General features: G+C 26.4%; 45 protein-coding genes, 1 pseudogene and 1 riboswitch (2 of these 47 cut by a window edge). Of the genes and pseudogenes, 42 read left to right on the top strand and 4 right to left on the bottom strand.

Annotated elements, in window-relative coordinates; genetic code table 11:
- From NG901_RS03770 to NG901_RS03750, 5 genes are all read left to right on the top strand, one after another.
- A protein-coding gene (locus tag NG901_RS03770) for a hypothetical protein (RefSeq protein ID WP_252212407.1) crosses the window boundary here: on the top strand, positions 1-11 show its final stretch. Its footprint begins 364 nt before the window's first position; the window shows 11 of its 375 coding nt (coding positions 365-375); its start codon lies beyond the left edge, outside the window; it ends in the stop codon at positions 9-11.
- Between the two features lie 208 nt (positions 12-219).
- Positions 220-411: a hypothetical protein gene (locus NG901_RS03765; RefSeq protein ID WP_252212406.1), complete on the top strand. Its 192-nt coding sequence runs from the start codon at positions 220-222 to the stop codon at positions 409-411.
- Between the two features lie 554 nt (positions 412-965).
- Positions 966-2,663 (top strand): molecular chaperone HscC, encoded by a 1,698-nt coding sequence (locus tag NG901_RS03760; protein WP_252212405.1) that lies wholly within the window; start codon positions 966-968, stop codon positions 2,661-2,663.
- A 9-nt stretch (positions 2,664-2,672) separates the two neighbouring features.
- Entirely contained in the window at positions 2,673-5,957 is a 3,285-nt protein-coding gene (locus NG901_RS03755) for a tetratricopeptide repeat protein (RefSeq protein ID WP_252212404.1), read from the top strand.
- Between the two features lie 139 nt (positions 5,958-6,096).
- On the top strand, positions 6,097-7,869 hold the full coding sequence (locus NG901_RS03750; RefSeq protein ID WP_252212403.1) for a hypothetical protein: 1,773 nt from the start codon (positions 6,097-6,099) through the stop codon (positions 7,867-7,869).
- A gap of 103 nt (positions 7,870-7,972) precedes the next feature.
- Here the strand turns inward: NG901_RS03750 and NG901_RS03745 are convergent, their stop codons facing one another.
- Entirely contained in the window at positions 7,973-10,873 is a 2,901-nt protein-coding gene (locus NG901_RS03745; protein ID WP_252212402.1) for a transglutaminase domain-containing protein, read from the bottom strand.
- Positions 10,874-11,098: 225 nt separating this feature from the next.
- Here NG901_RS03745 and NG901_RS03740 point away from each other — a divergent pair, with 225 nt between their 5' ends.
- The 4 genes from NG901_RS03740 to ybiA all read left to right on the top strand — a co-directional run bounded on the left by NG901_RS03740 (position 11,099) and on the right by ybiA (position 15,260).
- Positions 11,099-11,995, top strand: coding sequence for an NUDIX hydrolase (locus NG901_RS03740; protein ID WP_252212401.1), 897 nt, complete (start codon positions 11,099-11,101; stop codon positions 11,993-11,995).
- Between the two features lie 40 nt (positions 11,996-12,035).
- Entirely contained in the window at positions 12,036-12,839 is an 804-nt protein-coding gene (locus NG901_RS03735; protein WP_252212400.1) for a phosphoribosyltransferase family protein, read from the top strand.
- Between the two features lie 94 nt (positions 12,840-12,933).
- Entirely contained in the window at positions 12,934-14,403 is a 1,470-nt protein-coding gene (locus NG901_RS03730) for a nicotinate phosphoribosyltransferase (protein ID WP_252212429.1), read from the top strand.
- 29 nt (positions 14,404-14,432) lie between these two features.
- Entirely contained in the window at positions 14,433-15,260 is an 828-nt protein-coding gene (ybiA, locus tag NG901_RS03725) for a riboflavin biosynthesis intermediates N-glycosidase (protein ID WP_252212399.1), read from the top strand.
- Positions 15,261-15,345: 85 nt separating this feature from the next.
- Here the strand turns inward: ybiA and NG901_RS03720 are convergent, their stop codons facing one another.
- Entirely contained in the window at positions 15,346-16,182 is an 837-nt protein-coding gene (locus NG901_RS03720) for a FlxA-like family protein (protein ID WP_252212398.1), read from the bottom strand.
- 170 nt (positions 16,183-16,352) lie between these two features.
- Between NG901_RS03720 and NG901_RS03715 the strand changes: the two genes are divergently transcribed.
- The 3 genes from NG901_RS03715 to NG901_RS03705 all read left to right on the top strand — a co-directional run bounded on the left by NG901_RS03715 (position 16,353) and on the right by NG901_RS03705 (position 20,578).
- Complete coding sequence (locus tag NG901_RS03715) at positions 16,353-18,179, top strand: S8 family peptidase (RefSeq protein ID WP_252212397.1); 1,827 nt, start codon at positions 16,353-16,355, stop codon at positions 18,177-18,179.
- Positions 18,166-19,887 (top strand): S8 family peptidase, encoded by a 1,722-nt coding sequence (locus NG901_RS03710; RefSeq protein WP_252212396.1) that lies wholly within the window; start codon positions 18,166-18,168, stop codon positions 19,885-19,887. The genes NG901_RS03715 and NG901_RS03710 overlap by 14 nt, the downstream gene beginning before the upstream one ends.
- Positions 19,888-20,071: 184 nt before the next feature.
- Positions 20,072-20,578, top strand: a complete 507-nt coding sequence (locus NG901_RS03705; RefSeq protein ID WP_252212395.1) for an NUDIX hydrolase — start codon at positions 20,072-20,074, stop codon at positions 20,576-20,578.
- 309 nt (positions 20,579-20,887) lie between these two features.
- On the opposite strand, the gene NG901_RS03700 is transcribed toward NG901_RS03705, so the two are convergent.
- Positions 20,888-22,249 (bottom strand): MATE family efflux transporter, encoded by a 1,362-nt coding sequence (locus tag NG901_RS03700; RefSeq protein ID WP_252212394.1) that lies wholly within the window; start codon positions 22,247-22,249, stop codon positions 20,888-20,890.
- Between the two features lie 454 nt (positions 22,250-22,703).
- Here NG901_RS03700 and NG901_RS03695 point away from each other — a divergent pair, with 454 nt between their 5' ends.
- The 15 genes and pseudogenes from NG901_RS03695 (at position 22,704) to NG901_RS03625 (ending at position 37,857) form a co-directional block, all read left to right on the top strand.
- Positions 22,704-23,354 (top strand): hypothetical protein, encoded by a 651-nt coding sequence (locus NG901_RS03695; protein ID WP_252212393.1) that lies wholly within the window; start codon positions 22,704-22,706, stop codon positions 23,352-23,354.
- A 205-nt stretch (positions 23,355-23,559) separates the two neighbouring features.
- Entirely contained in the window at positions 23,560-24,099 is a 540-nt protein-coding gene (locus tag NG901_RS03690) for a hypothetical protein (RefSeq protein ID WP_252212392.1), read from the top strand.
- The gene (locus NG901_RS03685) at positions 24,086-24,484 is read left to right on the top strand and encodes a GntR family transcriptional regulator (RefSeq protein WP_252212391.1); all 399 of its coding nucleotides are present in this window, start codon (positions 24,086-24,088) and stop codon (positions 24,482-24,484) included. Before NG901_RS03690 ends, NG901_RS03685 begins: the two co-directional genes overlap by 14 nt.
- Positions 24,468-25,364, top strand: coding sequence for an ABC transporter ATP-binding protein (locus NG901_RS03680; protein ID WP_252212390.1), 897 nt, complete (start codon positions 24,468-24,470; stop codon positions 25,362-25,364). Before NG901_RS03685 ends, NG901_RS03680 begins: the two co-directional genes overlap by 17 nt.
- The gene (locus NG901_RS03675; RefSeq protein WP_252212389.1) at positions 25,345-26,394 is read left to right on the top strand and encodes a hypothetical protein; all 1,050 of its coding nucleotides are present in this window, start codon (positions 25,345-25,347) and stop codon (positions 26,392-26,394) included. The genes NG901_RS03680 and NG901_RS03675 overlap by 20 nt, the downstream gene beginning before the upstream one ends.
- A 184-nt stretch (positions 26,395-26,578) precedes the next feature.
- Positions 26,579-26,851 carry a hypothetical protein gene (locus NG901_RS03670; RefSeq protein ID WP_252212388.1) on the top strand — a complete coding sequence of 91 codons (273 nt, stop codon included), beginning with the start codon at positions 26,579-26,581 and terminating at the stop codon, positions 26,849-26,851.
- A gap of 344 nt (positions 26,852-27,195) precedes the next feature.
- Positions 27,196-27,906 (top strand): pseudouridine synthase, encoded by a 711-nt coding sequence (locus NG901_RS03665; protein WP_252212387.1) that lies wholly within the window; start codon positions 27,196-27,198, stop codon positions 27,904-27,906.
- 173 nt (positions 27,907-28,079) lie between these two features.
- Positions 28,080-28,985: a MurR/RpiR family transcriptional regulator gene (locus NG901_RS03660; RefSeq protein ID WP_252212386.1), complete on the top strand. Its 906-nt coding sequence runs from the start codon at positions 28,080-28,082 to the stop codon at positions 28,983-28,985.
- Positions 28,986-29,143: 158 nt separating this feature from the next.
- Positions 29,144-29,284, top strand: a pseudogene (locus NG901_RS03655) (CCA tRNA nucleotidyltransferase); the annotation flags it as partial.
- 730 nt (positions 29,285-30,014) lie between these two features.
- A complete protein-coding gene (gene ltrA / locus NG901_RS03650) occupies positions 30,015-31,829 on the top strand; it encodes a group II intron reverse transcriptase/maturase (RefSeq protein ID WP_252212384.1) in 1,815 nt (604 codons plus the stop codon).
- 75 nt (positions 31,830-31,904) lie between these two features.
- Positions 31,905-33,098 carry a CCA tRNA nucleotidyltransferase gene (locus tag NG901_RS03645; protein WP_252212383.1) on the top strand — a complete coding sequence of 398 codons (1,194 nt, stop codon included), beginning with the start codon at positions 31,905-31,907 and terminating at the stop codon, positions 33,096-33,098.
- 18 nt (positions 33,099-33,116) lie between these two features.
- Positions 33,117-33,395: a late competence development ComFB family protein gene (locus tag NG901_RS03640; RefSeq protein WP_252212382.1), complete on the top strand. Its 279-nt coding sequence runs from the start codon at positions 33,117-33,119 to the stop codon at positions 33,393-33,395.
- Positions 33,396-33,626: 231 nt separating this feature from the next.
- Entirely contained in the window at positions 33,627-34,319 is a 693-nt protein-coding gene (locus tag NG901_RS03635; protein ID WP_252212381.1) for a response regulator transcription factor, read from the top strand.
- Entirely contained in the window at positions 34,297-36,561 is a 2,265-nt protein-coding gene (locus NG901_RS03630) for a sensor histidine kinase (protein ID WP_252212380.1), read from the top strand. Before NG901_RS03635 ends, NG901_RS03630 begins: the two co-directional genes overlap by 23 nt.
- 324 nt (positions 36,562-36,885) lie before the next feature.
- Positions 36,886-37,857, top strand: a complete 972-nt coding sequence (locus NG901_RS03625; protein ID WP_252212379.1) for an alpha/beta hydrolase — start codon at positions 36,886-36,888, stop codon at positions 37,855-37,857.
- A gap of 91 nt (positions 37,858-37,948) precedes the next feature.
- Here NG901_RS03625 and NG901_RS03620 read toward each other — a convergent pair whose 3' ends face one another.
- Positions 37,949-39,664, bottom strand: a complete 1,716-nt coding sequence (locus NG901_RS03620; protein ID WP_252212378.1) for a methyl-accepting chemotaxis protein — start codon at positions 39,662-39,664, stop codon at positions 37,949-37,951.
- Positions 39,665-40,042: 378 nt separating this feature from the next.
- On the opposite strand from NG901_RS03620, the gene NG901_RS03615 reads away from it, so the two are divergent.
- From NG901_RS03615 to NG901_RS03545, 15 genes are all read left to right on the top strand, one after another.
- Complete coding sequence (locus NG901_RS03615) at positions 40,043-40,930, top strand: radical SAM protein (RefSeq protein ID WP_252212377.1); 888 nt, start codon at positions 40,043-40,045, stop codon at positions 40,928-40,930.
- A 72-nt stretch (positions 40,931-41,002) separates the two neighbouring features.
- Positions 41,003-41,233 (top strand): hypothetical protein, encoded by a 231-nt coding sequence (locus NG901_RS03610; protein ID WP_012424825.1) that lies wholly within the window; start codon positions 41,003-41,005, stop codon positions 41,231-41,233.
- A gap of 265 nt (positions 41,234-41,498) precedes the next feature.
- Positions 41,499-42,020 (top strand): metal-dependent hydrolase, encoded by a 522-nt coding sequence (locus tag NG901_RS03605; protein WP_252212376.1) that lies wholly within the window; start codon positions 41,499-41,501, stop codon positions 42,018-42,020.
- 200 nt (positions 42,021-42,220) lie between these two features.
- Positions 42,221-42,412, top strand: coding sequence for a YwbE family protein (locus tag NG901_RS03600; RefSeq protein WP_252212375.1), 192 nt, complete (start codon positions 42,221-42,223; stop codon positions 42,410-42,412).
- A gap of 273 nt (positions 42,413-42,685) precedes the next feature.
- Positions 42,686-44,875 carry a DNA topoisomerase III gene (locus NG901_RS03595; RefSeq protein ID WP_252212374.1) on the top strand — a complete coding sequence of 730 codons (2,190 nt, stop codon included), beginning with the start codon at positions 42,686-42,688 and terminating at the stop codon, positions 44,873-44,875.
- A gap of 378 nt (positions 44,876-45,253) precedes the next feature.
- Complete coding sequence (locus NG901_RS03590) at positions 45,254-45,751, top strand: hypothetical protein (protein WP_252212373.1); 498 nt, start codon at positions 45,254-45,256, stop codon at positions 45,749-45,751.
- 48 nt (positions 45,752-45,799) lie between these two features.
- Positions 45,800-45,991: a hypothetical protein gene (locus tag NG901_RS03585; RefSeq protein ID WP_252212372.1), complete on the top strand. Its 192-nt coding sequence runs from the start codon at positions 45,800-45,802 to the stop codon at positions 45,989-45,991.
- Between the two features lie 93 nt (positions 45,992-46,084).
- Positions 46,085-46,324 carry a hypothetical protein gene (locus tag NG901_RS03580; RefSeq protein WP_252212371.1) on the top strand — a complete coding sequence of 80 codons (240 nt, stop codon included), beginning with the start codon at positions 46,085-46,087 and terminating at the stop codon, positions 46,322-46,324.
- A gap of 369 nt (positions 46,325-46,693) precedes the next feature.
- Positions 46,694-49,618, top strand: coding sequence for a helicase C-terminal domain-containing protein (locus tag NG901_RS03575; RefSeq protein ID WP_252212370.1), 2,925 nt, complete (start codon positions 46,694-46,696; stop codon positions 49,616-49,618).
- 225 nt (positions 49,619-49,843) lie between these two features.
- Entirely contained in the window at positions 49,844-51,214 is a 1,371-nt protein-coding gene (locus NG901_RS03570; protein ID WP_252212369.1) for an MATE family efflux transporter, read from the top strand.
- 302 nt (positions 51,215-51,516) lie between these two features.
- Positions 51,517-52,704, top strand: a complete 1,188-nt coding sequence (locus tag NG901_RS03565; RefSeq protein ID WP_252212368.1) for an MFS transporter — start codon at positions 51,517-51,519, stop codon at positions 52,702-52,704.
- 99 nt (positions 52,705-52,803) lie between these two features.
- Positions 52,804-52,905: riboswitch (purine riboswitch) on the top strand.
- 138 nt (positions 52,906-53,043) lie between these two features.
- Entirely contained in the window at positions 53,044-54,408 is a 1,365-nt protein-coding gene (locus NG901_RS03560; RefSeq protein ID WP_434062234.1) for a uracil-xanthine permease family protein, read from the top strand.
- A gap of 2 nt (positions 54,409-54,410) precedes the next feature.
- Complete coding sequence (locus tag NG901_RS03555) at positions 54,411-54,983, top strand: xanthine phosphoribosyltransferase (RefSeq protein ID WP_252212367.1); 573 nt, start codon at positions 54,411-54,413, stop codon at positions 54,981-54,983.
- A gap of 255 nt (positions 54,984-55,238) precedes the next feature.
- Positions 55,239-56,612 (top strand): MATE family efflux transporter, encoded by a 1,374-nt coding sequence (locus NG901_RS03550; protein ID WP_252212366.1) that lies wholly within the window; start codon positions 55,239-55,241, stop codon positions 56,610-56,612.
- Positions 56,613-57,463: 851 nt separating this feature from the next.
- On the top strand, positions 57,464-57,671 hold the 5' end (the start) of the coding sequence (locus tag NG901_RS03545; protein ID WP_252212365.1) for a pyruvate carboxylase. 3,233 nt of this gene lie beyond the right edge of the window; the window shows 208 of its 3,441 coding nt (coding positions 1-208); the start codon lies at positions 57,464-57,466; its stop codon lies beyond the right edge, outside the window.

The following is a 57,671-nucleotide window of genomic DNA, read 5'->3' as shown; positions in this document are numbered from 1 at the left end:
TAAATATATAAATATAAATGCAGTGATTTTGGTGTCTGAAAAAGCATATTAAAAGCAAAAATACAACTTGCAGAAGAGTTAGTTGAATACAATAAAGTTAAAAATGAAGAACAAATAAAAGCATTAGCTGACTTTTTAGAATATTTATTTTTAATTGAAGATAGAGAATTAAAACAAAAATTTGAAGAATATAAAAGAGAAAGAGGAGGTGCTGTAAGAATGACAGTTGATCAAATAAGACAAAAATATTATGAACAAAAAGGGGAAGAAAAAGGAATCGAAAAAGGAATCAAAAAAGGAAAAATTGAGATTGCTAAAAATTTATTGGATGTTTTAGATGATGAGACTATATCATTAAAAACAGGCCTTAACATTGATGAAATAAGAAAATTACGATTGAATTGTAATTAAAAATTAAGTATTAAATTGTGAATAACATGATACCATTTCAAATGCTTCCACTATAAAAATTATTTTTTGTAGTGGGAGCACTTTTTTATACTTCAATTACTTATAAATGAAATATTAAAAGATTATTCAGGTTACTCTTTTAATCAAAATATAGGGAGAGTATATAATTTATAATGAATAACGGGAGGGACTATTGAAGGAAAAGTTCTAGTGGTAGAGCGAGAAAAAGTAAATATTCATTTAAGTGATTTTTTAGTTTATTTTGTAAACTTAATGTAAAGAAATGTCTAATATGAACGAAAATATACTATATATAGATTATGCTTCTAAAAATGGAATTAATTATTATAGATTTAAAATGGAATAAGAATCTAAAAAATATAGGAAATAACTTAATGATAGGGTTTGTAAAAATTATTAAATAAGATGTTGAACTATAAAATAAAAATCACTTTTTAAATCCTTAATAGAAGTGATTATAATAAAAAATGTGAAGTATAACATAAGAAAACTAGAATTTGTAATAAGAAGAAGGAAAAACAGGGGGATGAATAATGGCCATTATTGGGATTGATTTAGGAACTACTAATAGTTTGGTATCTTATTTTACTGAGGATGGACCTGCTATTATACCAAATAGATTAGGAGATTTATTAACTCCATCTGTAGTAAGTATAGATGAAAATGAGCAAATTTATATTGGAAAGATTGCAAGAGAAAGACAAAGTGTTTATCCAGAGAATACTGTTTCTATTTTTAAAAGAAGTATGGGAAGTGAAAAGGTATTTAAGCTTGGCAGTAAGGAGTTCTTACCAGAGGAATTATCTTCTTTTGTACTTCGTTCTTTAAAGGAAGATGCAGAGTTTTATTTAAAGGAAGAAGTTGTCGAAGCAATTATTAGTGTACCAGCGTACTTTAATGATGCACAACGTAAAGCAACTAAAAGAGCAGGAGAACTTGCAGGATTAAAGGTTGAAAGATTAATTAATGAACCAACGGCAGCTGCTATAGCTTATGGACTTAATCAAAAGAAAGATAATACAAAATTTTTAGTATTTGATCTTGGTGGAGGCACATTTGATGTTTCTATTTTAGAATTATATAAAAATGTTATGGAAGTAAGAGCTGTAGCTGGTAATAACTATTTGGGTGGAGAAGACTTTACAGAAATAATTGAAAATATGTTCATTAATTCATATAAGCTTGATAAGAAAAATATTGATAATAAAACTTTATCTAATATAAAAAGACAATCTGAAATTACTAAATTAAGTTTTAGTAAAGAAAAAGAAGTAATAATGAAATGTAAGGTTGAAGAGGAAGTATTAGAATATAGCTTAAATTTAGATGATTATGAAAAGTCATGTCAGTTAATACTGAAAAAGCTTAGAAGACCAATTGAAAGGGCTTTAAGTGATGCATCTATAAAGATTAGAGAAATAGATAGCATTGTTCTTGTTGGAGGTGCAACAAAGTTACCTATTATAAGAAATTTTGTTGCTAAATTATTTGGAAGATTGCCTCTTGTGCATATTAATCCTGATGAAGCAGTATCTTTAGGTGCTGCTATTCAAGGTGCTATGAAATCTAGAGATAAGGCTATTAGAGAAATAGTTCTAACCGATGTGTGCCCATATACATTAGGTACAAGCATTTCTATTGAAAAAGCCAATGGAAATTATGAAAGTGGACATTTTTACCCAATAATTGAGAGAAATACTATAATTCCTGTTAGTAAGATTGATAGATTATATACCATATATGATAATCAAAAGTCTATATCAGTAAAGGTGCTTCAAGGCGAAAGTAGATTATCTAAAGATAATATTTATCTTGGAGAAATCAATGTACCAGTTCCAAAGGGAAAAGGTGGAGAACAATCTATAGATATACGTTATACATATGATATTAATGGGATATTAGAAGTGGAAGTTACAGTAGTTAGTACTGAATTTAAGAAAAGAATAATTATAAAAAATAATTCCAATTCTATGAGTGATGAAGAGGTTGAAAAAAGGTTAGAAGAACTTAAGGAACTTAAAATTCATCCAAGAGAGGAAGAAGAAAATAAACTTCTTTTATCTAGAGGTGAGAGGTTATATGAAGAAAATATAGGGGAAAAAAGAGAATATATAGCTAAACTTCTTGAAGAATTTGAAAATGTATTGGACAAACAAGATAAAAGAGAAGTTCAGAAAGTAGCAAAAGATCTTAAAGAAGTATTAGAGGACATTGATGATGAATGGTTATAGGAGGATTTTATGGACACGTGGTTAGTACTAGGAATAAAAGAAACTAAAGATAAAAATTTAATAAAAGAAGCTTATATGGAAAGATTAAGCATTTATAATCCTGAAGATGATGCTGAAGGCTTTCAAAGGTTAAGAGCAGCTTATGAAGAGGCTTTGAAGATGTCAGATGAGTGTAATATAGATGAAGATAACTCCCCAGCAGGAATATGGATTAATAAGGTTAGAAAATTATATAATGAGTTTTCTTTAAGGATTAATGAAGAATATTGGAAAAAGTTATTAGAAGAAGAGGTTTGTTTTCAGTTGGATTCAGCAGAAGAAGTTAGTGATAAGCTACTTACTTTTCTTATGGATGAATATTATATGCCAAGTAAGATATTTAAGTTATTTGATGAAAGTTTTAACTGGAGTGAAAAAGAAGAAGAACTTAAACAAAGCTATCATGAAAACTTTGTTGATTTTTTAATGTATAAAATAGACAGCAATGATGATATAAGATATGAACTTTTTAACTGCGATGAAGATAGAAATTATGATGAATTTATATATCTTTTTTATGAATTAAGATCAGCATTAAAAGAGGATAAACTAGATGAATCAAAAAAAATATTGGATAGGGTAGATGGTCTTAATATTGATCATCCAGACATGACTATATTAAAGATTAAGTATCATCTTTATACTAAAGAATTTGAAAAGGCTAAAAAATTAGGAGATAAACTAATAGAAGAATATAAAGACCAATATTCTTATTTTATATTAGCACAAGTTGAATTTTATTTAGGTGGAGAACATATACAAAAAGCTAAGGAATATTATGAAAAAGTTCTTGAGGAAGATGGAGGAAATATAGGTGCTATAAAAGGTCTTGCAGATTGCTATTTTGAATTTGGTGAATACGAAGATGCAAAGGAATATTATATAAAAGTGCTAGAGATTTATCCTTATAATGAATATATAATGACCTGTGTTCGTGATACAAATTTAAAGCTTATAGAAAAGTATAAAGAAGAAGTTAAGAGTGCAGAAGGCAATGAGTTTAAATTTAAATTAGCTTGGCTGCAATTTCAAGTATATGCTTATGAGGATACAAAAGAGACTGCTGAAAGCATAAAACCAGAAGATGATGAAAAGTGCGAGTACTATGATTTATTAGGAAGAACTTATTCTGAATTGAAGAGATATGAAGAAGCTCTTGCATTATTTGAAAAGTGGTATGAGATAAATGATGATGAGAATAATACGCCATATATTTGTGTTCAAGAGGGTAGACAACTTGAAAATTTAAATAAATTAGATGAAGGTTTAAAATGGTATAATAAAGCTTTAGAATTAAGACATAACTATGGAGAAGCTAATTTTAGAAAGTGTAGAGTGCTTAATAAATTAAATAGATATGAAGAAGCTGTATATGCATGCAATATAGCATTAGAACTTGATGCGAATAATGCACATGTGTATTTATGCAAAGGGGAAGCTCTTTATAAATTAGAAAACTTTAGAGAAGCGCTAGAAAGCTTAGAAGAGTGTATAAACATATATCCTTATTTTACAGATGCGTATAGTATTGAAATTAAAATATATTATACAGTAGGACAGTATGAAGATGCCTTAAGCTTAATAAAGCAAACTGAAGATTACGATATAACCAATAGAGAAATTCAGATATATAAAGTAAGAACATTAAGAAAATTAGAAGAATATGATGAAGCTTTTGATTTAGCTAACAAACTTTTAGAAGAAGAAGGCAACAAAGATGAGATTTACTATGAGTTATCTTTATTAAGTTCTTATGAACAAGAGTATGATAAAGCTATTTCTTATGTTAATGAGTGTATAAAAATAGACGAAGATAAATTAAGCAATTATTATTTGCGTATGAGCATATATAAGGATTTAAAACAATATGATAATGCTTTAAAAGATGCGGATATAATTATAAGCAAAGGTAATAATCAAGATGTTGCTTATGAGAGAAAAGCAATGTTATATGATGAAATGGGCTTATATAAAAAATGCATAAAGTGTTATATAGAAGCTATAAAAATAGAACCTAACTATGATGAATATTACAATAGTCTTGGACTAGCTTATGAAAAATTGGAAAAGTTTAGAGACGCTCTTAAGTGTTATGAAAAAGCTATAGAGGTAAATCCTAAACAAATGTATTCCTATTGTAATATAGCTAATTTGTATGGGAATTGGCGTGGAGATTATGAAAAGAAAATAGAGTATCTAGAGAAACAAATGGAATTTAATAGTGACTATGAATATTTTTATAATACAATAGCTGCAACTTATGCTTATGACTTAAACGATTATGAAAATGCAATAAAGTATTTTAGTAAGACAGCAGCTATAGATAAGGAAAATGATTATGCTTTTGTAAATTTAGGATATTGCTATGGCTTATTAGAAGATTATACAAAAGCTATTGAGTGCTATACAAGAGGATTAGAAATAACAGGTGGTAACGAATATATATATAATCAACTTGGAAACTTATATGAAAATGATCTGAATGATTATAATAAAGCAATTGAAAATTACAAGAATGTTATGAAGTTAAACCCTGAAGATAGAAATGGATATTCTGATATTGCAAGTTGTTATAGAAAGTTGGAGGATTATAGCGAAGCGTTAACTTATTATCAAAAGCAAATTGAAGCAACTGGTAAGACTGCTTATTTATATAATTGTATAGGTGTATTATATGAAATAAGATTTGAAGATTATGAAAAGGCAATTGAAAATTATAAAAAAGCAGTTGAACTTGATCCTGAACATAAGGATGCATATAAGAATATTGGAGATTGTTATGAAAAAGCATGGGACAATCATGAGGAAGCTATTAAATATTATAAAAAGCAAGAAAAATACTTAGATGATACAAGAAAGATTAGCCTTGAAATAGCGGATTCATATGATGAATTAGGTAAGACAGAGAGAGCTAAAAAGTATTATAAAAAGGCATTAGAGTATTATCTAGAATTAATTGAAGGTGGTGAAGAGCATGCTTGTACTTATAAAAGCGTAGCGCGTTGTTATAGTAAAATAGGTAATAATGATAAAGCTTATGAATTTTATATAAAGGCAATTAAAACAGCACCAATTAGTTGTGATTGTGATGAAAAACAATGCCATTCAGGATATTTTGGTATTGGTAAAATCTATAAGGAAAATAAAGAATATGACAAGGCTTTAGAATATTTTGATAAAGCTTTAGAAATAAAATCAGATGATGAGGAATACAAAGAAGAAAAAGATAAGGTTTTAAAATTAATTAAAAAATAATGCTTTGTTTTAAAATTTGATTGATATTTTATTATAAATAAAAATATTATTTAGGGTCAGGGCTTAGATATTTAAAAGCTAATCCTAATATTGAAACAATGGCTTATTAAATAAATTTATACAAGGGGTAAAAATAATAATGAATGATGAAACAAATATGGGAAACCATAAGTCTAATGAAGAAAATATCAGCAAAGTAGCTGATAAAAAAGTAACTAAAACAGAGGGACAAATTACAATTAATGAAAATGAGAAGACTATTGAAAGTGGACTTCAAAGTAATGAGAATGGTGAAAATTATTCAAATTCACCCAATGAACCAAGCAATGAAAATTCACATAGTGAAAATCAACAACAAAAAAAGCTTAATAAAAAAAATAAAAAACCATTAATAGCAATAACATGCATCATAGCAACTGTGGTACTGATTATTGCAATAGCAAGTTTTTCTATAGTCAATAATCCTAAAGTGAAGGTGGTAAAAGCACTTAAAGCTACTAATGATGAATTAAATTCTAGAAAAACATTTTCTGAACAAGTAACAGGAGAAAAAGATTTCTTAAATGTATATGATAAGGGATTAAATCAAGAAATGGAAATGAATATGGTATCAAGCAATATAGAGGAATTACAAGAGGCTTATGGTACAGGATTTAAATTAACGTCCGCTATAGATAATGATAATAAAAAAGCTTTAATAAGTTTATCAGCAAAATATCAAGGTCAAGACACAGGAAGCTTTAATGTTTATACAGATAATCAAAAACTTATGGTTAAATTACCATCAATATATAGTAAATGGTTTATGTTTGATTGTGAAGATATTCAAAATCAATATAATAATTCTATTTTTGGACAACAAGGAAGAATGCCTAATGATGAAATAACATTAAAAATGTTTGAAGATGATGAAATACCAACATATAATGAACTTAAAGAGGTTTTAGTTAAAGGCTATTTAAAATCTCATGAAAATGATTTATCACAAATAGCTGATAGTATTATAGTTAAAAAGTTAGATAAGTCTAAAGAGATTATGATTAATGGAGTAAATCAAAAATGTAAGGGATATGATGTGTCCATTTCTAAAAATGAAATAGATAAGTTTTTATTAAGTATTTATGATTATTTTGAAAATGATACAGAGGCAAGAAATATATTAAATAGATATTTTAAAAACTTTAATAGTATATCTACTGTGAAAAATTCAGATGAAATGCTTGATTCATTTAAGAGTTTAGAAAAGTTTATATCTTATTTAAAAAATGATTTTTCAGTAAATGATATCTCTATGAAAGTTTATGTTGATAAAAAAGGTAGAGCTGTTAAGACTGATTTTGATACAGGTATAAATATGAAAGATGATACTTTAAAAATCAATTCATCAATTGAATATAAAGGAAAAGATAATATTGGTGATGACATTGATATATCTATGCTTTTTGATAATAATGGTGTACAAGCTAATGCAGATATGAATTTAAAAACAATAAATGAAGAATCTAGCACTCAAAATGTATTTTCAGGTAAAATTACTAGTCATGGAGAAACACTAGGTATTGATTTAAATACTAAATATGATACTGAGAGTAAAAAATTAAATGGAGAATTTAAGTTTGGTGCTAATGGGGAAGAGATGACTTTTGCTTATAATGGTAAATATGATTTTAATAAAGAAAATAAGTATTTAAAATTTGATTTTGATAAAATTAATTTTAATAAAAATATAGCAAATACTAATGAGTACATTACTCTTGATTTTTCATATGGAAGAATGCCTTTAAATAAACCTATTGAAGAACCAAATGAGGAAAAGGTAGAAATATTTAAAATAGATCAAAACAAATTAGTAGAAATTTTTCTTGAAATAGAACAAAATACTGATAAATTAAAACAAACTTTAAATTTATAATTATATTAGTGTACTAGCGTTAGAAGAAAGAAGTATATAAAAAAATATATTAGATCAAAAGAAAAATGGATTTGTGTAATGCAAATCCATTTTTCTTTTTTGTTTATTCCCATAAACCACTTTTATTTACATAATATCCATTTACTTTAGTATCTACTGCCATTGAACCATTTGATTTTAGGTAGTACCAATTACCGCTAACATCTTTAAACCAGCCTGTTTTCATTGAACCATCTGTATTTAAATAATACCAATCTCCATCAGTATCTTTAAACCAGCCAGTATTCATATATCCACTATTTGATAGGTGATACCATTTATTATTATCTTGTACCCAACCTTTTTGCATTATACCTTGATTATCCATATGATACCATTTACTATCTAATGTTTTAATCCAGCCTGTTGCGACTTGTCCATTTTCAACATATAGCCAATTATCATTTATTTTATTCCAATTATTATTTTTCAAAGATTGAATTTCCATATTTGATAATATGTATTGAGTTTGATTGTTAGCTTGTATTTCAACTGAATCATCTTGAATAGTATTTATAAATATTAATTTGTTTGTTACATTATCTAAATTATAAATATACTTTTCTTTACTGTTTAATTTACTAGCATCTATTTTAATTGAATTAATGTTAGCATTTTCTGCATTATTTGTACAAGAAATATAGATATATTCCTTGTTATCTGATTTTAAGTTAGCTATAGTTCCTTTTAAATCACCACTATTAATTTCATAAATTTCGTCTAAAGAGATTTCTTTATCAACAGTATTAATTTCAGTCAATATTTTAGCTACATTTTTTACTGTACTTACTATATTTAAATTTGATGAATCACTAATATTAATTTTATTGGTATTAATATTCTTATTTTCATTTGTTATAGCTATTTTGCTTTCAGATGATCTTGAACCTGAACTATTTTTTTCACTAGAACCGTTACCTCTTGAACTACCACTTGAACCGCCAGTTGATGAAGAATCATGGTTTATTTTATTAGGTTTTATTATATCTGGAACTTTTTCTTGTAAATTATCTATTGCTGTTTGCAAATAAAGTAATGCATTATCTACATCAATTTGAGTTATATCATCTCTATCTAATATATTTTTAGCTTCATTTAATGAATCTGAGAATGTATCCCAAGTATTATTTGTATAATTACCTTTAAGCTTATCTTTATTAGCATTATATAGTTTTTGCAGATTAAATTTATTAAGTTTTATAATCTCTTGATGTTTCTCTTTTAAATTATCTATTGCTGTTTGTAAACGAGCTACTGCATTATCTACATCAATTTGAGTTATATCATCTCTATCTAATATATTTTTAGCTTCATCTAATGAATTTAAGAATACAGTCCAAGTTCCATCTGTATAATTTCCATTCAATTTATCTTTGTTATCATTATATAGTGTTTGTAAATTAAACTTATTAAGTTTTATAACATCTTGAACTTTTTCTTCTGACTTATCTGTATCAACATCTTCAGTACTACTTAATTCGTATTCTTTGGTTGAATATTTAAGATTAGTATCATTTTTGCTTTGTCCAAATTTAATATTTAGTTTATTATCTTTTATGTAAAATTGTACAGAATATGATCCGCTTGTAAAGTTAAACTCAGACCTTAAATTTTTAAAAGTTTCTATTTGTTTATCATCTATATTAATTTTTTTAATTTCAAGTTCAGATAAATAATATATATCTTTATTGTGAGCAGTTAAATTTACCATATTAGCACTTGAGGTTATATTTCTACTAAATAAAATTTTATTACTACCATTTAAATTGCATTTCCATAAGTCAGCCCCATCTAAATAGTATAATTTATCTTTAATTCTTACCGCGTTTTTTTCACTAACGCTATTTCCACTTACTATTCTAAATAAATTGTCAAAGGTTGTATCAATACAATTTCCATGTATTGTAGATGTCCATGTATGTATCTTACTCATTACACTATCTGAACAATTAAAATTTTTATACATAATTTTATTAGTTTCTGGAGTAGGGTCATCCCATGTTAAATCTGTTTGATAGTAATTTCCATCTATATTTACATAGTTCCATGCATGATCAGCATTTGTGACTATTCCAGCTTCAATACCATATTCATTTAATAAAAGCATATTAGCTTTTGAATATCCATCACAAACAGCTACTTGATTAACAAGTGCACCATATGATGTATGTGAAATATTTGGAATTGTATCTTTATCATAATTATCTTTATCATAAGTGCAGTTTTGTGTAATATAGTCGTGAGCAGCGTATTCTATTTCTAAGTTTGTTGAGCAGTTATCTAAATATTTTTGTTTAATAGCAGCTATTTTGCTATTTAGTTTTTCTCTCATTTTATCTATAACATCATTACTATATTCATAAGTCACTTGTATATCACAGGAATTTAATTCTCCAGAAGATTTAATTGTACACTTACCGAAATTTACAGAAGTTGGACTAGAATAGAAAATTTGTGGATTTTCATACATCACATCAAAGTATAAGTCGAGAATTTTATTTTGATTATTTTTTATATCATCTATATTAACAAGATCTTTTATATCAATATCAGTCTCATAATTTTCAATTCCACTTTTAATTCGTTCTTTAATTTCTTCCTTATTGCTTTCAAAAAGACTAAAATTAGAATATCTTTTTACACGTCTACTATTTTTAGGTACTTTAGATTTTAAATATTCATCTAAAGTTCGTTCACTATTTTCAATTGTTATAACTTCCTCTTCATTTTCTTCAACTATTTCATCTACTTTAGTATTTTCCACTGGAGTAATAAAAGCTGCTGCACCAGTAGTGACTTTACTTTGGTTCAAGTCTAAAGTATCTTTCTCTAATTCACTATTATAATTTTCTGTATTAATTGCATCATTAGTTTTTTCATCCTTAGCATAAGCACATGTATTAGTAATGCTTGTAGTAATTGCTATTGCTATTAAGCTTGAAATAATTTGATTTCTTTTTTTCATTTAATGTATTTCCCCTTCGTATTTGAATTGTTTCTATAATAATGTATTTTTGTTTTTTATATTTTTCTGTATATATATTTATCGAAAAATCAAAGGAACTCTTTACAAACAAAACCATATAATGTATTATAAATACATAAAGTCAAATTGATAATATCTAAAAGATATTATCAAAGAAAATAATCTCTTAAAAAATTAAGTTAAATAGTTTAGAGGTGAAAAAGTATGAATAAAGAAAAACTAGATATAGATGAGAAAATATTTTTGAAAAACTATGATGTTAATGAGTTTGAAAGACCTAGTGTCACAAACGATGTAATAATATTTACCACTGATGATGTGTTAGAAGAAAATTCACGCAAAGTTCCAAGAAAGGGTATGGAAGTGCTTTTAGTAAAAAGAGATGATCATCCGTCTAAAGAGAAATGGGCAATTCCAGGAGGTTTTGTAAAAATGGATGAAAGCTTAGAAGAAGGGGCTATAAGAAGACTGAGAGAAGAAACTGGAATAGATAATGTTTATATAGAACAATTATATACTTTTGGAGAAGTAGAGAGAGATCCAAGAACTAGGGTTATAAGTGTTGGAAATATAGCCTTAATAGCAAAAGAAAATATTAATTTTAATAAAACAAAAGATACTATGGAAACAAAATGGTTTTGGATAAAAAAAGATTTAATCGAATCTACTAAAGATGAAAAATATATAATAAATAAATATATTTTAGAACTTAAAGCTGAAGATTGTGAAAAAACAAAAATTTCTTATGAAATCACTGAAAAAATAGAAAAAGGTATATTAAGAAGAAAAGTTTTAACTTATAAGCTAATGAATACTTCAAATGAAGAATTAGCTTTTGATCATTACAAAATATTAGATTATGCTATTGATAGAATAAGAAATAAAATAGAATATACACCAATTGCATTAAATTTATTACCAAGATTATTTACAGTGAAAGAACTACAATTTGTATACGAAGCAATCATGGGAAGAGAAATCTTAAATTTTAGAAGAAAAATGGATGACATGATTATAGAAACTGATGAAAAAATAGAAGGTAAGCCTTTTAGACCAGCTAAGGTATTTAAGTTTAATGAAAATTTTGAACATAAATTTTAAATTATAATATAAATATTCACATAGAGAGGTGGATTTGGAAATGCTATATTTAAATGGAAAAAAGGTTGAGATGAGAAAATTCCCCAATGGAGAATCATTAATTAGTAGTGAAAACTTAATTATAAATGAAAAAGTTAATGAGATAAAATTAAAATTTGAAAGTGATGAAGATATAACTAAATTAATATTTATTAAAGGTCATTTAGACGAATTCAATTTAAGATGTAATTTAGTTATGGGATATATGCCATATAGCAGAATGGACAGAACTGAAGGTATGACAGTGTTTACATTAAAACATGTTTGTAAATTGATAAATTCATTAGATTTTGAGAATGTATATATTTATGAACCACATTCAGACGTAAGTGTTGCATTACTTGATAGGGTAAGAGTAATTAATATGTCTAAAGAATTAACAGAAAAAGTTTTAAATGAAGTTAAAGAAAATGAAGATGAGCCTATTTATTTAGTTTATCCAGATGCAGGAGCAGCTAAAAGGTATAGTAAGCAAATTGAATTTGGCAGAGTATTAACTGCAAATAAGGAAAGAGATTTTAAAAGTGGATATATTAAAAAGCTTGATATAAATGGAACTTTAGATAATAACAAGTTTAAAGCAATTATTGTAGATGATTTATGTTCAAAAGGAGGAACATTTACACTTACAGCAGGTAAACTTAGAGAAATGGGAGCTACAGAAATATATTTAGTTGTAACTCATTGTGAAGATACTATATTTAAGGGAGATATTTTAAAAACGGATTTAATTAAAAAGGTTTATACAACAAATAGTATTTTAAATAGAGAGCATGAAAAAATAGATGTAACTAAATTAATATAAAAGAATATAATTCCTAAGAATTTAAGAATTTAAGAATTTAAGAATTTAAGAATTTAAGAAAATATGAGGTGTAATTAAAATGAGGAAGTGTGAAATTATGAGTCCGTTACTATTAACTGATTTTTATAAAACAATACACCATATGTGTTATGCAGAAGGATTGACAAAACTTGTGAGCTATTGGACGCCTAGAATGTCTAGAAAAGAAAATATGGATAAGGTTGTTATGTTTGGATTGCAATCTTTTTTGAAAAAATATATGATTGACTATTTTAATGAAAATTTTTTTAGTGTTTCTAAGGTGCAAATAGTAAATGAATATAAGAGAGTTATTTCAAAAACAATGGGGGAAATGGCAGCAGATACTACTCATATTGAAAAGCTTCATGATTTAGGATATTTGCCTATTCAAATTAAAGCTGTTTCAGAGGGGATAAGAGTTAACATAAAGACTCCAATGATTGAAATAACTAATACTCATGATGAGTTTGCATGGCTTGTAAATTATTTAGAGACATTTATGAGTTGTAATATATGGCAACCAATGACAAGCGCAACCATTGCTTATAGATATAGAGAAATTGTAGAAGAATATTTTAACTTAACAGTAGTGAATGGTGATGTAACTAAAGCTTGTGGAGATTTTAGTATGAGAGGTTTTAGTTCAATAGAAAGTGCACAAGTTAGTAGTGCTGGACACTTACTTTCTTTTACTGGAACAGCTACTATTTCTTCAATTCTTTATTTAGAAGATTATTATAATTGTAATATGGAAAATGAAATTATAGGTATTGGTACTCCATCAACAGAGCATAGTGTAATGTGTAGTTATGGTAGTGATGAACTTAAAGCTTATAAAAGATTAATTAATGAGGTATTTCCAAGTGGAATTTTAAGTATAGTTTCAGATACTTATGATTATTGGAATCTAATAACCAATATTCTTCCAATATTGAAAACTGATATTTTAAATAGGGATGGAAAAATTGTTATAAGAGGTGATAGTGGGGATCCTGTTAAGATAATTTGTGGAGATAAGGATGCTCCAAAAGACAGTCCAGAATATAAGGGAACTGTTGAACTTTTATATGAGATATTTGGTGGACAAGTAAATAAAAAAGGATATAAAGTTTTAAATTCTCATATAGGAACAATTTATGGAGATAGCATTACAGTAGAGCGATGCAAAGAAATATGTAAGCAGTTGATGAATAAAGGTTTTGCAGTAAATAATTGCACTTTTGGAATCGGATCATACACATATCAATATAATACTCGTGATACATTTGGATTTGCATTAAAAGCAACTCACGCAATTATAAATGGAAAAGAAAAGTTTATATTTAAAGATCCTAAAACGGATAATGGAAACTTTAAAAAGTCACAAAAAGGTATGTGTTATGTTTATAAAAAAAATGATGATATTCTTTATAAAGATGAATTAACAATACAAGAACAGGAAAACTGCAAAGATAATTTACTACAAGTTGTATTTAAAGATGGAAAATTAATCAAAGAGTATTCATTAAAAGAAATAAGAGAAAGACTGCATGGAAAATTTTAAGTTATATTAAAGAAAGAAGAGTGAAAATTGTGAGTAATTATGATATGAATAAGTTAATGGCTCCGTTGTGGATTAAGTATCCTAATATACCAAATGGAAGTATTGGTTGGAGAATGGGGGATGGTGAATCATATAGTGAAAAATTTTATAGATGGTTTTCGAAGCTAAGTGAAGAAAAGAAAAATAAATACAATGAGTTGTTTGAAAAGCCTAAAATGTGGGAAATTTCTACTTCGTTTAAAAATATTAAATTTTGGACCAAGAACGGAAAGCCAGAATATTCAAGGAAGCAATTAATAGAAGATTTTAGTAAAAGAAATAAAATTAAATATACTTTCTTTTGGGGACACCAACCTTCTAAGAATGGTGAGATTTCAACATCATGTTTTAGTCAATGGTATGAAAGTGATTTTAATATAGGACATATTAAATATTTTTGTATGGAGCAATATATGATGTCATATAAAGCAAAGCTTTTTAATGATAAGGAAATAGAAGAAAAAATAATGAATAGTAAACATCCTAAAGAGATTAAAGCATTAGGAAGAAAAATCAAAAATTTTGATGAAGATACTTGGAATAAGTATAAATATTCAATAATTTTAAATGGAAATTATACTAAATTTACTCAAAATGAAGAGCTAAGGAAATTCTTATTAAACACAAAAGATAGAATTTTAGTAGAGGCAAGTCCTTATGATAACATATGGGGAATTGGCATGAGTAAAGATAATCCCAATGTTGAAGATCCTACAGCGTGGAAAGGTGAAAATCTTTTAGGGTTTGCTTTAACTGAAGTTAGGAATGAAATAAGTAAAGTATATAAAAATTATGATAAAATAGATTTTGATTTATAGTTTATACAATTTAAAATAGTAGATAACTTATTTTACATAAAGCTATCTACTATTTTTTAGTTAGAATTTTAAATGTTTTTAGAAGTTATTTATTTTGCTTAGTTTTTAGATTTTTATCTAAATTTTGTTTTAAGTTGTCTTTGATATTTTCTTGTTCTTTATCATCACTCACAACTTGTTTTTCTTTGTTGATTTTATCATCATTAGAGTTAAGTTTTTTAGTAGCTATTTGAGTTTTATATTGTATCCTTTTAGCAGCATTATTAATTTTATTGATTTCTTTAGATACACTATGCTCTAAAGATGATATGCTTTTAGTGATTTGAGCTAGACGTTTGTCGTTGTAATTATTTGGATTGGTATATCCATTTAAGTCGGTAACATGTTTAATATAGCCCTTTTCAACTAACTGCCTATTTTTACTATCTTTAAGCATATGAATATTATCATTAGAATGACTGAACTTTATAAGTTCATTTAAACTTGCAGAGATTATTATATCATCTCTCACTTCATCTTCATTAGCTTTTAGCTCTTCTTCTTTAGCTTTTTTCTTTAACATCTCTTCTTGCTCTTTTTGAACTTCTTTTTCTTTTTCGTTCATGTTTAATTGTTGAATTTGAGCTTCTATATCTTGAAGGTTTTCATTTATTTCTTCAAGTTTATATTTCTTTTCTTTAGGATCCATAGGTGTTTCAATTAAAGATTGTTTTCTTTCTTTTAAATACTGTTTTTGCTTTTGAAGGTTTTTAATTAAGTCATTTTTATTGTTATCTTGTTTTTGTATATTAAGACTTGATGTTTTTTTATCATCATTATTTTTTTTCAAATCTTTGTTATAGTTATTATTAATTTCACCTATTCTTTTAAAACTATTAGATCTAACTATATTTATATTATTTGAATTTATATTTAAAATCATAATGGAAAATAATCCTCCTTTCATAAAATAATTCATACAATTTAATTATCGGATAATTTTTCAAAAGTTTTACATTATAAGAATATAAAGATAAAAATATCCTTAAAAAGAAATTTTTATAATAATTTACACATAATAATAATTATAAACAATGTGGGAGATTGGTAAAAATGAATTCAAGAATATGTTCCGGATATTATTCAGGAGATTCGCCTAATTTTTTAGTAGAATATAGGGGTGATTTTAAAGGCCAAATAGATAAAATACCATATGCTTGTGGGGATGCATTAACTAATACTATAGGTGTTATATCAACACCATATGAATATTTAGATCAAATATTAATTGATGTCCCTTCAATTAAATTTATTGATTTTAGAAGTATGTCTGTATTGCAAGATATTTCACCAAGCTCAATTGATCAAATATTAACAATAAAGAAAAATCCATATTTAAATTTAACAGGAAAAGGTGTATTAATAGGCATTGTAGATACAGGAATTGATTATTTAAATAATGAATTTATTAGGGAAGATGAAACATCGAGAATAGTTGAAATATGGGATCAAAGTATAGAAAATGTTAAAGCTGAATCTGTGTATCTTGGTAACATTTATTCTAATGAAGAAATAAATAAAGCAATAAATGCCTATAAAAATAAAGAGGATCCATATGCTATTGTTCCATCAAAAGATGATATAGGTCATGGAACAGAAATGGCTGGGATAATTGGAGCTAGGGGGTATAATGGTAACTTTCAGGGAGTTGCAAATGATAGTGAATTTGTAGTTGTAAAACTCCTTGAATCTTTAAATTATCAAAAAAGCTTAAAAGAAAATAATGTTAAATATACACCGGTATATAATTCGGCTGAAATATTAGCAGGCATAGAATATTTAAAGAATTTTTCAATAAAAATAAATAAGCCAATGGTTATATATTTAGGGGTTGGTACAACCGAAGGAAGTCATGATGGTAATAATTTAATTTCAAGATATTTAACTTCTATAGCTAGCATAAGAGGGATAGCGTTAGTTGCAGGAGTTGGAAATGAAGGGGCAGCAGGAGGGCATGCATCAGGCCTTATTAAAAATGTAGGTGAAACAGATAGTATGGAATTAAATATACCTAGGCAAATGAAAAATTTTTCTTTTAATATATGGGTAAAAAGACCTAATAAAATGTCACTAAATGTAATTTCACCTACAGGAGAAGAGAGCAGTTTTATTCAAGCCAAAAGAAATAAAAGAGAAGAAATTAATTTTGTTTTTTCAAAAGCTAAATTAAAGCTTAACTACTATATGCCTGAACATTTTTCAGGGCATGAAGTTATTGAATTGATTTTTAATAATATAAATCCTGGTATATGGAAATTTATTTTAAGAGGAGACTATATAAGTGATGGTGTATATAATGCATGGCTTCAGCCTGAAGCAACATTACCAGAAAATACAAAGTTTTTAGAACCCGATCCATTTAGTACATTAACAATTCCAGCAACTGCTAGAAAAGTGGTTACAGTTGCATACCATGGATTAGTTAATGAGTCATTAGTTGCAACGTCAGGAAAAGGATTCAATACTAATAATTTAATTAATCCAGATATTGCTACAGTAGGAATAAATATTTTAACAACAAAAGCTCTAGGAGAAACTACTGTTGTATCGGGTAGTTCAGCTGCAACAGCTGTAATTGCAGGAGGATGTGCACTTTTATTGCAATGGGGAATAGTTGATGAAAATGATACTACTATGTATTCCACTAAAATCAGGAGTTATTTAATATATGGTGCTTATAGAAAACCAGAATATATATATCCAAATAGAGAAATTGGATATGGAAGTTTTGATATATTGGGGACATTTAATGTTATAAGTAGAAAATATATAAAAACTAGGGAGAATATGAATTTTAGAAATGACAACTTTATTAAATACCAAGTTGATAAACTATTCATAAGGATTCCAAAGGAGATGATACGAAATGCTAAGATATGAATCTAATATGCCTAGAAATCTTTTTAACAATACAGATTATAATCACTACATTGTACAATATCAAGGTAAAATCAATGATGAAGCATTGCAGAAGGAAGGATATTACATAGCAACAGTTAATGATAAATATGCTATAATTTCGACTCCAAAAGAAAAGAAAATTAATGTAAATGATCCTTTATTTTCTAATATTGTATATGTTAAAGGGACAGAAACTTATACACTTCAAGAAATTACACCTATAGAAGCTTCACAAGTAAGGAGTTTACAGATAGATTTACCTCTTCAATTAACTGGCAAAGAAGTAGTTGTTGGAATTATTGATACTGGAATTGATTATTTAAGCAGTGAGTTTATGACTTTACAAGGTGATACTAGAATAGAATGTATATGGGATCAAACAATAACATCAGATAAAGATGATGAAATTGAATTTATACCATATGGAGCCTTATATATAAAAGATAAGATAAATGAAGCGATAAATGCTTATAGGCAAGGGAAATCACCATATGACATTGTACCTAGCATTGATGAAGTTGGACATGGAACTAGTATGAGTGGAATAATTGGTGCCACAGGTAAAAATCCTGAACTTAAAGGAGTTGCACCTGATTGCAAATTTGTAGTTGTAAAATTAATAGAAGACTATTCAAATAAAGCTCAATTTAATGCACAAGTTCCTATTTTTAATATTACTGCAATATTTTCTGCTTTAGAATTCTTATATGAATATGCTTTAAGAAAAACTGAACCCATGGTTATATATCTTCCACTTGGAAGTAACTCTGGAAATCATAGAGGAAATGGTATTTTACAGGAATATATAGAATCAATTTCTAATAGTAGAGGCATAGTTGTAGTAACAGGTGCAGGAAATGAAAGATCTAGGGCGGGGCATGCTTCAGGTGTGATTGCTAAAGAAGGTGAAACAAGAACCATAGAATTAAATGTATCGCCAGATCAAAAATATTTGTGGGCAGAAATTTGGATTGACCCACCTAATATAATGACAGTAGATATAGTATCACCTTCAGGAGAAAATACTGGAATAGTACCTGCTATAATTAACCTTACTGAAGAGTACAATTTTGTTTTTGAAAAGACATCAATAAAAATTGAATTTTATATTCCAGAAGAAAATACAGGAGACGAGTTGATTCGTATACAATTTTATAATTTACAACCCGGAATATGGCAAATAAAATTAATAGCTAATTTAGTATTAGATGGAACCTATAACATATGGATACCTCAATATGGATTATCAATAGGGGACACTTCATTAAGCCCATCGGACCCTTTTGGTACATTTACTAATCCAGGTGGATCAACAGCTATAATCACAGTAGCTGCATATAATCAAAACAATAATAATATAGTAAATTATTCAGGAATGTCATTTTTAGATGATTATATTGATAGGGTTGATATTGCGGCAGGTGGAGTAAATGCGGTAACTGTAGCTCCTAATAATTCAATTACAACAGTAAATGGAACTAGTGTTTCCGCTGCTGTTGTTGCTGGAACTTGTGCTATATTATTTCAATGGGGAATTGTTGAAGGAAATGATCCTTATATGTATTCTCAAACAATAAAAACTTATTTAACAAGAGGAACTAAAAAAAGACCTGGAGATTCATATCCTAATCCTCAGTGGGGATACGGAATATTAGATGTACTTGGAATTTTTTCTAATATGACTTAATTGATGTATAAAATAATAACTTAATATTAAGGTGGGTTTCAAATTTAATTATTTGGAACTTCTTTTTTTATAATAGTTAAATGATATAATTTATATTAAGAATGGATAAAATTATATGTATATGATTATTAGAAATTTATAATGTATTAAATAAAACATTAATATAACAAATGGAGGACTTATGATGGACGAGCTATTAGATATATATAATAAGAATGGTAAAAAAATTGGAGTAGTAAAAAGAAGAGGTGAAACTTTGCAAAAGGATGAATTTAATTTTGCAATTGAATTATGGGTAGTAAATAGTAAAAATGAAATATTAATTCAAAAAAGAGCATCTTGTAGAAAAGTATTACCGAATATTTGGGGAATGACAACTGGATACATAAAAAGTGGAGAAGATACAAAGAGTGGATGTATTAGGGAAGCAAAAGAAGAAATTGATTTAAAGATGTCAAATGAAGATTTAATACTAATTTCTAATTTAACACATGGAAATACTATATGGGATGTGTTTGCAGTAAAACAAGATTATGATATATCAAGAGCAGTTTTACAAAAAGAAGAGGTTAGCGAGATTAAATGGGTATCTATTAATAAATTTAAAGAAATGATAAACACTGGTAAAGCCTTTAAATATCCAGAAATATATGATATTTTAAACAAAATACAAGAAATGCTAATGGTATAAAATAAAAATAGAATATTAAGCAATAAAAAGGTGTGTATAATAAATAAAAATTACTATATATACCTTTTTATTTGGCTATGTTTTAAAACAGTGTTGATATTGTAGTATAAAGCTCATGGACAGAAGTTAAAAATGAAACTCGACTCATTTAGATTCGCTGAGTAAGTTCATGTTTCCAAATGTAAAATTTGGACACTTACTTTTAGATTCTCACTTAAGAGTTCTAAAAAGCAAATTCCAACGCCAGTTCGCCCTTATACTAAAATATCAACATTCACTTAAAACATAGCCTTTTATTTTATAAATGTACTAGTTTGATTTTTTAAATATGGGTTCCCTTTTATATATACGAACAAATAATAAAACTGAAATTATAGCAGATATTATCTCTGCAATAGGGAATGAAATCCATACTCCCATAAGTCCCATTGATTTTGATAATATATATGAAATAGGCAATATAATTATAAGTTGACGCATTAATGATATAACTGAGCTATAAAGTCCATTTCCAATAGATTGAAATAATGTAGGAAATATAAAATTAAATGATGCTGCAATATAACTAATGCTTATTACACGTAATGCAACAGTTCCAAGAGAAAGCATTTCCTCAGATGCATTAAATAACATAAGTAATTTATCAGGAAATACAGCAAATAGTATATTACCAAGCATCATAATAATTATAGACACAATTAAGCTTGATTTTAAAGTAATAATTAAACGTTGTCTGTTATTAGCTCCATAATTATATCCCATTATAGGCATTGCACCTTGAGTTAACCCTTTTATCGGCATAAATACAAAGGTTTGTAATTTAAAATAAATACCGAATAATGATACTGCCAAATTAGAAAAGTTAACTAGTATAGCATTTAATCCCATAACTAAAATAGAATCTAATGATAACATTAATATTGAAGGAAATCCTACTGTATATATTTCCTTAACAAGAGGGAAACTAAATTTAAAATTGTTAGTCTTGACTTTAACGTGATGTTTTTTTAATACCAAAATGATAACAGCTAAGGACATAGCACTAATTTGTGAAATTACAGTAGCTATAGCAGCTCCTTTAATTCCTAATGCAGGAAATCCAAATAATCCAAATATCATAATTGGATCAAGTATTATATTCATAGCAGCACCAAATATTTGTAGCATCATTGGATAAAGCATTTCTCCAGTAGATTGTAATACTTTTTCTATTGCGATATGTATTAATGAACCAAAAGAAAAAATAATAACTATATATGAATAACTGCAGCCTAAGTTAAATATATTTTCTGAATTTGTAAATAAATTAAAAAAAGGTTTTATTGCAAGAATACTTAAAAGAATAAATCCTATCCAACTTATGAATGCAAGAATTAATCCATGAGTTACTGCATTATTTGCATCATCAAAACTTTCTTCCCCTAATTTACGAGATATATAAGAATTTATACCCACACCTGTACCAACAGCAACTGCTATAATAAAATTTTGGAGTGGAAAAGCAAGAGAAACAGCAGTTAATGCATCTTCGCTTATTCTAGCAACAAACATACTATCAACAATATTATAGAGAGCTTGTACAAACATTGAAATCATAGGTGGAAAAGACATTGACATCAATAGCGGAAATACAGGTTTTATTCCCATTTTATTTTTAGTTATTGTTTCCATTGTTTTCAGTCCTTTCTTAAATAAAAAACCCCACTTAATACTGTTTTGGTACCAAGAAACAGTAAAAAGTGGGGTATATAATTCAATATACTAGACCTATGAATTATATCATATTAAGTAAGTTCTTTCAAGTAAGAGCTTACTTGACTCAAACATATATTATGAAAAATGTATTCTAAACTTAATTATTTACATTTATTTGTATTTACATAATACATTTTTAATTAATTAAAACTTATAAATTTAGTAGTTCTATAAAGAAAATTTTAATTCTTAAATAAGTGTAATTTAAATAGCTAATTTGCATTATAATTCTATTAATAAAAGTGAATAATAAAAGTATAGTATTTGTTAAAAGAATGAAAAGATTTATAAAGTCTTTTTTATTTATTTATAATGAATTAATAAAAGATAGTATACTTTATATTAAGTTATATATCTTAGGAGGAATTTTATGAGTTTGTACATTGAAGAAGCACATTATGTGTTATTTAATAAAATTTTATGGTTTGAAAGTTTAGAAGAAGATATAATTAATTTAGCTGAAAATGAGGGCTTAAATATTGAACTTTTAATTAAAGAAATAAATGAAGAATATGGACCAAAACTTCCTAATCTTCCTTTAGAAGAAATGGTTGATATAAATGATGTCAGTAGATGGTTACAAGAAAAGATTACTTCAGCAGAAGAAAGAACTGCTGCATGGATTACAAGAATTATAAATAATAATAGTAACGCAAAAGATAAACTTGAAATTCTTTATAAAAATCAAGGAAAAAAAGCTGCTGAAGAACTATTAGAAAAACATGTAGATTTAAAAACAGCTCCACAGATATTTAAGGGTATATATAAGTATATACTAGATGGAATACCTAGTGATAAAGTAAATGAAATTATTTCATCAAATGAAAATAATATTGAATGGAAAATAAAAATTTGTGTTCATGAGACTATCTGGAATAAAGAGCATGGAGATGTTAATTATTTTTACCATTTAAGAAGTAAGTGGATAGAAGAATTTGTACATAGTGCAAATAAAGAATTTAAATATATAAAAAATAAAGATGGAATACAGTTAATTGTTAAAAAAGATATGTATGAGTAGTTATTAAATAATGTTGATAATTTAATAATATTTTATGACATAATTACGCATTAAGTTAAAACCTATTAATTAAAAAAACTCTTAATAGATATGAACATAATATTAAGAGTTTTTTAAGAAATAACTAATATCTTTATAAGTTATAGTTTATTATAATAAAAGTGTACTATATAAAGTAATACACTTAATACAAGGAGGTAAGTATATGAGAAAATCTAAAATAGTAGTAGCTTTAGGTGGATTTGTAGTTATGACAGCACTACTTTGCATAGGATCTAGTGATAAGATATACAAAAAGCAAGTACATTTTAATACCACAGATGAAATATTAAATCAATTAGAAAACAATAAAACTATAGTATTTAATGAAAAAAGTGACTGGGTGGCTAGCAAGCAATTTAGTGAGTGTCTTTCATTAAGAAAAAGAATTGCAGGATCAGCAATAGATTATGAAACTATTCGTAACATAGAAAAACAAGAATTAGATGAAGAAGAGATTAACTCAATAAAGAAGGAGTATATTGATGCTGCATCAAGATTATCCAATTATAAAATACAAGATAATATTAATGTTGTTAGGATTAAAGCGGATACACAGTACCCAAGGGCAAATTCCTTAAATAAACAGATGATAGATATGATATTAGTAGATGAAGGTGAAGGGAAAGTAATAGATTATATAAGTATTTGGGATATAGATGATAATGGAGAAATAATTAAGGAGAATCATAATGATAAAGGTTGATCCAAGGAGCAGTACTCCTATATATGAACAAGTTGAACTTAGAATTAAGGAATTAATTTTAAAGGGCGCTTTAAATGAAGGTGAAAAATTACCATCAGTTAGAGAATTATCATCGATATTAACTATAAATCCTAATACTATAAGTAAAGCTTACAGGGAATTAGAGAGAGAGGGTATTATAGAAACATTGAGGGGAAAGGGAACATTTATAACTAATAATATAAAATCAACTACTGACTCAAAAAAATTAGAGAAAATTAGAGAAGAATTAAAGAATTTAATTTTAGAGGCAAGTTATGTTTCAATAGACAAAGAGAAATTTTTAAATATAGTACAAGTAATATTTGATGAATTAGGAGGAAAAGATCGTGATTCAGGTAAGTAATTTATCTTTTAAGATAGATGATAAAGAAATTTTAAAAGATATTAATTTAAATATAAATGAAGGAAAAATATTTGGGATAATTGGTCCTAATGGAGTAGGCAAATCTACTTTGCTTAGATGTTTAAGTGGAATTTATAAGACAAGTGAAGGAGAAGTTAAATACAATGATGAAAATGTGTATAATAATCCAAAGGTTAAAAAAAATATTGGATTTGTAGCAGATGAAAATACCTTCTTTTATAATTTTAAAGTTAAGGAAGTTTTGAGATACTATAATTATGCATATAAAAATTTTGATATTGATAGATTTAATGAATTAAATGAAATATTTAAACTACCATTAAATAAATTTGTGTTTCAATTTTCAAAGGGAATGAAAATGAGATTATCTTTGGCATTAGCATTTTCAATTAAAGCAAAATATTTGATTTTAGATGAACCAACATCTGGACTTGATCCAATAGTGAAAAATAAGCTTTTAAAGATATTTATAGATGAAGTTGCTAATAATAATGCTACTATTATAATAAGTTCTCATCACCTTGGCGAATTAGAAAGAATATGTGATGAAGTTGCTATATTGGATGAAGGAAAAGTTTCTTATAAAAATTCTATTGAAAATATGAAAAATAAAATAAAGAAAATACAAGTAGCATTTGATAAGCCAACATATGAAGAGGATTTAGAATTAAAAGGAGTATTTAAGATATCTAAAGTTGGACGAGTATTTACAATTATAACAGAACAATATGATGAAGAATTTATAAAAGCTTTAAATAAGTTTAATCCATTGTTTATGGAAGAAATAGATTTAAGCTTAGAAGATATCTTTATTTACAAAGTAGATAAGGAGGAGAACAATGAAAAGATATTTAAATAAGGCTTTAATTTATCAATGGTTTAATTCTGCTAAATTTGCAATAATTGCAGGCATTCTATTTTGGGGGGTATATGCTAATTCTTTAATTGGTAGTGTGTATAGAAGTGTAATGTATGGTGTTGAGAAATTGGATTCTAATAGTTTTAAAACGGCAGGATTAGAGCAATATTTTGTATTAGGATTAATATTTTTAGTAATATATGTTTTGACTTTTGGAAATAACAAAAGAAATACTGAGATATTTTTATGTAGTGGTCCATATACTAAGAAACAAATAAAATTTAATGAATTGTTTTGTTATATGATTACATTAGTATTTTTTATTCTGATATATTTATATATAGCAGCTACATTCTATATTAGGAATATGGATAGCTTTGTAATAATTAATGGATATTCAACTATAATTATGGTTGAAATTATAAGAATTGTATTATTTGGAATACTAGGAATAATAATAATGCTTACTATAGAAGCTATGTTTTCTAATAATATGGTTGGCATAATGTTTATGATTATAATACCATTTTCATTTGTATTTTCAATTATTAGAAAATTTGATAATTATTATTGTATGTGGATAAATAGAGTGAGTTTTAGAGAACGTACCATTGAAGAGTTAAATAGATTTAATTCATCTGGACTTTTTGATGGATATATATGTGCTAATGAAATTAGAATGAGAAATTTATTTATAGCATCATGCATACTTATAATGATCATAGTAGTTTCCTTGGTTATATTAAACTATATTCAAAGAAAAAATTCTTTAGAAACTAATGTGGGTTTTTTTGGATCTGCATGGAGCAAAAATTTGGTGATAGTATATATAGCAATTTCATCTGGTATAATTTTAAGCGATTTAATACTAGGAAATTATAAAGAACAATTTATTAGCTCATACTATTTAGTTGAAAAAATATCTATTAATGATTATTTAATAGGCTTTGGAGTAGATTTTGGCTTATCAGCTATAGTAGGAATTATAATATATATGATAATTAAAAAAATATCAAAAAAGTTAGCATAAAATTTATTAGAGAAGAGTCATATCAAAATTATTTGGTATGACTCTTTCTTTAATGTCTAGGAAAGTATAGGATTTCTAGGAATAACATCTAGTAACTAGTATGAAAAATTATTTTTAAACAATAGAACACAAAATTTAAAGTTTGAATAATATATACTAAACGAAAGAATAGGAGTTGGTAAACATGTCAAAGAAATCTTGTGATTGTTGTAAATGCGAATGCTGTTGCAAACCATGTTGTAAACCATGCTGTAACCCATGCTGTAACCCATGTTGCAATCCATGCTGTAACCCATGTTGCAATCCATGCTGCAATAATGGCGGCGGAGGCGGATTCGGCGGAGGCTTCGGTGGATTCGGATGGATCTGGATAATATTAATTCTATTTGGATTTGGCGGATTTGGCGGAGGCGGATTTGGCGGAGGCTGTGGAGGCTTTGGCGGAGGATGCTGGTAATTTCCGATTTTTAGACAAATAGAATAACAGTGACGCAGATTGCAAAGTCACTTTATTATGTGAATAGAGGCAATATAGCCTCTATTTGCATGTAATCTATTAAAATAATAAACCAGTTTCTTATGCTAATTTCTATTCTTCTTGAGAGGAAAGTATTAAGAAACTTAGGTTTATTATTTATAATTATAATTTTAATATCAATTAATATAAAAATTATGGTATATTTATTAATGCAATATAAAAAATTAATTTATATGTATTTAAGATAATTTCACTTAGTATAGATTTATTAAAAACTAAGTGTTACTTAAATAAATGTTTATTTTATGGAGTTGATTAGTATTATGGAAGAAAGATTACAAAAATATATGGCAAGTTGTGGCGTAGCTTCAAGAAGAAAATGCGAAGAGATAATATTAAATGGAGAAGTTAAAGTTAATGGAGTAGTTGTAACAGAACTTGGAACTAGAGTAAATTCTGTAGAAGATAGAGTTGAATACAAAGGTAGCTTAATAACTAAGGAAGAAAATAAAGTTTACATAATTCTTAATAAACCTGAAGGATATATAACTTCTGCAAAGGATGAAAAGGGACGTAAAACAGTTTTAGACTTAGTTAAAGTGAGTGAAAGAATATATCCAATTGGAAGATTAGATTATGATAGCTCAGGGCTTATTTTATTAACAAATGATGGAGACATATATAATAAAATAATTCACCCAAGAGAAGAACTAAATAAGAAATACATAGCAGTAGTTAATGGTGAAGTGTCAAAAAAGGACATAGATACTTTTAATAAAGGAATCGATATTGGAGGCTATGTAACAGCACCGGCGAGTCTAGAGGTTTTAAGTTATGAAAATGGAAAATCTACAGTTGAAGTATGTATTCATGAAGGGAAAAATAGACAAATAAGAAAAATGTGTACAGCTATAAATCATGAAGTATTATCATTAAACAGAGTGTCAATAGGAGAAATACAATTAAAATATCTAAAAAAAGGTGAGTGGAGAGAATTAACTATTGAGGAGTTAAATTATATAAGAAACTTATAAAATCATGTTGTTTTAATAAATTTGCTGATATAAATGAATGATTTTCAGTAATAACTTGCAAATTAAGAGTTTTTATTCTTAATATTTCAATATTCCTTGAATATATGATTGTAAGATGATAGAATTTAAATGAATATTATTCAATATTGTGAACGATAGGGTGATAAAAAAACATGAATGATATAAATAATGATAATAATGAAAATACTAAAGATTTAATGAGACTCATTCAAATTAAATTTTCAAGATTAAGCAAAGGTCAAAAATTAATTGCAGAATACATATTAAAGAACTATGATAAAGCTGCATTTATGACGGCAGCAAGGCTTGGAACTTCAGTTGGGGTATCAGAATCAACTGTTGTAAGATTTGCAAATGAATTAGGATTCTCAGGATATCCTAAGTTACAAAAAGCATTACAAGAACTTATAAAAAACAAACTTACAACTGTTCAGAGAATAGAACTTCAAAATGACTACTATAGTGATGGAGATGCATTAAAGGGTGTACTTAAAGCTGATATGGAAAATATCAGAGCAACATTAGAGAAGATAAACCAAAATGTTTTTGAAAATGTTGTACAAAGTATATTTGAAGCAAAAAGGATATATATCATAGGTCTTAGAAGTTCAACTGCACTGGCAGAATTTTTAGGTTTTTATTTAAATGTAATTCTTCAAAATGTAAGAATTGTAAGCTATGGAATTTCAGATATTTTTGAACAAATGATAAATATAGGCGAAGATGACTTAGTTATTGGAATAGGATTTCCAAGATATGCTGCTAAAACTATAGACGTATTAGCTTTTGCACAAGACAGAAAAGCAAAAGTAGTAGCATTAACAGATAGTTTATTATCACCTTTAGCTTCTAAAGCAGATTATGCTTTAATTGCTCAAAGTAATATGGCATCATTTGTTGATTCATTAGTAGCTCCTTTATCTGTAATAAATGCATTGGTTATTGCAGTTGGAATGAGAGAAAAAGATCGTATTTCAACTACGTTTGGTAGTTTAGAACAAATATGGAAAGATTACAATGTGTATTCTTATAATAATAGAAATGTAGCTGATGATTAATAATTATTTGAAAAGCCTTAAGGAAATTATTAAACTTATTTCCTTAAGGTTTTTGTTTTATAAATTTTGATATTTTGAGACTTAATGGTAGTATATAATAATAAAAATACAATATCTTGTTGTATAGTACACGAGATATTTGAGAAAGGATTTTAAATATGAATTTTAACATTAATATTCCAGATGATGTTAGATTTATTCTTGAAACTCTAAAGAAAAATGGTCATGAAGCTTATATAGTTGGTGGATGTGTACGAGATAGTATACTTAATAATATTCCTAAAGACTGGGATATAAGTGCGACTTGTTGCTAATTGAAAAGATTAGCCTAATTAGCTGATTAAATTCAGAAATTAAGAACTGTTATTACGAGAAATCAAATGAAAGAATAACGTCTTGAAGGGTTTCCACTAATACTCCGATTAGCGTTTCAATGAGCAAACATTGAAGGGTTAAAAGCTCGGTGAAGACGGCTGAGAATCACCGTAAAGTATAACCTAGTTATACTACGAAATGCGAACTAGAGGTAGTCGAGTGTATGATAGGTCGGGTGTCTATAAAATATCTATGGTTAGGATGCTACTAAGTAGCTGACGAAGTTGGGAATGTACGGGTCTAAACCCAGAATATTTAGAAATGAATATAACACATAAGTGTTGTAAGTGTGGATTAGTAAGATTTTACGTTATGAAAATCCATATAATGTTACAGGCATTATCAAGCTTACAGGCTCAGACTAACGACCTACGGATATATGTAAAGATAGTGATAACGGAACAAGGAAAGCTTAGAATATGGAGATTTTGCTATCTATGAAGTATTGATAAGGAAAAGATTATTTCTATAACTTATCTTAATCTAAGTGAGAGTGGTGGCACAAAGCTAAGATAATTATTGTAATGATAATTTAGCTATAGCCACTAGACAATTGATATTTGACAATTAAATAAATGAATGAATCCAAGGTTCGAGTAAGACTAAGAGATATGAAACTCAATTTGTAGTTATACAAAGGAGGAAGTAATAGACTTGGGGGAAAGCTTAAAACTAGAGAAAAGACAGATGCTAAGAAATAATGAATATTACACAATGCAAAGCATATTTGACAATCTGTACAATCAATCTAGTAGCAATAAGAAATTTACTAAATTAATGCAGTATATAAGTTCTAAAAATAATATCTTACTAGCATATAGAAATATTAAGAAAAATAAGGGGTCAACAACTGTTGGAACTGATAATCTTGATATAAGTTACTTTAAGGTAATGAATACAGAAGAATTAGTAGTATGTATTCAAAATAAACTTGCAAATTATATGCCTAAAAGCGTTAGAAGAGTTGAGATTCCTAAGCCAAACGGTAAAACTAGACCTCTAGGTATTCCATGTATTGAAGATAGAATTATCCAACAATGCATTAAACAGATATTAGAACCAATATGTGAGGCTAAATTTCACAATCATAATTATGGTTTTAGACCAAACAGGTCGACAGACCATGCTATAGCTAGAAGTATGAGTTTAATGAACATCAACAAGTTACATTATGTAGTGGACATTGATATCAAAGGTTTCTTTGATAATGTTAACCATAGCAAACTTAAAAAACAAGTATGGAATTTAGGTATCCAAGATAAAAACTTAATTAGTATTATTGGAAAAATTCTAAAATCAGAAATACAAGGCATAGGAATACCAAGTAAAGGTACACCACAAGGCGGTATAATTAGTCCATTATTATCTAACATAGTTCTAAATGAATTGGATTGGTGGATTAGTTCCCAATGGGAAACCTTTGAAACAAAGTATAAATATAAATTTAAAGGTGATGCTCATAAAACTTTGAGAAATAGTAACCTAAAAGAAATATGGTTAGTAAGATATGCTGATGACTTTAAAATATTCTGTAGAGATTATAAAACTGCACAAGAAATATATAATGCTACAAGATTATGGTTAAAAGAAAGACTGGATTTAGATATAAGTCCCGATAAATCTAAAATAACCAATCTAAGAAAAAATTATACAGAGTTTTTAGGATTTAAACTTATGGTTAAACCTAAAAAAAATAAATATGTTTGCCAAAGTAGAATGTGTGATAAGGCTAAAAAGAATACTATTAACAAGCTAAAGGAACAAATTAAAAAAATCAAAAAGCAATGTAATCATAAAGAGGTATTAAATATGAATTCAATGATATTAGGAAGTCATAATTATTACAATAGTGCAACAAATATATCATTGGACTTTAAGCAAATTAATTTCTTAGTAACAAAAACCTTGGAAATACGATTAAAGAATTGGATATCAGATAAGCCAAAGTTTACAAAAACCTATGAACGGTTATATGGAAATTATAATGGTAAAGTCAGAACAATATATGATATAACATTATTTCCAATCTATGGTTGTAAAACTAAACCACCTATGAACTTTAGTCAAGACGTATGTAATTATACAAAACAAGGTAGAGAGAAAATCCATAAAAATCTTAGAGGGTATAAACATTTGATCGACTACCTATTAAGAACAACAAATGGAAACAATACTGCAGAGTTTGATGATAATAGAACATCATTGATTGCTGGGCAACAGGGTAAGTGCTATATTACACGATTAGACCTAGAAATAGGTAATATGGAATGTCACCATAAAATTCCAAAAGAATTATATGGGTCTGATGAATACAAAAATTTAGTTTGGATAAGTGGAGAAGCACATAAGCTAATCCACTGCACAAAAAAAGATACTATTGAAAAATATCTAGGTTTATTATCCCTTGATGAAAAGGGGATAAAACGAGTCAATTCTTTAAGAAAGTTAGTAGGAAATTCAGTTATTTAATTTAAAAAGATAATCAATTGTTGGAACGCCGTATGAGTTCGAAAGACTCACGTACGGTGTGAAACAGGGGAAAAGATGGAGATTACTTCAAAGTCTTACCTATTGTTATCAACTAAAGCAAGACCCGAAGAAGTTATAAAATTGTTTGATAAAGTTATATTAACAGGGGTTAAACATGGCACAGTAACTGTACTTATAAATTCAGAAGGTTATGAAGTTACTACATATAGAATGGATGGAGAATATGAAGATAGTAGACATCCTAAAAAAGTAAATTTTGTATCAAATTTAAAAGAAGATTTAGCAAGAAGAGATTTCACAATTAATGCTATGGCATATAATAAAGTAGATGGATTAATAGATTATTTTGAAGGAGTAGGTGATTTAAAGAAAAAAGTTATAAAAACAGTAGGTAATTCAGAAAAAAGATTTTCTGAAGACGCGTTAAGAATGTTAAGAGCTATAAGATTTTCATCACAATTAAATTTTAGTATTTCAAATGAGACATTAAATTCAATAAAAAACTTAAGAGATAGTATAAAAAACATATCCAAAGAAAGAATTAGAGAAGAATTTAATAAGATACTTTTGAGTAATACAAAAGGTATTGATGTTTTAAGAGAAACGGGCCTAATTGAGTATATTGTTCCAGAAATAATTAAGTTTTATGACTTCAAAATTGATAATATATATTATAATGATAATTTATATGCTCATACAATTATGGCTACTGAAGCAATAGAAAAAAAACTATATTTAAAATTAACTATGTTATTTCATAATTTAATTAAAATAAACAATGAAGATATAGAGTATACTATTTTACAAGTTAAAAAGTTTTTAAAAGAATTTAAATATGATAATTATACAGTAAATAAAGTTACAACTTTGATAAGGTATATGAATAATTCTTTAAATACAAAATTAGAAATAAAACAAATATTAAATTTAATTAACTTAGATTTGTTTGAAGATTTGTTAAAAGTAAAAGAAGCTGAAATATTATCTCAAAATCCATCATATAAGGAAGAAAGGTTATCAAAGTTGTTATATATTAGAGAAAATCTTAAAGACGTAATTTTTAATAATGAATGTTTTAACTTAAAGAATTTAAATATAAATGGTGAGGATTTGATAAGTTTAGGTCTTGAAAAAGGAAAGAACATTGGTGAAATGTTAAATGAATTATTAGAATTAGTAATTATAAATCCAGACTTAAATAATAAAGAAATCCTTATAGATATTGTAAAAGAAAAAATAAATTTATAAGGAAGATGTGAGGTTATTATGGAAAAAGCAATAAATTATATGGAAATATGGGTAAAAGAGTGTATGGAAAAGTTATTAATTGAAAATGATATGTGCAAATGTGATAAATGCAAAAAAGATATTTTTGCACTTGCCCTTAATAATTTAAAACCATATTATGTATCAACAAATAAAGGTGAAATAATGGCTAAAATAAGTGGGATGTATCAGCAATTTGAGACTGATATAGTAATAGAGGTTTCTAAAGCAATAGAAACAGTAAAAAAATATCCTAAACATACAGATGAAACATTTTAGAGTGATATATAACTAATTAAAAATCCTATAAACTGACTTAAAATTATTTAAATATAATTTTAAGTCAGTTTTTTCTTTCGAAATTCTTAAGAATTTCAATGAGGGTTTTGTAATATTTTACTTTTATTATAAAGATAAGGCATATTTAAAAGCCTAAAAGGATTAGATTTTCTATCAACTAATAAAATATGGTAAAATTAACATGAATTTTAAATTATTAAGGAGGATCAAATGAAAAGTTACAATATTTTAGTTGTTGATGATGATAAGACAATAACTGAAGCAATAGAGGTATATTTAGTTAACGAAGGGTATAAAATTTTCAAAGCTTATGATGGTATACAAGCATTAGAAGTTATAGATCAGCAAGATATACACCTTGTTATATTGGATATAATGATGCCGAATATGAATGGGACTAGAACTACTATTAAGATAAGAGAAGAAAAACAGATTCCAATAATAATGCTTTCAGCTAAATCAGAAGATACCGATAAGATATTAGGTTTAAACTTAGGGGCAGATGATTATATAACTAAGCCATTTAATCCACTAGAACTTATAGCAAGAGTTAACTCTCAAATAAGAAGGTATACTAAGTTTTCTCCTTTAAAAGAAAATAACAATGTGATTACAGTAGGAGGGATAGAACTAAATAAGGAGAGTAAAGAAGTATTTGTAGATGGTGAGAATATAAGATTAACTCCATTGGAATTTAAGATTTTGACTCTTCTTATGGATAATCCAAATAGGGTTTTTTCCATTGAAGAAATTTATGAAAGAGTTTGGAATGAACCGGTCTTTAACAATGTGGATACAGTTACCGTTCATATAAGAAGGATAAGAGAAAAGATAGAAATAAATCCTAAAGAACCAAGATATTTAAAGGTGGTGTGGGGAATTGGATACAAAATTGAAAAATAACAAAAAAATCAGATATACTAATTTATTGATTTTACTCTTATGTATTATGATTTTACCTATTTTTATGAGCTCATCCAATAAATTTATTAGAGCTCAAAATAATACGAAGGTTGAACAATTTTTAGTAGATGTTATGAATGATGTATGTTTCTCAGCAAGGGACATGAATTATTATGTTAATGAATCAGATGGAAGTCTAAAAGAAGAAGCTATACAAAATCAAATAAAATACTTAGAGAATGTTGATAGAGGTAGTTTGAATGATGTTACAAATGAAATTAAAAATTTTATGAGTGATAATGAAGAAAACAATAATTTACCTGAAAGTGATGAGGAAAAGCTTAAATTTCTAGAACACAATGAATATTATAATGAAATGGTAGATAGACGCAATAAATTAGAGGAAAAGCTTAAACAAGGTGATGAAGCATATAGAGAAGAGGGTATAAAAAGTATACAAGATTACTTAGAAGACAAATATCAATATCTTGCAGAGTATAGAAATGTAGAATATTATATAGAAAAGAATGAAGAAGAAGAACCTATAACAAATATTAAAGGTAAATCAAAAAATGATATTATAAATGAAACTCAAAGCAATTATAAGTATTATATTATGTTTTTAAATATTAATTATAAAGTTCCAGAAGAAATTAATGTTTCAAACAGTTTAAAAGAATCCATTAATGGAACACATAATTATTATGGAATACAGAATCTTTATAATAATAAACAAGTTATTGTTAGGATATCGAACCCATTAAAAAGTGGTGATGAAATAGCCAATGACATTAATGAAAAAAATGAAGAAAATTTTAAGGGATATGCTTTTCTAATTTTAACTTTATTAGATATTTTTATGATTATTATTTTAATATTGAAATGTAAAAAAACATTATATTTAATATTAAAGGATAATTTTATAATAAGACTTTACAAGAATTTATTTATTGAAATAAGATGTTTAATTTTTGTATTATCTATAATATGTTTAAGATTTTTATATGATGTAGTATGTTGGAGTGATATACTATATTGGAATGATTTGTATACCCTCATTATAGTAGAGTTTATATCAATATATTTAGTGGTATCAGACATAAGAAATTTATATTTATTAAATAAAGAAATAAATATAAAAAATTATATTTGTAAAAAATCATTACTTTATAAAATGCTTTTTAAAATGAAAGAGTTAATGAAAGAAAGCTTTTTAATAAAATCAACTTCTTCAAGACTTATAATTTCAATAATAGTATTTATTACTTATGCTATTGTAGTATTTATACAAGCATATTGGATGGGGTATGTTGGATGGTGGCCTTACATGGAGCCATATGAGGTAATGAAATTAATACCTAGCATTATTTTTACAATATGTATAATAATGTATTTTCTTTTCGTTGCAAGGAATATCAATAGAATAAAAATTGGTACAGATAATATATTAAAAGGAAATTATAATAATAAAATTGATGTAAAAGGAGCAATAATCCTTAAGGATATAGCAAATAATGTTATGAATATAGAAGATGGGTTAGACAAGGCTATAGATAAGGCAGTTAAGAGTGAAAAAATGAAGGGAGAATTGATTACTAATGTATCTCATGATTTAAAGACTCCACTAACTTCTATAATTAATTATATAGATTTATTAGATAAAGAAAATGTTTCAGAAGAAGATAAAAAAAGGTATTTAGAAATTCTTAAAGAAAGATCACTAAGACTAAAGGTTTTAATTGAAGATTTATTTGAAGCTTCAAAAGCAGCATCTGGAACTTTAGAATTAGATATGGAGAACTTAGATTTAGTAGCTCTTATTAGACAGACTATAGGAGAATTTGAAAATGAAATAGAAAAATCTAATTTGCAATTTATAAAAAACATACCTGAAAAAAAATTATCTATATATGCTGATGGGAAAAAGACTTTTAGGGTATTCCAAAATTTAATATCTAATATACTTAAGTATTCTATGAAGAACTCTAGAGTATATATTGAAGTATTTGAAGAAAATGAATATATATCAATAGTATTTAAAAATATATCAGAATATCAAGTTGATTTTACTGAAGAAGAAATACTAGAGAGGTTTAAAAGAGGTGATAGTTCAAGAACAACTGAAGGATCAGGTCTTGGATTATCAATAGCAAAAAGTTTAGTTGAATTACAAGGTGGACAGTTTACTATTAGTATTGATGGAGATTTATTTAAGGTAGTAGTTAATTTGAAAAAAGCTTAAAACTTATAAGGTTAGTATTATTTAAAATATTAATTTTATATAGGTCTGTAGATTTAGGAATTTGATATATAAAAAGACTATCTCAAAAAATATATTTGTATATTTGAGATAGTCTTTTCTTCTTGTATTATATATTAATGGAACATTGATATTGTAGTATAAGGTGGAATTAGACTTTGATTTTTATAATCTTTATTTTCAGACAGTCTGTTGAAAATATGATAATATATAACTATATGATGAAAAAGTAAGAAATAAATGATTGTTTTAAGAGTATGGTGTATATAATTTATATAAATTAAATAATAGGAGATAAAGATAATAATGGAAGATAAGATAATACTAACAATATGTATTGCATTATTAATAATTATAATTTTACTTATATTTGCAGGAAACTATTTTTACAATTTTTCACTTAATCCCAATATATCAAAAGATAAAGTATTTGATAGCAACAAAAACTTTGGAAGTGAAGTAGTAAAGAAAGATGAAACTAGCGGAGAGGATAGAGAAGAAGATAGAGAATGGATATTAAATACATCAAAGTATAATGATATATATATAAAGTCATTTGATGATTTAAATCTTCATGGATATCAAATCTTATATACTAATAATTCACAAAAATGGGTTGTTATGGTTCATGGATATACTGGTGAGGGTATGAGAATGGGAAGTAGAGCAAAGGCATTTTATGAAATGGGTTATAATATAGTAATACCAGATTTGAGAGGTCATGGTAAAAGTGAGGGGAATTATATTGGTATGGGATGGCACGATAGAAAAGATATTATTGAATGGATTAATTATATAGTAAATAAAGATAAAGAATCTGAAATTTTATTATATGGTATTTCTATGGGTGCAAGTACTGTTATGATGACATCAGGTGAAAATCTTCCAAGTAATGTTAAGGCTATCATAGAAGATTGTGGTTACACATCAGCTTGGGATGAATTTTCATATCAATTAAAAAGTATGTTTAAATTACCTAAATTTCCAATAATGTATGCAGCAAGCGTTATTACTAAAATGAAATCAGGATATTTTTTAAAAGAAGCTTCAGCTATAAAACAAGTTAGTAAATCAAAGACCCCCATATTATTTATTCATGGAGAGGAAGATAAATTTGTACCATATTTTATGCTAGATAAGGTATATAATGCAGCGAAATGTGAAAAAGAAATATTAATAGTAAAAGAAGCAGGGCATTGTAAGGCTCATAAAGTTAATCCAGATTTATATTGGAATACTATAAAGAAATTTGTTGATAAGTATATTAACTCTGTGTAAACTATATAAAAATAAAATTAGCAATTATAAAAGTGATATCTAGATTTTTATAATACTAGATATCACTTTTATCTCATTAACAACTTTTATATTAAATTTTAAATTTAGATATTTGGTTATTTAATTCTTCTACACTTTCTTTGGATTTTAGTACTTCTTCCATAATTGTATTAGATTTTTCATTTATATTTGATACTTTTTCAGCAATATTTGAAGTTCCGTCTGCTCCTTCATTTGAAGCCATAGATACATGTCCAATTGTTTCTGTTACTTGTTGGAGTGAAGCTAAAAGTTCCTCAGAAGTAGAGCTGAATTCTAGTACAAGATTACTTACAAATTCTGCATCTGTACTATATTGATCTGCTATATTTAACATTGTATTATAATCACTTTGTACATCTTCAGAAACAAAATTTAATAATTCATTAGAACTAGATGATAAATCATCAACTGATACTACAACTTTTTGAGTTATATTTTGTATTTCAATAACTGTATTTTTACATTCTTCTGCAAGTGTTCTTATCTCATCTGCAACCACTGCAAAACCACGTCCAGCTTCTCCAGCACGTGCAGCTTCAATTGCAGCGTTTAATGCTAAAAGATTTGTTTGAGTTGATATCTGCATTATTGATTCTGATAATACAGTAATTTGTTGTACTACTTGTGAATTTTCTATTGCTGTTTGTAATTTATATTTAGTTTGTGAAAAAATATTTATACTTTTTTCTTGTGAATTATTAACATTGAGTTTAGTAGTTATTGCCCTTTTATTTATTTCAGAAGCTTCTATAGCACCTTCTTGAGCTTTTTTTGATATAGAGTCAACAGCTTTTTCTATCTCATCTGCTGTTGCATTAATTTCTTGTGCTGATGCAGCAGTTTCTTCCATTCCTGCTGATAATTCTTCTGTAGTTGAGGATACATCTTCTATATTTTCATTTAAATTATTTATATTTTCTGAAATAGTGTTTACTATAGTTTTAATACTGTCAGATTCACCTTTTACATTTCCAATCAAAAGTTTTAATGAGTTTTGCATACCAGTTATTGCATTTGAAATTTCACCTATTTCATCTTTTCTTCTCATGAACTTCTCAGGAAGAGTAATTGTGAAATCCCCTGTGGATACACGTTTTAAATGATTTACAGCAGTAGTTAATGGAACTGAGATAGATCTTGAAATTGTAAAAGTTACTACATAACCAAGGCATACGATAATAAAAAATATTACTCCAAATAATTTTTTAGAAAGATTAAAATCTTCATTATTTTGATTATTTAGACTATTTGCTAATTGAGAATTATATATAGCAATTTCTTTTAAGTTTGTTTGAAATTCAGATTGATTATTTTCAACAGTTTTAAATTCCTCAAGAGCTTCATTCTGTTTTCCATCCATTGCTAGTTTAACTGCAGAATTCATTCCTTTTGTGAAATTTTTAAGATTACTTTCAACAATAGGAATTCTATCTAGTGCATATTGTTCATTAGCTATTTGTTTAAAGTTTGTCCAATTTGTGTTAAAAGTTTCTTGTCTAGTTTGAATGTCCTTTAATTTTTCGTTCTGCGTATCTTTGTCTTCTATATTTAATAGTATGTAATATAAATCTGATTCTATAGCTCTAGCTTGATTTCTGTTATCATTTAACCATTCAATACTTAATAAGTTTTGTTTATACATTTCTGCCATGCTTTTATTTGACTTCGCAATATAATAATATCCGATTCCACTCATAATACTAATTAATATTAATGCTATTAATGATAGAATTATTAGTTTAAATCTTATCTTAAGATTATTCATTATATTCTGAACCCCCTTTTTATATTTTCGACATAATTATACAACACATGCAAGGTTTTGCATATATATTACAAAAAATTAAATCTGTATAAATTTAGTGATAATTTATTAAAAGATATGTGCAAAGATTTAACTAACTTATTAGTTAAAGAAAATTCTTTATATTGCTTTCAATAAATTCTAGAGCATTATGGCATTTGTTATTAAAATTAACCATTGTTCCATGACTTAAATTTATTTAAAAACGGAATAGTTACAAAGTGTTTAAATTAGATAAATTATGGATAAAATGTTTAATAATTGATTAAACATTATGATTACAAATAATGTTTATCTAGTGTAAATTAGAATAATATTATAATAGTAGAGGTATTTTTTATGAATTACGATAAAATTATTTATAGACCACCAATAGAATCAAATACTTTATTATTACAAGTAACATCAGGATGTTCGCATAATAGCTGTGCATATTGTAACATGTATAAAAATATAAAATTTCAAAAAGAGGACTTGAATCAAATAGAAGAGGACTTAAAAGAAGCAAGTAGATTACATAAAGATGATTCAAGAATTTATTTATTAAACGGAGATCCATTTATTTTAAATACAGAAGAATTAAAAAACATAGCTATTTTAATAAGAAAGTATTTACCTAAATGTAAGACAATAGCTATGTATGCTTCAATAAAAAGCATTAAATTAAAGACTATAGATGAATTAAAAGAATTACGCAAGCTTGGAATCAATGATTTATATATTGGTTTAGAAAGTGGAAATGATGAGGTTCTTTTAAATATTAATAAAGGAAATGCTTCAAAAGACGCTTTAGAGCAATTAAGAAAATTAGATGAAGCAGGAATAGGATATTATTGTATGGTTATGACTGGTGTTGCTGGAGCAGGTAAAGGAATAAGAAATGCTACTGATACAGCAAAATTATTAAATAAAGTAAATAGTAAGGGGATTTTTCCATTATCTTTAATATTAATGTCAGGAACAAAGTTAAATTCAGATTGCTTGCTTGGAAAATTCAAAGAAGCAACAGAATTAGAAAGATTAGTAGAATTAAGAACTTTGATAAAAAACTTAAATGTTAATGAAAATACATTGTTTAGTTCAAAACATGAATCAAATTTTATACAAATGTCTGGAAAATTACCAAGAGATAAAGAAGAATTTATTAAAAGATTAGATATAATACTTGAAAATTATGATGAAATGAGATTAAAATTTGAATTTAACAGAAATTTAAGAAGTTTATAATATTCGTACCATTTATATTAAATCTGAATACTATAAGAGTATGAAATGATAACTTAAGTAGGAGGATTTTAAATGAATGGTTATCAGCTGATAATGAAAGTTCAACAAAAAATGCAGGATCCAGTATTTGCTCAAAGATTTTATAAAACAGTTGGAGATCTTAAGGGAGTACCTGGACTTCAACAAGAAGTACTTAGAATTGCTCAAATACAAGATGAAAGAAAAAGAGAAAAAGCATTAGACAAATTACCTAGCAAGGTAAAAAAAGCGGTTCAAGATTTATTATCAATGATAGAAAATTAATAAGGTCATAGTAACAAAAATATTTAACTAAATTTAAGCTGATTAGAATTTATTCAATTATAATTTTCAAAAATTAAATATTAAGCTAAGAAGCATCTAAAATAATTTATATGTTTAGATGCTTTTTTAGTGTATTTTTTAGTAAATTCTAATTTGATTTGCAAATAAATATCAATTTTATATCTAATTTTTTGGAAATATGGCGAATATGTAGTATAATAGCCAATATACTAATAGAAACCAAAGAAAAATTAGGAGAATAAAAATGAATTATAAAACTCATATAAATGGAGGTATTCTAGCGAGTTTTTATATAACTTCACAAATGCACAATATTGAATTATTACCAGTAACTATATTTGTTGGCGGTTCTATATTAGGAAGTCTTTTACCGGATATTGATCATAAAAGTAGTTATATTGGAAACAAAGCAAAGCCGGTATCTAGAGTTATAAATAAATTAGCAGGTCATAGAAAGCTTTTTCATTCACCGTTATTATATTTAATATTATATTTAATAGTGACATATCCAGTTAAAGATACACTTCAATTGATTTTTATTAATGGGTTATTCTTAGGAATAGTTTCTCATTTGATTTTAGATAGTTGTACAATTGGGGGATTACCTTGGTTTTATCCCTTAAGTAAAAAGAAAATATCATTAGGTAAAATAAAAACTAATAGTCAATTGGAATTTACTTTTTGTGGAATAATAATATTTATTAATATAGTAATATTATTAGATTTATTAAGAATAACATCAATATTTACATTTACACAACATTAAGTTGAGGTAGTATATTTATTTGTGAAATTTATATATGATGAATTGTCAAGTTAAGTGTAATATCTTGTGTAAAAATAATGAGAAATAAAATAGATTGATAAATAAACAATTAAATAAAGTGTTTATTGAGTTGATAGCAGATAGTAAAAGACTGTTAGAATTTGCAATAGACATTAAGAATTTTAGAGGAGAATGCTGTTATGAATGGAACAAATAGATGTGATATAAAAATAGGTTCTAAGGTATTAGTTGTCAAGAAAGAGGATCAACGTACAGGAAAGTTAACTGAAGGAATAGTTAAGAGAATTCTTACTAATTCTTCTAATCATCATAGAGGAATTAAAGTTATGCTTGAAGATAATGTAGTCGGAAGAGTTCAAAAGATTCTTTAAATTTAAGTAGGTTTAAGTGAGTAAGAATATTATCACATGAGCTCGTGGTTTATAAAAATCTGTATTATCTATTAGATAGTGAATAAGATAAAATAATAATTTATAAATTTTATAAAGAAACATTATGAAAGATATATACTAAAGTTTATAGATCATAATATCACATATAACTTTATGATATAATTAAATTATATGACACAAAAATAGAGCTCTATTAAAATTTATATTATAAATTAGATTTTAATAGAGTTCTTTTGAGAGAGGAAGAAAATAATGAGTAAAATTCTTGTATTAGCTGAAAAACCATCAGTAGGAAGAGATTTAGCTAAGGTATTAAAATGTAATCAAAATAAAGGTTCTTATATAGAAGGAAATAATTATGTAGTAACTTGGGCATTAGGTCATTTAGTTACATTACTAGATCCAGAAGGATATGGAGATAAATATAAAAAATGGAGTATGGAAACTCTTCCAATGCTTCCTAAAAATATGAAGTTATGTGTTATAAAGAAAACTTCTAAGCAATTTTATGAAGTGAAAAAACAAATGCTTAGAAATGATATAACTGAGATAGTAATTGCAACAGATTCAGGAAGAGAAGGAGAATTAGTTGCTAGATGGATTATAGACAAGGTTGGAGTTAAAAAGCCAATAAAAAGACTATGGATTTCATCTCAAACGGATAAAGCAATTTTAGATGGTTTTAGAAATTTAAAACCAGGTTCTGCTTATGAAAATTTATATAGAGCAGCCCAAGGAAGAGCAGAAGCAGATTGGATTGTAGGACTTAATGTTACTAGAGCTTTAACTTGCAAATATAATGCTCAATTATCAGCTGGAAGAGTTCAATCACCAACACTTGCTATGATAGTTCAAAGAGAAGAGGACATCAAAAATTTTAAGCCTAAGGATTATTATACTATAATAGCTAAAAATAATAATTTAGCTATGGAGTGGTCATCTAATGATAATAATAATAGAATATATGACAATGAGATAGCAAAGAAATTAATATCAGGATTAAAGGGTAAAGAAGGCGAAGTTTCAGAAATAAGCGAAAGCAATAAAAAACAATATTCACCTGCTTTATATGATTTAACTGAACTTCAAAGAGATGCAAATAGAATATTTGGATATTCAGCTAAACAAACTTTATCTATAATGCAAAGACTTTATGAAAACTATAAAATATTAACTTATCCAAGAACAGATTCAAGATATATAACAAGAGATATAGTTCCAACGCTTAAAGAAAGATTAAAAGCTATATCTGTTGGAAATTATTCATCATCTGCTAATCAAATATTAAAAGGAACTATACATGGTAGTAAAAGCTTTGTTGATGATTCAAAGGTAAGTGATCACCATGCTATAATACCAACAGAACAAAAGGTATCACTTGGAATGCTTAGCAAGGAAGAAAAAAATATTTATGATTTAGTTATAAAGAGATTTTTAAGTGTGTTATTACCACCTTTTGAATATATTCAGACTTCAATTAAAGTTAAGATTGGAAATGAAAGTTTTAAAGCTAAAGGTAAAGTCATAAAATCTAAAGGTTGGAAGATGGTTTATGATAAAAATGATGATCTTGAAGAAACAAGTGAAGACGGTGTATTAAAAGAACAAGTACTTCCTAATTTATCAAAAGGTGATAAGTTAAAGATAAATTCTATAGAAATAAAGAATCATCAAACTAAACCACCAGCAAGATTTAATGAAGGTACACTTTTATCAGCTATGGAAAATCCTCAAAAATATATTCAGCTAGATAAGGAGTCAGCAAAGACTTTAGGTCAAACTGGAGGATTGGGTACTGTTGCTACAAGAGCAGACATAATAGAAAAGTTATTTAATTCTTTCGTAATAGAAAAAAGAGGTAAAGATTTATATCCAACATCAAAAGGAAAGCAACTTATTGATTTAGTACCAAAAGATTTAAAATCACCTCTTCTTACAGCTAAGTGGGAAAAGACACTAGATGATATAAGTAATGGGAAAGAAGATGTTCATAATTTTATTTCTAACATGAGAAACTATGCAACAGCTTTAGTTCAAGATGTTAAATTCAGTAATGATAAATACATTCACGATAATATGACTGGTAAAAAATGTCCTGTATGTGGAAAATACATGCTAGAAGTTAAGGGCAAAAATGGCGTAATGAATGTATGCCAAGATAGAGAATGCGGTCACAGAGAAGGTGTATCTAAAATAACAAATGCTAGATGTCCTGAATGTAAGAAGAAATTAGAACTTAGAGGACATGGTGAAGGTCAAATATATGTTTGTCCAAATACAAATTGTAATTTTAGAGAAAAAGCATCACAATTCAAAAAGAGATTTGATAAAAAAGGCAAAGTAGATAAAAGAGAAGTTAATAATTATATGAAAAAAATGAAGAAGGAAGCAGAAGAATTTAATGATAATCCATTTGCTGCACTTTTAAAAGATTTTAAATAAATGCTCTGTTTTAGTAGAGTGTTGATATATACAATGCCACTTTACCTATTGTATATATCAACACATATTTAAAATAGAACTTTAAGCATGAAAAATAGTCTATTATATGTTGAATATAATAGGCTCTTTTTTGTTTAGAAAATTCTAAAAATAAAAGAATATTTAAATTTAAGAATTTAAGAACTTAAGAATTTGATTGCAAAATGTGGGATTACCAGATTAAATTTTTAATAATAAACATGCTGAAATAATATATTTATAAAGTAAGACTTATAATAATTAAAAATACATTTGCAATATTTTAAGTATATAAGAATATTTTATATTATTAGGAATAATGTTTAACAATCTTCTTGAAAAATTCTGGAGGAAAGTATATTGGAAGATAAGAGCAATATAAAAATAAGATATTTGCATTCTAATACTAATAAAGAGTTGAAAAATAGATATACTGATGAATACAAAATTTATACTCCTAAAATTGCAAAAAAATATAAGAAGACTTTTAAAATTTTACTTAAACTTACTAAAAATAGAGATAAGACTTTATATATAATGTATGACAAGGTTAAAAAATGGTATGAAGCAGAAAATATAAACATGAGCATGGAAAAGATATATGTTAAAACAAAGCTAGGTTCTTATTTAAGTGGAGGCTGCGGAATAGAGGCATCTCTTTTAACTAACTTAACGGCAAGTGCTGTTTTTGCTTATACTAGTCTGTATATAAAAAAACTTGGAACTATATCAATACTATGCTATATGTTAATGATATCTTTCTATGGACTTATTGTACTAATCAAAGAAGATGATGAAGTAGAAATGTATAATTTATTTTTAGAAGTACTAAATGAATTAGGAACAAGCAGTGAATAAAATTTTTTTTTCTACACAATATATTAGTGTAGAAGGGAAGTGTTTAAGATGTATACACCTAAAAGATCTTGTAGTGAAGAAGAAAAAAATGTTAATCGTTATAATGGGGAAGGATATCACGACCTTGGAATGGTTACAGAAAATCAAATGTCAAATATAGCGTCTAATCCTTTAACTGAACATTATCATGTTAAAGGATTTAATGATAGTACAGGAGAAAAGTATACACATACCAAGTAAAATTAAGTAGTAAATGGTGTGAATTTCCAGAATAAAAAAGCATAAAAACTTAATTTTTACACAAGCTATATGTGTAGGAAGGAAGTGTTTGTTATGAGTAATGAAAACGGAAGTTGTGGTCATCATGATAACAGTAACCTTAAGACTTGTAATGGATGTTCATGCCATGAAAAGGAAACACCATTGACTAAAGAAACAGTGAATGATACATCAGGAAAAAGCGCCACTTGTAATAACTGGTCATCAGTACCTAAAAATTATGATATTAAAGAACCATTTGAAAAACATGAAAAAACTGCTACAAATAATCAATGGTGTTCTTGTTCAAAGTAATAAGAAAACATCTATATTACAAACATAAGTTTTAAACTTAATTCCTTTCAAAAATAATGAAGCTAAATCACACTAAATATCAAGAATATAGTTATATGTAAGTATAATAATTATAAATATTTATTTATAATACTTGATGCAAAAAGTGATTTAGTAAATTATTTGGAGAGTTCCAGATATAATAAATTTATTATGTCTGGAACTTTTTTATTGTATAAGAAAAGTATAGAATTATTAAAGCTTATAAAGCTAATAATATTTAAGATTAGGAATAGATTTAGTGAAGAATTGTATTATGATATAATTTTATTAGATTTATTAAAAAACACATATTTAAATTATTTAAATACTAGGAGTTAATAGTATATTATGGAACAATTAAAAAGCATTTTAGATAATGTTATATATCTAGATATTGAAACAACAGGATTAGACGAAAACAACTGTGAAATAATCGAAATTGGTGCAGTTAAAATAAAAAATTCAAGTGTAACTACATATGAGGTACTAATAAGACCTAAGGGAAATGTTCCTGTAAGCATTTATAAACTTTGTCAGGGGTTAAAAGAGGAAGAGCTTATGAACTCAAAGTACTTAGAAGATATAAAGAAGGAGTTGTTAGTTTTTTTAGAAGATTTGCCACTTATCTGCCATAATAGAGGCTTTGAAAGAAAATTTCTCTCTTATCATATTCCTGAGATAAAAAATGAAATATTTGATTCTATGGAACTTTCAGCAATACTTGAACCTTGGAGAAAAGAGTATAATTTAGATTCTTTAATAAAGAGTATCACTATTTTAGATAAAGATGAATTTCATAGAGGTCTTGAAGATTCAATTGATACTTTAAAAGTGGTAAACTCACTTTTATGTAGAGAGTGGATTAGAGAAGAAAGTAAAAAGAAAAATAAATCACTATATAATATTATAGATAAAGACTATGAATTTTTAAAACATTGGGAATGGAAAGAATATTTATTGAAGCCAATATTATTTAATATAGAGGATTATCCTTATGTAAGTTATGAAGAAAATAAAAGGCAAGATGTTAAGCTAAAAAGAATACCAATAGATTATGAAAAGTATGAAGATCTATTAGTTAATGAAGAAATATGGAATAATGGCGGTGATTTTGGCTACCAATATAGGGAAGATCAAAAGAACTTTTCAAATAAGATAAGAGAAAATATAGAAAATGAAAAAAGAATATTTATAGAAGCACCAACTGGAAGTGGAAAAACATTTGCATATCTTCTTATAGCAGCAACTAAAGCTTATTTAAACAAAAAGAATAAGAAAATAGAAGATGCAAGTTATTTTATATCTACAAATACCAAAGAACTTCAAAATCAACTTATTGAAAAAGATATACCAATGATACTTAAAAAACTTGGATTAGACAAAAAATTGAACTATGGAGCTATGAAAGGAAAAGCAAATTATATTTGCATAGATAGATTAAATAAATGTGATGCACTTAATGAAAGCAAAGAAAGTAGTTTAACTCAATTGTTTTTAAGAAGATTATGTGATGGTGGTAAACATGGAGATATAGAAAATATAAGCTATTGGGCATATATTCATTTTGAAATTGATAAATATTTAAAAGCAATAAATTGTGATAATGAATCTTGTGATTTGGATAGATGCATTAAACCATGTTATTTAAAAAATAGGTATAATGAACTTCCTAGTGAAAATATAACTGTTATTAATCATTCATTATTATCATGTTATCCATATTCTGAAAAGAAAAAGATAAACCACTTAATAATTGATGAGGCTCATAATTTAATGGATAAATGCTATGATTTCTTTTGTGAAGAGTTTATTTCTAATGAATTCATAGAGTTATTAAATCAAATAGAAAAAGGACATCCAAGTATTTATACTCAACTTAGGACATTAAATGCAGAATATGGGTATAGAGAAAATATAGATTTAAATAAATTGAGATTTTTAGTTGAAGAGATTAATAGTAATATAATTATACTGTTAAATGAGTTTAGAAGTATAGAATTAGCGAATGGTAAGTATAATTTTACTACTGAATTCTTTTTACCTAAAGATGAATTAAAAGATATAATGAAGGACTTAAGATTACCAATATCTAATATAAAAGAAAGTATATATGGAATATATAAGGTTTTAAATGATTATATAAGAAATATCACATTAGAAGATGAAACAAACGGAGATAAAGAGCTTAGAAGTTTGAATGATTATGTAGGCAAATTAAAAGATAACTTTAATATAATAGATAAATTTTTAGAAGAAAGTACATTTTACGCAAAAGAATTAGAAATAGATATGGAATATAAAGGATTTACATTTAGAAATATACCTTTAAACGTTGGTGAATTAGTAAATGAACATATGCTTAAAGAAGTAAAAAGTACAACTTTCTTATCAGCAACTTTAAGAATAGAAAATTCTTTTAAAAAGATAAAGAAACATTTAGGTCAAGAAAATTCTGATGAGTTTATAATTCCATCCACATTTAATTTAAAACAAAGAACAAAAATATTTGCTTTAAATGATATAGGTTCTTATGATAGTCCAAATTACACTAAGAATATGGCATATTTTATATTTAATACTGCTAAAAAGTTAAATGGACATATACTTGTTTTATTTAATAGTAACAATAGAAAACAAGAAGTTTTTGATGAATTGCAATTATTAACTAGTGGAACAAAGATAGAAGTTCATGTAAATAGAAAAGCTATTTCATCTCTAAATGATAAAAATAGAAGTGTTATAGTATTAGGGGGAAAGGGATTCTTTGAAGGAATAGACATAGCTGGAGAGGGACTTACATGTGTGATGTTAGATAAATTACCTAATTATAGTATAGATTACCCAATATTAAAAGCTATAACAACATATCAAAGTAAGAGATACCAAGAAGTTAATTATCCTCAACTATGTATAAAAATGAAACAGATATATGGAAGATTGATTAGAAGTGATTTAGACTATGGATATTTTGTTATATTAGATCCAGGGAAGAATTCTAATACAATAAGAAATATAGAAAGAGATCTTAGCGGTCCGGAAATTGAAATTCTTAATTCAGATAGAGTATTAGATAAAATTGATTATGACTATAAGTTTTGGAAAAAGTATAATTTAAATATTTTGTTAAGAGATATGAGAAAGAAAAATAAAAACATTGAAATTGAATTCAATAATGAAGCGAGAAAGCATAAAATTTTTTGGGAACTTTTAGGTACCAAAGATGAGCAAAGTTATTTTCGTAACATAGATTTTAATTTAAAGGCTAAATTGTAGACAATAAGGTATGATGAAAGTAAATATTGAAAGATGTATTTCACAATATTTTCACTATATTATAGATGATTTTTAGGCAATTCCAATACCAGTAAGTTTGTAGAAATATAAATTTACGTATCAAGGTGTCTTAACATTATGTACATATTGTAGTAACATTATGTATTAAGATGCTAAACATAGTTAGGGAATGTTTGAGTCTATATGATAATAGGAGTGAATAACATGAATAAAAATACAACAGATAAAATAACTACAGACTTAGGTAAAGATCCAATAGGAAAATTACTTTTTAGTTTGGCTCTTCCAGCTATTGTTGCTCAGCTTGTAAATATTTTGTATAACATAGTAGATAGAATATTTATAGGTAGAATTGCTAATGGAGACATAGCCATGGCAGGAGTCGGAGTTGCATTCCCAATAATTCTTATAATATCTGCATTTAGTGCATTAATAGGAATGGGTGGAGCGCCAATTGCAGCTATTAAAATGGGAGAAAAAGATAATGATGGTGCTGAAAAAATATTAAGTAATAGTTTTTCTACTTTAATAATATTAGGAATAGCTTTAACAATAGGATTTTTTATATTCAAAGAACCATTGCTTTGGGCATTTGGAGCTAGTGAAGCTACAATAGGATTTGCTAATGATTATTTAGGGATATATCTTGTAGGAACTATAGCAGTTCAAATAGCTCTTGGAATGAATTCATTTATTAATACTCAAGGATTTGCTAAAGTAGGTATGACTACTGTAATGATAGGAGCTGTTATAAACATAGTTCTTGATCCTATTTTAATTTTTGGATTTGATATGGGAGTGAAAGGGGCAGCTTTAGCTACAATACTATCTCAAACAGTATCAGCAGCATGGGTGTTGTATTTCTTATTTGGTAAAAAGAGTATACTTAAGATAAGAAATAAATATTTAATTCCAAATGCAAAAATAGTATTATCAATAATGGCCCTTGGAGTATCTCCATTTATAATGCAAGCTACTGAAAGTTTAGTTTTAATATCTCAAAATAACCAACTTTCACTTTATGGTGGGGATTTAGCAGTTGGAGCTATGACTATAATGAGTAGTATTATGCAAATAATACTATTACCACTTATGGGACTATCTCAAGGTGCTCAACCAATTATAAGTTATAACTATGGAGCAAAAAATGTTAATAGAGTTAAAAAAACATTTAAATTGCTTCTTATAAGTTGTTTATCTTATACCGTTATTATGTGGGTGCTTATAATGGTATCTCCACAAGGATTTGTAAAGTTATTTAACAGTGATCCTAAATTAATAGAAATGACATCATGGAGTATGAGAATATTTTTTGCTGGAATTATAATTTTTGGTGCACAAATAGCGTGCCAACAAACATTTCTTGCTTTAGGTCAAGCTAAAATATCACTTATATTAGCTCTGCTTAGAAAAGTTATTTTATTAATACCGCTTATTTTTATATTACCTATGTTTTTTGAAGATAAATTAAGAGGGGTACTAATGGCAGAACCAGTTGCAGATATACTAGCAGCAATATCAACTATAATTTGTTTTATAATTTTTTCAAAGAAATTATTTAAAATTAAGGAATAGAGAATTTTAAAAAGCATAAGGAATTGAATTGATTTATAGTTTTAATTAATTCAATTCTTTTTTTCTTTATATGGAAAATAAAAGTAAATATGTAAATGTTATATGAATACAAAAAATATTAAATAATGCCTAATAAGACACAGATAATGCAATAATCATATACATTTGTTTGTAAGCATACTGCTAAATTTAAGTTTTTCACAAGTTATAGGATAATTAAACTTTAACTAATAGGAATAGTAATAAATCAAAATTGACAAAATAAATGTACATAAGGAAAAGAAAGCTAGGTGTAAATAAATATGAAAAAAGTATCCAAGAGATATTTACTTGTGTTAAATCTAACTGTTATGTTTGCATTTAATATGGCACATCCCGTTACTCCAAGGTTAATTACAGAATTATCATTACCTTCTTTTATGTTTGGTATATTTTTTGCTTTTATGTCTATTGCAACATTTATTTCATCTCCAGTTTGGGGAAAGCTATCCGATGAAAATGGAAGAAAAAGATATTTAATATATGGTGTTTGTGGATATGGAATAAGTCAAATTGGTTTTGGTTTTTCAAAAAATACAATATTCATATTAATCTTTAGATTATTAGCAGGTGCCTTTGCAGCAAGTTATATAACAGTTTCAATGGCATATATAACAGATATAACCAATAACAAGAATCGGATAAAGTATTTGTCATATTATTCAGCTTTTGGTTACGTAGGAAGTTCTTTGGGATCACTTATGGGAGGTGTAATAGGAAGCAATAAATATAAATTAACATTTTTATTTCAATTTGTTGTATGTTTGATAATAACCTTGTTAATAAATTTTTTTATAGGAGAGAGCATAAGGACACCATCTTTGACTATAAACAAAAAACTTAAAATATATGAAGGTGAAAAAATTAAAATAAATCTAAAATCTGTACTAGGAATTATGATAATAGCAGTTGCATTAACTTCTTTTTCAACAACAAGCTATAATTCAACAATAAATTATTATGTTGAAGCAGTTTTAAAGTTATCACCTAGTGTAATTGGTATAGTGATGTTTGTATCAGGAATGATAGGTCTTATAATGAATTTTTTTGTAAATCCTCATTTAGCACAAAAATTTAATGAAAAGAATCTCTTTAAAGCAGTTGTAGTTTTTTCAGGAATATCTCTTATAATAGCATCATTAATAGAAAATTTAATTATTGCAATAATTTTTGTGATAATTTTTTTATCATTTATTTCTTTAATAATACCTATACAACAAAGTATAATATCTAAGGAAGCTAACAAAAATTATGGTATGATAATGGGAATGCAAAATTCGTCTAAAGCATTAGGAATGGTAGCAGGATCTTTATTTTCAGGATTTATATTTAATGTTGGAAGTAAGTTACCTTTTATAATAGCTGGATTAATATTAATAATTACATATTTTATATTAATTTATACAAAAAATTTTAAAGACGATGAATTTCCAAATTGCAAGAATTTTTGATAAAAAATGATTAGTTTTATTAAAAACTATTGTATTATATTGAGAACGTCTTAATAAACTATAATTTATTTGAATAAATAAAGTTTATATGTTATAATTTCAACATTCATACGAAAGGCTCGTATATTTTCGATATAATGGTTGAAAAGTTTCTACCTGCTATCCGTAAATTAGCAGACTACGAGGTATTGTTAAAATTCTTGATTAATTATTATCTAGAAATGCAACACCTCAAATTTTATAATTTGAGGTGTTTTTTTGTTAGATTTATTTAAGCATATATTAGTTATTTACGCGTCTTTAGGTATGATTATTTTTACTAAGAGGGGGATAAATAACATGCAATTAGAATTAGAGCAAACGAAAAGGCCTAAAATGAGACAAGATAATTTGTTGAAAAATCAAGAAGATGTACAATTACTTTATGGTATTGATGACAAACCTAATTTAACTACTCAAATATTATTGGCATTTCAAAATATATTTGCAGCATTTGGAGGAATTATAGTTGTCCCATTGGTTATTTCAAGTGCATTAGGATTTGACACTGCAACATCAACTGCTCTTATGAGTGCAACGATTTTAGCTGCTGGAATAGCTACAGTTATTCAATCTAGAGGAGTTGGGCCTGTAGGATCAAGAGTAGCATGTATAATGGGAACAGATTTTACCTTTGTTTCACCATCTATAGCTGTTGGAAGTGTTTTTGGAATTCCAGGTATTATAGGTGCAACAATTTTGGGCTCATTTGTAGAAATAATTTTAAGTTTTATAATTAGACCACTAATGAAATTATTTCCACCATTAGTTACAGGAACAGTTGTATGTTTAATAGGTCTTACATTACTTCCAGTATCTATGGATTGGGCAGCTGGTGGAGTAGGTTCATCAAGCTATGGTAGTATAATGAATATTTCAATTGCTATGTTAGTAATGGTTGTAACGTTGCTTTTAAATAGATACGGAAAAGGATTAGTTAGTAGTGCTTCAATTTTAATTGGTATGATAATGGGATATATAATATGTATACTACTTGGAATGATTGATTTTACCATTGTAAAAGAAGCAAATTTCGTATCATTTCCTAAAATATTTTCATATGGTGTAACTATTGATTGGAAAGTAGTAATACCTTTTATTCCTGCATATTTTGTTACTACAATAGAAACAGTTGGGTGCTTAAAAGCAATAGGTGAAGTTTCTAAAATAGATATGGACGATAAAAAAGTTGGAGCTGGTGTGTTAGCTGACGGAATTGGAAGTATGTTAGCAGGAGTTGTTGGAACATTTCCTAATACTTCTTTTAGTCAAAATGTAGGATTAATTCCTTTAACCAAAGTAGCTAGTAAGTATGTTGCAATGATGGCTGGAATTATATTGATTATATTAGGCTTTTTTCCTAAGTTTGCAGCTTTAATAAATATAATACCATCACCAGTTTTAGGCGGTGTAGGAATAGTTATGTTTGGTACTGTTGCAGCATCTGGAATTAAGACTTTAAGTAGAGTAAAGTTAAATAATAGAAATTTATTAATAATAGCAACATCAATAGGTCTTGGAGTTGGAATTACATTCCGTCCAGATTTTATAAGTCAATTACCAGAAGGATTAAAAATGATATTCTCATCTGGTATTTCAACTGGAACTATTGTAGCTTTAGTTTTAAACTTAATATTAAAAGATGAAAAAAGTGAGGTAAAATAAAAATGGAAAATTTACATAAGCGTATATTAGAAGAAGGACAGGCACTTTCAAATGAAGTGTTAAAAGTAGATTCATTTTTAAATCATCAAGTAGATGCTGATTTAATGTATGAAATGGGCACATATTTTAAAAATTACTTTAAAGGTCATAATGTAACTAAAATATTTACAATTGAAAGTTCAGGAATTGCACCAACTGTCATGACAGCTATGCAAATGAATTTACCAATGGTAATATTAAAAAAACAAGCATCTAAAATATTAAATGGTGATGTTTATCAAACAACAGTACATTCATTTACAAAAGGTACAGATTATGAACTTACACTTCAAAAGAAGTATATAAATGAAGATGATAATATATTAATTATAGATGATTTTTTAGCTAATGGAGAAGCAGCACTTGGAGCGGCAAGATTAGTAGAAGTTGCTGGAGCTAAAGTTGCTGGAATTGGGATTGTAATAGAAAAATCATTCCAACCAGGTCCAAAACTTTTAGAAGAAAAAGGATATGATTTATATTCTTTAGCTAGAATAGAAAAGCTTGAAAAAGGAATCATAAAAATTAAAAAATAATGCTTTTAAAATTATATATGCATAACTAAAACTAGAATCGTAGTTAGATTAGTATTAATTATGAATTCTAGTTTTTGTTATTACTTTATTCTTTTGAAAATTTTATTACTAATTAATTTTTGTATAACTAAAACACATAGCATAATTTACTTTATTATAGAACACTTGGTAAATTTATATATTTTATGTTAGTATTGTACATGGAGTTTTTTAGATATTTGTAGTTATTTATATAGACAAAAGGGGGGAGAAATAGTGACAATAACAAAACAGTTAATAAACATAGTAGAAGATAAAGTATTTCTTCGTAAAACAATAGCCATTGCTATTCCAGTAACTATACAAGCTTTACTTAATACAACATTAAATCTTATAGATACTATGATGATAGGGCAATTAGGTGAAACCACCATTGCAGCTGTAGGACTTGCTAACAAAGTCTTTTTTGTATTTACATTATTATTATTTGGAATTGTAAGTGGATCATCAATATTAACAGCTCAATATTGGGGTAAAAAAGATATTAAAAATATAAGAAAAGTACTGGGAATATCTTTAATTATAGGTTTACTTGGAGCAATAATATTCGTTATTCCAAGTTTAATATGCCCTAATTTAGTTATGAGAATTTTTACACCAAATGAATCAACAATAGGTATAGGAGTTGCGTACTTATCAATTGTTGCATTAAGTTATCCATTAACAGCAATTACTAATGCTTATATTTCTTTATTAAGAGCTGTAAATGAAGTAAAAGCACCAGTTGTAATAAGTTTATTTTCAATTTTAATTAATGCAGTTTTAAATTATACATTAATATTTGGACACTTTGGTTTTCAAGCATTAGGGGTGCAAGGCGCTGCTATTGGAACTTTAATTGCTAGGATAGTTGAATGTATTAGTGTATTAAGTGTGGTTTACTTAAAAAATGGACCAGCTGCTGCAAGATTAAAGGAATTAGTTGATTTTAATAAAGAGTTTATAAAAATGTTCTTTATTACAGTATCTCCAGTTATTGCAAATGAGTTTATGTGGGGACTCGGAGTAACTATATATTCACTTGTATATGGAAGAATGGGTGATGGAGCAGTTGCAGCTATCACTATAACTCAAACAGTTGAACAAATAGCAGTAGTAATATTCCAAGGTATTAGTGCAGCAACAGCTGTTATTTTGGGAAATGAATTAGGCGCAAATAAACTTAAAAAAGCAGATATACATGCAAAATATCTTCTTATATTGCAATTTATAGCTACTTTATTTATAGGAATTATATGCTTTTTAACAAGATGGCCATTAATACATTTGTTTACGGTGACAGAATCAGTAGCAGTAGATATAAGCAAATGTCTAATAGTATTTGTATTATATTTACCTTTTAAAATGTTTAATTTAGTTAATATTACTGGAGTTCTTAGAAGTGGAGGAGATACTAAAGCAGGACTTATTTTAGATTCTACTGGAGTATGGTTAATTGGAATTCCTTTAGCTTATTTAGGCGGAATATTTTTATCATTACCTATTTATTGGGTTTATGTACTAGTATTAGCAGAAGAAATTTATAAATTTGTTTTAAGCTTTAAAAGATATAAAAAAAAGAAATGGCTAAAAAATATTGTTGAAATATAATGGTTTAGATACTACTTATTAAAATTAAGGCTATGTTTAAAAATAGTATTAATATTATAGTATAAGCCTAGTGGACAGAGGGATTTACTTTAGGAACTTTAGAAATAGATATTAGCCTGGTTAAAAAATAGCTGAGAGTATTTTGTTACACTTAGCTATTTTTGTATTTAAAATGCTAGGGGTTAAATCAGTATTTAGAAAATTATTATAAGTAAGTACAAAATAATACTTTCAATATATTAATTTAGTAATAAGTATATTTTTCTATTATAGAAAGAAAATAATGTTATTGATATAATTTTTAAGGAGAATAGATAATTAAAAAAATTATAAGTATAATTATGTCTACAGTATTAATATCTAGTTTAATTGCATTTAGTAATGAATTTCTTAAGAACAATGCTATAAATAATTTAAATGATGAAGAAGTGTTTTTTGATTTTTAGATATAGATGATATTTATGAAAAAATAAGGCTTAAAAATACAAATTAAACAGAATTAGATGATTAATTGTTATAATGTAAATATTAAAGATATTATGATTTTACATAATAATACGAACTTTATAACTAAAAAATTATTTGTAAGATTGAATAAATATTGATAAAAATTTATAATATATTATCAATATTTTAAAAATAAAAATATTGATAATTGTTGGTGTTTAAGATTTTTATTATTTATTGGAGTAAAATTAATAATGATAGAATTAAAAGAAAAATAATAACGAATATTAAGTGATAATTTTAGTCAAATGTGCTATAATTTTTATAATATTATCAATTAAATTAATTAAATCAATCAAAAGTACTGTAATTATAATATAAGAAGAAACAAAGGAGTGTATTAATTGGGGAAGAAATTTAAAAGAGTATTAGTTGCCAATAGAGGAGAAATTGCAATAAGAATATTTAGAGCATGTCATGAACTTGGAATAAGAACTGTTGCTATATACTCAGAAGAAGATAAACGTGCTCTTTTCAGAACTAAAGCGCATGAAGCATACCAAATAGGCAAAAATAAGGGGCCGGTAGAAGCATACTTAAATATTGACGAGA

Source organism: Clostridium sp. CMCC3677 (assembly GCF_023845585.1).
In the GTDB taxonomy this organism is placed as follows: Bacteria; Bacillota; Clostridia; order Clostridiales; family Clostridiaceae; genus Clostridium; species Clostridium aquiflavi.
The sequence above is the reverse complement of the archived record's forward strand: the minus strand, read 5'-3'. Positions and strand labels throughout refer to the sequence as shown.

Coding starts and splice junctions, on each gene's coding strand:
- NG901_RS03765 (WP_252212406.1), top strand. CDS start 220: ATGACAGTTGATCAAATAAGACAAAAATATTATGAACAAAAAGGGGAA.
- NG901_RS03760 (WP_252212405.1), top strand. CDS start 966: ATGGCCATTATTGGGATTGATTTAGGAACTACTAATAGTTTGGTATCT.
- NG901_RS03755 (WP_252212404.1), top strand. CDS start 2,673: ATGGACACGTGGTTAGTACTAGGAATAAAAGAAACTAAAGATAAAAAT.
- NG901_RS03750 (WP_252212403.1), top strand. CDS start 6,097: ATGAATGATGAAACAAATATGGGAAACCATAAGTCTAATGAAGAAAAT.
- NG901_RS03745 (WP_252212402.1), bottom strand. CDS start 10,873: ATGAAAAAAAGAAATCAAATTATTTCAAGCTTAATAGCAATAGCAATT.
- NG901_RS03740 (WP_252212401.1), top strand. CDS start 11,099: ATGAATAAAGAAAAACTAGATATAGATGAGAAAATATTTTTGAAAAAC.
- NG901_RS03735 (WP_252212400.1), top strand. CDS start 12,036: ATGCTATATTTAAATGGAAAAAAGGTTGAGATGAGAAAATTCCCCAAT.
- NG901_RS03720 (WP_252212398.1), bottom strand. CDS start 16,182: ATGATTTTAAATATAAATTCAAATAATATAAATATAGTTAGATCTAAT.
- NG901_RS03715 (WP_252212397.1), top strand. CDS start 16,353: ATGAATTCAAGAATATGTTCCGGATATTATTCAGGAGATTCGCCTAAT.
- NG901_RS03710 (WP_252212396.1), top strand. CDS start 18,166: ATGCTAAGATATGAATCTAATATGCCTAGAAATCTTTTTAACAATACA.
- NG901_RS03705 (WP_252212395.1), top strand. CDS start 20,072: ATGGACGAGCTATTAGATATATATAATAAGAATGGTAAAAAAATTGGA.
- NG901_RS03700 (WP_252212394.1), bottom strand. CDS start 22,249: ATGGAAACAATAACTAAAAATAAAATGGGAATAAAACCTGTATTTCCG.
- NG901_RS03695 (WP_252212393.1), top strand. CDS start 22,704: ATGAGTTTGTACATTGAAGAAGCACATTATGTGTTATTTAATAAAATT.
- NG901_RS03690 (WP_252212392.1), top strand. CDS start 23,560: ATGAGAAAATCTAAAATAGTAGTAGCTTTAGGTGGATTTGTAGTTATG.
- NG901_RS03685 (WP_252212391.1), top strand. CDS start 24,086: ATGATAAAGGTTGATCCAAGGAGCAGTACTCCTATATATGAACAAGTT.
- NG901_RS03675 (WP_252212389.1), top strand. CDS start 25,345: ATGAAAAGATATTTAAATAAGGCTTTAATTTATCAATGGTTTAATTCT.
- NG901_RS03670 (WP_252212388.1), top strand. CDS start 26,579: ATGTCAAAGAAATCTTGTGATTGTTGTAAATGCGAATGCTGTTGCAAA.
- NG901_RS03665 (WP_252212387.1), top strand. CDS start 27,196: ATGGAAGAAAGATTACAAAAATATATGGCAAGTTGTGGCGTAGCTTCA.
- NG901_RS03660 (WP_252212386.1), top strand. CDS start 28,080: ATGAATGATATAAATAATGATAATAATGAAAATACTAAAGATTTAATG.
- NG901_RS03645 (WP_252212383.1), top strand. CDS start 31,905: ATGGAGATTACTTCAAAGTCTTACCTATTGTTATCAACTAAAGCAAGA.
- NG901_RS03640 (WP_252212382.1), top strand. CDS start 33,117: ATGGAAAAAGCAATAAATTATATGGAAATATGGGTAAAAGAGTGTATG.
- NG901_RS03635 (WP_252212381.1), top strand. CDS start 33,627: ATGAAAAGTTACAATATTTTAGTTGTTGATGATGATAAGACAATAACT.
- NG901_RS03625 (WP_252212379.1), top strand. CDS start 36,886: ATGGAAGATAAGATAATACTAACAATATGTATTGCATTATTAATAATT.
- NG901_RS03620 (WP_252212378.1), bottom strand. CDS start 39,664: ATGAATAATCTTAAGATAAGATTTAAACTAATAATTCTATCATTAATA.
- NG901_RS03615 (WP_252212377.1), top strand. CDS start 40,043: ATGAATTACGATAAAATTATTTATAGACCACCAATAGAATCAAATACT.
- NG901_RS03610 (WP_012424825.1), top strand. CDS start 41,003: ATGAATGGTTATCAGCTGATAATGAAAGTTCAACAAAAAATGCAGGAT.
- NG901_RS03605 (WP_252212376.1), top strand. CDS start 41,499: ATGAATTATAAAACTCATATAAATGGAGGTATTCTAGCGAGTTTTTAT.
- NG901_RS03600 (WP_252212375.1), top strand. CDS start 42,221: ATGAATGGAACAAATAGATGTGATATAAAAATAGGTTCTAAGGTATTA.
- NG901_RS03595 (WP_252212374.1), top strand. CDS start 42,686: ATGAGTAAAATTCTTGTATTAGCTGAAAAACCATCAGTAGGAAGAGAT.
- NG901_RS03585 (WP_252212372.1), top strand. CDS start 45,800: ATGTATACACCTAAAAGATCTTGTAGTGAAGAAGAAAAAAATGTTAAT.
- NG901_RS03580 (WP_252212371.1), top strand. CDS start 46,085: ATGAGTAATGAAAACGGAAGTTGTGGTCATCATGATAACAGTAACCTT.
- NG901_RS03575 (WP_252212370.1), top strand. CDS start 46,694: ATGGAACAATTAAAAAGCATTTTAGATAATGTTATATATCTAGATATT.
- NG901_RS03570 (WP_252212369.1), top strand. CDS start 49,844: ATGAATAAAAATACAACAGATAAAATAACTACAGACTTAGGTAAAGAT.
- NG901_RS03565 (WP_252212368.1), top strand. CDS start 51,517: ATGAAAAAAGTATCCAAGAGATATTTACTTGTGTTAAATCTAACTGTT.
- NG901_RS03560 (WP_434062234.1), top strand. CDS start 53,044: ATGCAATTAGAATTAGAGCAAACGAAAAGGCCTAAAATGAGACAAGAT.
- NG901_RS03555 (WP_252212367.1), top strand. CDS start 54,411: ATGGAAAATTTACATAAGCGTATATTAGAAGAAGGACAGGCACTTTCA.